Annotated in this window: 35 protein-coding genes (1 of these 35 running past the window's edge); 7 read left to right on the top strand and 28 right to left on the bottom strand. The window is 74.0% G+C overall.

Annotated elements, in window-relative coordinates; translation table 11 throughout:
* Positions 1-332, top strand: partial view of an ABC transporter permease gene (locus FGW31_RS07525; RefSeq protein WP_142192587.1) — the 3' portion only. Its footprint begins 568 nt before the window's first position; only the last 332 of its 900 coding nucleotides appear in the window; the start codon falls outside the window, past its left edge; the stop codon is at positions 330-332.
* Positions 333-1,257: 925 nt separating this feature from the next.
* Here FGW31_RS07525 and FGW31_RS07520 read toward each other — a convergent pair.
* From FGW31_RS07520 to FGW31_RS07490, 7 genes are all read right to left on the bottom strand, one after another.
* Complete coding sequence (locus FGW31_RS07520) at positions 1,258-2,913, bottom strand: nitrite/sulfite reductase (RefSeq protein WP_142192586.1); 1,656 nt, start codon at positions 2,911-2,913, stop codon at positions 1,258-1,260.
* 3 nt (positions 2,914-2,916) lie between these two features.
* Positions 2,917-4,239, bottom strand: coding sequence for a hypothetical protein (locus tag FGW31_RS07515; protein WP_142192585.1), 1,323 nt, complete (start codon positions 4,237-4,239; stop codon positions 2,917-2,919).
* The gene (locus FGW31_RS07510) at positions 4,236-5,981 is read right to left on the bottom strand and encodes a selenium-binding protein SBP56-related protein (protein WP_142192584.1); all 1,746 of its coding nucleotides are present in this window, start codon (positions 5,979-5,981) and stop codon (positions 4,236-4,238) included. The genes FGW31_RS07515 and FGW31_RS07510 overlap by 4 nt, the downstream gene beginning before the upstream one ends.
* 115 nt (positions 5,982-6,096) lie before the next feature.
* Positions 6,097-6,717, bottom strand: a complete 621-nt coding sequence (locus FGW31_RS07505; RefSeq protein ID WP_182675341.1) for a response regulator — start codon at positions 6,715-6,717, stop codon at positions 6,097-6,099.
* Between the two features lie 100 nt (positions 6,718-6,817).
* Positions 6,818-8,032, bottom strand: coding sequence for a sensor histidine kinase (locus tag FGW31_RS07500; protein ID WP_142231575.1), 1,215 nt, complete (start codon positions 8,030-8,032; stop codon positions 6,818-6,820).
* A gap of 97 nt (positions 8,033-8,129) precedes the next feature.
* Positions 8,130-9,623 carry an MFS transporter gene (locus FGW31_RS07495; protein ID WP_233288549.1) on the bottom strand — a complete coding sequence of 498 codons (1,494 nt, stop codon included), beginning with the start codon at positions 9,621-9,623 and terminating at the stop codon, positions 8,130-8,132.
* Between the two features lie 102 nt (positions 9,624-9,725).
* Complete coding sequence (locus FGW31_RS07490; RefSeq protein ID WP_142192581.1) at positions 9,726-10,148, bottom strand: DUF3291 domain-containing protein; 423 nt, start codon at positions 10,146-10,148, stop codon at positions 9,726-9,728.
* A gap of 93 nt (positions 10,149-10,241) precedes the next feature.
* Between FGW31_RS07490 and FGW31_RS07485 the strand changes: the two genes are divergently transcribed.
* Positions 10,242-10,892, top strand: coding sequence for a MerR family transcriptional regulator (locus tag FGW31_RS07485; protein ID WP_142192580.1), 651 nt, complete (start codon positions 10,242-10,244; stop codon positions 10,890-10,892).
* Positions 10,893-10,999: 107 nt separating this feature from the next.
* On the opposite strand, the gene FGW31_RS07480 is transcribed toward FGW31_RS07485, so the two are convergent.
* The 9 genes from FGW31_RS07480 to FGW31_RS07440 form a co-directional block, all read right to left on the bottom strand.
* On the bottom strand, positions 11,000-12,301 hold the full coding sequence (locus FGW31_RS07480) for an NAD(P)/FAD-dependent oxidoreductase (protein ID WP_142192579.1): 1,302 nt from the start codon (positions 12,299-12,301) through the stop codon (positions 11,000-11,002).
* Positions 12,302-12,317: 16 nt separating this feature from the next.
* Positions 12,318-13,151: a 4'-phosphopantetheinyl transferase family protein gene (locus FGW31_RS07475; RefSeq protein WP_142192578.1), complete on the bottom strand. Its 834-nt coding sequence runs from the start codon at positions 13,149-13,151 to the stop codon at positions 12,318-12,320.
* A complete protein-coding gene (locus FGW31_RS07470) occupies positions 13,133-14,938 on the bottom strand; it encodes an acyl-CoA dehydrogenase family protein (protein WP_142192577.1) in 1,806 nt (601 codons plus the stop codon). The genes FGW31_RS07475 and FGW31_RS07470 overlap by 19 nt, the downstream gene beginning before the upstream one ends.
* On the bottom strand, positions 14,938-16,656 hold the full coding sequence (locus FGW31_RS07465; protein ID WP_142192576.1) for an acyl-CoA dehydrogenase family protein: 1,719 nt from the start codon (positions 16,654-16,656) through the stop codon (positions 14,938-14,940). Before FGW31_RS07465 ends, FGW31_RS07470 begins: the two co-directional genes overlap by 1 nt.
* Entirely contained in the window at positions 16,653-18,272 is a 1,620-nt protein-coding gene (locus FGW31_RS07460) for a PfaD family polyunsaturated fatty acid/polyketide biosynthesis protein (protein WP_142192575.1), read from the bottom strand. Before FGW31_RS07460 ends, FGW31_RS07465 begins: the two co-directional genes overlap by 4 nt.
* A 31-nt stretch (positions 18,273-18,303) precedes the next feature.
* Positions 18,304-25,680, bottom strand: a complete 7,377-nt coding sequence (locus FGW31_RS35930; protein ID WP_142192574.1) for a beta-ketoacyl synthase N-terminal-like domain-containing protein — start codon at positions 25,678-25,680, stop codon at positions 18,304-18,306.
* 92 nt (positions 25,681-25,772) lie between these two features.
* Complete coding sequence (locus FGW31_RS07450; protein ID WP_142192573.1) at positions 25,773-33,041, bottom strand: type I polyketide synthase; 7,269 nt, start codon at positions 33,039-33,041, stop codon at positions 25,773-25,775.
* The gene (locus FGW31_RS07445) at positions 33,038-33,979 is read right to left on the bottom strand and encodes a thioesterase domain-containing protein (RefSeq protein WP_182675345.1); all 942 of its coding nucleotides are present in this window, start codon (positions 33,977-33,979) and stop codon (positions 33,038-33,040) included. Before FGW31_RS07445 ends, FGW31_RS07450 begins: the two co-directional genes overlap by 4 nt.
* Positions 33,963-34,229 (bottom strand): acyl carrier protein, encoded by a 267-nt coding sequence (locus tag FGW31_RS07440; protein WP_142192572.1) that lies wholly within the window; start codon positions 34,227-34,229, stop codon positions 33,963-33,965. The genes FGW31_RS07445 and FGW31_RS07440 overlap by 17 nt, the downstream gene beginning before the upstream one ends.
* Before the next feature lie 537 nt (positions 34,230-34,766).
* Here FGW31_RS07440 and FGW31_RS07435 point away from each other — a divergent pair.
* A complete protein-coding gene (locus tag FGW31_RS07435) occupies positions 34,767-37,658 on the top strand; it encodes a helix-turn-helix domain-containing protein (protein ID WP_142192571.1) in 2,892 nt (963 codons plus the stop codon).
* A gap of 43 nt (positions 37,659-37,701) precedes the next feature.
* Here the strand turns inward: FGW31_RS07435 and FGW31_RS07430 are convergent, their stop codons facing one another.
* From FGW31_RS07430 to FGW31_RS07395, 8 genes are all read right to left on the bottom strand, one after another.
* Positions 37,702-38,934 (bottom strand): 3-deoxy-7-phosphoheptulonate synthase, encoded by a 1,233-nt coding sequence (locus FGW31_RS07430; RefSeq protein ID WP_142192570.1) that lies wholly within the window; start codon positions 38,932-38,934, stop codon positions 37,702-37,704.
* Positions 38,934-40,898: an anthranilate synthase family protein gene (locus FGW31_RS07425; protein ID WP_189595413.1), complete on the bottom strand. Its 1,965-nt coding sequence runs from the start codon at positions 40,896-40,898 to the stop codon at positions 38,934-38,936. Before FGW31_RS07425 ends, FGW31_RS07430 begins: the two co-directional genes overlap by 1 nt.
* Positions 40,895-41,581, bottom strand: coding sequence for an isochorismatase family protein (locus FGW31_RS07420; protein ID WP_142192569.1), 687 nt, complete (start codon positions 41,579-41,581; stop codon positions 40,895-40,897). Before FGW31_RS07420 ends, FGW31_RS07425 begins: the two co-directional genes overlap by 4 nt.
* Positions 41,582-41,671: 90 nt before the next feature.
* Positions 41,672-42,508: a 2,3-dihydro-2,3-dihydroxybenzoate dehydrogenase gene (locus FGW31_RS07415; RefSeq protein ID WP_142192568.1), complete on the bottom strand. Its 837-nt coding sequence runs from the start codon at positions 42,506-42,508 to the stop codon at positions 41,672-41,674.
* Complete coding sequence (locus FGW31_RS07410) at positions 42,505-44,019, bottom strand: amidohydrolase family protein (RefSeq protein WP_233452432.1); 1,515 nt, start codon at positions 44,017-44,019, stop codon at positions 42,505-42,507. Before FGW31_RS07410 ends, FGW31_RS07415 begins: the two co-directional genes overlap by 4 nt.
* Positions 44,016-44,297: a phosphopantetheine-binding protein gene (locus tag FGW31_RS07405; protein ID WP_142192567.1), complete on the bottom strand. Its 282-nt coding sequence runs from the start codon at positions 44,295-44,297 to the stop codon at positions 44,016-44,018. Before FGW31_RS07405 ends, FGW31_RS07410 begins: the two co-directional genes overlap by 4 nt.
* Before the next feature lie 48 nt (positions 44,298-44,345).
* The gene (locus FGW31_RS07400; protein ID WP_142192566.1) at positions 44,346-46,022 is read right to left on the bottom strand and encodes a (2,3-dihydroxybenzoyl)adenylate synthase; all 1,677 of its coding nucleotides are present in this window, start codon (positions 46,020-46,022) and stop codon (positions 44,346-44,348) included.
* Positions 46,022-47,101: a ketoacyl-ACP synthase III family protein gene (locus FGW31_RS07395; RefSeq protein WP_142192565.1), complete on the bottom strand. Its 1,080-nt coding sequence runs from the start codon at positions 47,099-47,101 to the stop codon at positions 46,022-46,024. The genes FGW31_RS07400 and FGW31_RS07395 overlap by 1 nt, the downstream gene beginning before the upstream one ends.
* 237 nt (positions 47,102-47,338) lie before the next feature.
* On the opposite strand from FGW31_RS07395, the gene FGW31_RS07390 reads away from it, so the two are divergent.
* Positions 47,339-48,646 (top strand): phenylacetate--CoA ligase family protein, encoded by a 1,308-nt coding sequence (locus tag FGW31_RS07390; RefSeq protein ID WP_142192564.1) that lies wholly within the window; start codon positions 47,339-47,341, stop codon positions 48,644-48,646.
* Positions 48,647-49,168: 522 nt separating this feature from the next.
* Here the strand turns inward: FGW31_RS07390 and FGW31_RS07385 are convergent.
* Positions 49,169-49,906 carry a TetR/AcrR family transcriptional regulator gene (locus FGW31_RS07385; protein ID WP_142192563.1) on the bottom strand — a complete coding sequence of 246 codons (738 nt, stop codon included), beginning with the start codon at positions 49,904-49,906 and terminating at the stop codon, positions 49,169-49,171.
* A gap of 207 nt (positions 49,907-50,113) precedes the next feature.
* On the opposite strand from FGW31_RS07385, the gene FGW31_RS07380 reads away from it, so the two are divergent.
* Together FGW31_RS07380 and FGW31_RS07375 are read left to right on the top strand one after the other, a co-directional pair.
* Positions 50,114-52,006: an ABC transporter ATP-binding protein gene (locus FGW31_RS07380; protein ID WP_233452431.1), complete on the top strand. Its 1,893-nt coding sequence runs from the start codon at positions 50,114-50,116 to the stop codon at positions 52,004-52,006.
* A complete protein-coding gene (locus FGW31_RS07375; RefSeq protein WP_142192562.1) occupies positions 52,006-53,751 on the top strand; it encodes an ABC transporter ATP-binding protein in 1,746 nt (581 codons plus the stop codon). Before FGW31_RS07380 ends, FGW31_RS07375 begins: the two co-directional genes overlap by 1 nt.
* Positions 53,752-53,818: 67 nt before the next feature.
* Here the strand turns inward: FGW31_RS07375 and FGW31_RS07370 are convergent, their stop codons facing one another.
* Positions 53,819-54,025, bottom strand: a complete 207-nt coding sequence (locus FGW31_RS07370; protein WP_142192561.1) for a tautomerase family protein — start codon at positions 54,023-54,025, stop codon at positions 53,819-53,821.
* Entirely contained in the window at positions 54,012-55,427 is a 1,416-nt protein-coding gene (locus FGW31_RS07365) for a DegT/DnrJ/EryC1/StrS family aminotransferase (protein ID WP_233452429.1), read from the bottom strand. The genes FGW31_RS07370 and FGW31_RS07365 overlap by 14 nt, the downstream gene beginning before the upstream one ends.
* Positions 55,428-55,673: 246 nt before the next feature.
* On the opposite strand from FGW31_RS07365, the gene FGW31_RS07360 reads away from it, so the two are divergent.
* On the top strand, positions 55,674-56,723 hold the full coding sequence (locus tag FGW31_RS07360; RefSeq protein WP_308432327.1) for an LLM class flavin-dependent oxidoreductase: 1,050 nt from the start codon (positions 55,674-55,676) through the stop codon (positions 56,721-56,723).
* 18 nt (positions 56,724-56,741) lie between these two features.
* Here FGW31_RS07360 and FGW31_RS07355 read toward each other — a convergent pair whose 3' ends face one another.
* Positions 56,742-57,569: an AfsR/SARP family transcriptional regulator gene (locus FGW31_RS07355; RefSeq protein ID WP_142192559.1), complete on the bottom strand. Its 828-nt coding sequence runs from the start codon at positions 57,567-57,569 to the stop codon at positions 56,742-56,744.
* Positions 57,570-57,671 lie beyond the last annotated feature (102 nt).

The following is a 57,671-nucleotide window of genomic DNA, read 5'->3' as shown; positions in this document are numbered from 1 at the left end:
TGCGGGCCGGCCGCACGATCGGCGCGACGGGGCTGCGCGGGGCCCGGCACATCGTGCTGCCCGCCGCACTGCCCGGCTACACGGCGGGACTCAAACAGGGCTGGGCGTTCTCCTGGCGGTCCCTGATGGCGACGGAACTGATCGCCTCGTCGCCGGAGCTGGGCGTCGGCCTCGGCCGCTACCTCGCCAACTCCCGGGAGGCGATCGACCTGCCCGGCGTGTTCTTCGGGATCCTCCTCATCCTCGCCGTCGGCGTCCTGATCGACCTGCTGGTCTTCAGCCCGCTGGAACGCCGGGTCCTGCGCAGCCGCGGCCTCGCGCCGCGCAACTGACACCACCCGGCACCACAGCCCGGAGGCGGTCACGGGGTCGTGACACACGGCGCGGGAGTGCGGTGCGACGGTGCACCGTAGCCCGTGACCGCCTCCGGTACCACCCACCCAACGGACAGCACGGCCCCCGGCAGCAGCCGGGGGCCGTCCGCGTCCCCGGACGCGGCGGACGGTCCCGGACGCCGGCGAACTCCGGCGCCGACGCCCGGTCGCGCCGCGCACGGTGCCGCGCAGCCGTCCGACTGCCACGGCACCGGCACCACTCGACCACCGTCGGCACGGTGACGGCACGGGCCCGCCGACGCCGGGCCACCGGCGGGCGCGGGCGCGCCGCGCCGGGGCCCGCGCGCCGAGGCCCGGACCGGGCACGCGGTGGTGAGGCCCGGACCGGGCACGCGGTGGTGAGATCCGGAACCGGGCACGCGGTGGTGAGGTCCGGAACCGGGCACGCGGTGGTGAGGTCCGGAACCGGGCACGCGGTGGTGAGGTCCCGAACCGGGCACGCGGTGGTGAGGGGTGCGGTGCGCGAGGTGGGCGCCGACTGCACGGCGGTGTTCCCGGGGCGCACGGACGCTGTGAGCGCAGGCGCGGCGGACGCGGTGAGCGGATGCGCGGCGGACGCGGTGAGCGAAGGCGCGGCGGACGCGTGTGCCTGCCGGAGGCAGGGGCCCGCAGGTCGCGTAGGCGCCGGGACCGCTGGTCGTGTGGGCGCCGGGACCGCTGGTCGCGGGGATGCGGGCCCGCGGGCCCGTAGGGGTGCCGGGCCGTCGTTCGTGGGGAGGCCCGGTGGTCCTGCGGCACGGTGTGCGTGCCGGATGCGGGACGGGTCCGTCGCCGGGTGTGCGGGTGTGCGGATGGCCGGAGACACGGCGGCGCCCACGGGCCACGTCGTCCGTGGCCCGTGGGCGCCGTGCGTGCCGCGGGGTCAGGTCAGCTGGGACTCGTCGATCCGGGTGACCCACTGGGTGAACGTCTCCGACGGGTCGGCCCGGCCGGCCCGGTACTTGCGCACCAGCCCCTCCACGAAGTCCGGCAGTTCGGCCGCGAGCACCTTCACACCGCGCGGCTTGCGGCCGAAGGCCGCCTCGTCCTCCTGGGACAGCGACAGCGCACCGCCGAGGTGGACCTGGAAGCCCTCCACCTGGCTGCCGTCCGGGCCCGTCAGGAGCTGGCCCTTGAGGCCGATGTCCGCGACCTGGGTGCGCGCGCAGGCGTTCGGGCAGCCGTTGAGATTGACGGTGATGTCCGCCTGCTGGTCCCCGAGCCGCCGTTCCAGCTCGGCCACCAGCTCCGCCGCCCGCGCCTTGGTCTCGACGATCGCCAGCTTGCAGTACTCCAGGCCCGTGCACGCCATGGTGGCGCGCCGCCACGGCGAGGCGTCCACCCGCAGGTCGAGCGCCTCCAGCTCACGCACCAGCGGCTCCGGGTCCGCCACGTCGAGGACCAGCACCTTCTGGTACGGGGTGAGCCGCACGCGGTCCGAGCCGTGGGCCGCGGCCGCGTCCGCGAGCGCCGCCAGCCGCGTCCCCGACACCCGGCCCACCACCGGCGCGGCACCGACGTAGTACCGCCCGTCCCGCTGCTTGTGCACCCCGATGTGGTCGACCGGCGAGGCCGGCAGCACCGGCGCCGGCCCGTCGGCCAGCCGCCGCCCCAGGTACTCCTTCTCCAGCACCTCCCGGAACCGCTCCACACCCCAGTCGGCGACCAGGAACTTCAGCCGCGCCCGGTTGCGCAGCCGCCGGTAGCCGTAGTCGCGGAAGAGACCGGCCACGCCCGCCCAGACCTCGGCGACCTCCGACAGCGGCACCCACGCACCGGCCCGGTCGGCCAGCCTCGGGTTGGTCGACAGCCCGCCGCCCACCCACAGGTCGAACCCGGGCCCGTGCTCGGGGTGTTCGACGCCGAGGAAGGACACGTCGTGGATCTGGTACGGCACATCGGGCAGCCAGGACACGGAGGACTTGAACTTGCGGGGCAGATTGGACAGCGACGGGTCGCCGATGTACCGCTCGGTGATCTCCCGGATCGCCGGCCCGGCGTCCAGGACCTCGTCGGCGCTCACCCCGGCGACCGGGCTGCCCAGCACGACGCGCGGGCAGTCCCCGCAGGCCTCCGTGGTGGACAGCCCGACCGCCTCCAGCCGGCGCCAGATCTCCGGCACGTCCTCGATGCGGATCCAGTGGAACTGGATGTTCTGCCGGTCGGTGATGTCGGCGGTGTCCCGCGCGAACTCACGGGACAGCGCCGCGACCTCACGGAGCTGGGCGACGTCGAGACCGCCACCGTCGACCCGTACCCGCAGCATGAAGTACTCGTCGTCGAGCTCCTCCGGGGCGAGGGTCGCGGTGCGCCCGCCGTCGATGCCGGGCCGCCGCTGGGTGTACAGCCCCCACCAGCGGAACCGGCCGCGCAGATCGTCCGCGGGAATGGAGGCGAAACCCTCCTTCGCGTACGTCCGCTCGATGCGTTCGCGCACCAGCAGCGGATCCTCGGCCTGCTTGAACTGCTCGTTGGCGTTCAGCGGTTGGCGTTCGCCGAGCGCCCACTGTCCCTCGACTCGCTTGCGGTCCCGGGTCATGGCTCATCCCTCCCTCATCGGGCCGCTGACCGGCGCGATCATTCCCGACGGCAGCCAGTCGGCACCGGCCGCTCCGTGCTGGTGGCCGCCGCCCGTGTCCCCGCCGTCCGCGGAGACCATCGTTCCGGGCACGTAGGCGGTGGAGGCGGCGAAGAGGCGGGGCCGTGCTTGCGGTTCCTCGCCGCGGGCCCGCTGCCAGGCCGCGTATCCGCTGCCGGAGGGGTACTCGCCGGGCAGCCGCGCGGCCAGCGCCTCGGCGTACGCCGAGGCCCGCGCCGTACGCGGGGTGAAGCGCAGCGGGATCAGCTGGCCGGCGCTCGGCGTCAGCACCGAACGGGCCAGGTTCCACGGAGCGAGATAGACGCCCTGGGCGGGAGTCCTCCCGCTCTCCACCGCGTCGGCCACCCGCGTCGCCCCGGCCCATCCGGCCGTCACCAGCAGCGGACGGTTCCTGCCGGGCGCGGAGACGGTGATGCCTTCCTGCCGGGCCGCCGAACGGACGACGGCGGCGGCCTTCCGGCCGCGCGGCGAGTCGTCGGAGACGAGCGCCAGCGACGCGGTGCCGCGGCCGGCGAGGAAACGCACCGTGGCCCGCAGCGCGGCGGAGTCGTCCGCGGTGAGACCGTCGGACGGGCAGGCGGTGAGCGGCCCGCTGTCACCGGCGACCAGCGCACCGGCGGCCGCGGCGGCGCACTCGGGACCGTCGGCGGTGCCGAGCGCGGGCGGTGCAGCCGGGCGGTCCCGCCCGGTGTCCACGGTCAGCGAAGCCGTCCCGCCGCCCGCGGAGATGCGCAGCGTGCTGCTGCCCTCGGGCAGGTCCACGGTGACCCAGGTCTGCGCACTGCCGGGACGCCGCTGTCCCTTCCGCAGTGCCTCGTCGGCGGTTCCGGCCCTGGCGTCGGCCGCGCCGATCCCCACCAGGTTGCGGCCGGGACGCCCCGGCACCACGAGCACACCGACCTGCTCGCCGCCCAGGTGCAGGGTGCGCAGCACCGGAGTGCCGGGCGGGGACGGCCGCTCGGCCGCCGCGGCCGCACCGTGCGCCGTGCCGTGCCCCGCGGCGGTGGTGTCCGTCCCGCCCACCGGGCGCAGTGTCGCGCCGAGGACGAACGACAGCACCAGCACGCACACGGCACCGGAGGCGAACAGGTACGGGCGCGGCAGCGTCGTCCGCCGGACCAGGACCACGACGCCCACCAGCCCCACGACCGCGGCGAGCGCGAGCACCGGCAGCATCCCCCCGGCCGGCGTCTCCTGGACAAGGGCCAGGTGCCCGCCGCCCGGGGGAACGGCGACGGGCACCTGTGTCTCGGCGGACCCGATCACTTCAGCACGCTGTCGCTGACGGTGAACAGGATCCCGTGCGGGCGGGCCGGACCGGTGTCGCCGTGCGGCCACGACGTCCGGTCGAAGTCCACGCAGGGCCGGCCGGTGTTCTCGTCCCGGAACCGGGTGTCCTGGCGCAGCTTGCCCGACCTGCTGAGGTCGTACATGCACACCTCGTGGTTGCCGTCGCCGCTGAAGGAGCCGGCGATGAAGTAGTTCGAGGTGGCGATGCGGCTGATGTGCTCGGTCTCCTTGTAGAGACCGCCGCGCACCTGCTTGAAGTTGTCCATCGCGCCCCAGTGCGGGCCGCCGTCCGTGGTGTCGCGGATCGGCATCGCGTCGGTCACCGCCGGGCAGTCGCGCTCCTTGCCGCCCCGGTACGCCTCGTCGATGGAGTCGATGTCGCACTTGGGGTTGTCGCCCGCGGCGAGCAGCTTGCGGATGTCCAGCACGTAGACCATGCCGGTGGTCTTGTCGAGCGGCGCCCCGTACGGCGTGGACTGGCCCATCACCGTGTGGAACAGGTACCGGTCGTCGGGGCTGACCATCAGCCAGCTGCCCGCGTCGCCGGCGCCCGTGACGTCCCGGTCGGCACCGGCCTTGCGGTAGGCCGTGGTGTCGTCGAAGACCTCACGCCACTTCGGGTTCGGCACCGTCACGTCCGGCGCGTAGAAGATCGCGCCGCCCAGCATGGACGAGGCGAACGCGCCCTTGTGGTGCTTCTTGTGCGGCAGCGCCGGCTCCATCACGACCCGCGACTCGTGCCACATCTCTTTGTCCTCGCGCGCGGCGCGCGGCCCGTCGGGCATCTTGCTGACGGAGAGCAGCTCGGGGTCGTTGCGGTTGGTGATGTCCCACACGCGGACCGTCTGGCGGGCCAGGCTCGCCTGGTCGGGCAGCTTGGGGCTCATGAAGTGGCGGGCCTCGACGAAGTCGCTCGCCACCATGATGTCGCGCTCTTCGCTGACCGCGATGCCGTGCGGGTTGGCGCAGGTGGCCTTCTCCAGCTTCGGCACGTTGCCGCACTGCTCCGGGTCCTCGCCCTCGGCGAGCGCGGCGGGGATCTCGGCGATGGTCTGGCCGTTCTCGTCCATCCGCACGATCTCGCCCGGCGAGCCGGCCGCACCGTTGCCGACGCGGACCTCGCCGTTGGTGTACGTGCACGGGCCGGGCAGGTCCGGTCCGCCGAGGTAGGTGGCGTACGTGGTGCCGTCACTCAGCACCTGGAAGGCGTCGGGCGCGGTGCCGCACGGGGTGTCGACCGACGAGTTGACGCCCACCAGCTTCAGGGCCGGCAGCGCCTTGGTGTCGAAGACGTAGACGGTGTCCGCCAGCAGCCCGCCCGCGTACAGGCGGTCGCCCTTGTGCCACACGTACTGCATGTGGTGGGCCTCGTTGGCCAGGCCCGGGCCCAGGGTGACGGTGTTGACGACCTCGCCGTACGTGGGCGAATTGCGCGTGGCGTCGACCACGGCGAGGAAGTCCGGCTTGGCGGGGTCCGCCGAACCGGCCCAGGTGAGCATCCACTCGCGTCCGCGGCCGTCGGCGGCGGACGTCATGTGGTTGGTGGCGGTGTAGGTGACGCCGTCGTTGGCGGTGAACTTCGACGTCGTCCGCTCGGGTTCGGGTGATGCGGTGGCGTTGCCGGAGCCTGTCAGCAGAGCGGCTGTCAGGCCGGCCGCGGTGAGACAGACGGCCAGGCGCAGTGGTCTGCCCGGCTGTCCGAGGCTGAATCGTCGCACGTCGTGCTCGCTCCTCTCGCGGAGCTTGGTGGTGTCCGGAACTGGCGCCGGTACCTTCCCAAAGCCCGCTGACGCGTCACTGACGCTGCGATGGGGTGCGACTTCCGGCCGTTTCTCAGGAGTTGAGGAGCCAGCCCGCGTCCCGCGCGATGCGGATGGCGTCGAGGCGGTTACGCGCGTCAAGTTTGGCGACGATGGTGGTCATGTAGTTGCGCACGGTGCCGGGGGAGAGGTGCAGATGCTCGGCGATCTCGGTCGTCTCGGCCCCGGCTGCCGCGAGCCGGAGCACATCGGCCTCGCGTGCGGTGAGCGGACTGGCCTGGCCCTCCCAGGCGGCGAGGGCCAGTTCCGGTGCGATGACGCGTTCTCCGGCCATGATCTGGCGTACGGCCTTGACGAGGTGTTCCACCGGTGCGTTCTTGACGAGGTAGCCGTCGACGCGGACGTCCTGCGCGCGGCGCAGGACGTTGGGCGCGTCCAGGACGGTCAGCACCAGGATGCGGGAGTCGGGCAGTTGGTCGCGCAGCCGTTCGGCCGCGGTGAGCCCGTCCAGGCCGGGCATGTTGACGTCGACGATCACGAGGTCGGGGCGGACGCCCTTGGCCGCGTCGAGCACGTCCTCACCGCAGCCGACCTCGGCCACGACCCGGATGTCGTCCTCCAGCTCGAGCAGTGCGGCCAGCGCCTCCCGCACCATTTGTACATCTTCCGCCAAGAGAACACGTATCACACACATCCCCCCCGCAGATTGTCCAAGCCCTGGCCAGAATCATAGACATGCAAGGCGTGAACGTGTCGGGGAAAGCTGCGTCCGGTACTTCGGTGAAGAGTTGCCGTCAGGCGACGTTGGCCATGTCGACCGTCGCGGTTTGCAAATGTGTGCCGCCCCAGGGCGGTACGGACACGGACGCGGTCGGCACCACGGCCACCAACCGGAACGTGCCCTGCTCGGTGCGCCGGGTCTCCAGGGTGCCGCCGAGTTCGGTCACCCGCCGGCTGAGATTGCCCAGTCCGCTGCCGGAACCCCGCGACGCGCGGCGGTCGCCGCGGCCGGCGCCGTCGTTGACGACCTCCAGCCGTACGATGCCGGGTCCGCCGGTCAGCAGGACGGCGCAGCGCGAGGCCTCGCTGTGGTGCAGCACGTTGGTGACGGACTCCCGCAGGACCGCGGCGATCGCGGTGGCGGCCTCGCCGCGCGAGGGCAGCGCGGTCACCCGCAGGGTCACCTTGACGCCCATGGCGCCCAGCAGTGAGGCGGCCGAGCGGATCTCGCCGAGCAGCGGCAGCTCCCGGTAGCCGCGCACCGCCATCCGGATCTCGGTCATCGACTGCCGTGCGGTGCGCAGCAGTTGGTCGATCTGGGCGGCGGCCAGCTCCGGCCGGCGCTGGAAGGTGCGGTGCAGCAGTTCGGCGCGCAGGGAGAGCGCGGAGACGGTGTGGCCGAGCAGATCGTGCAGGTCACGGGCGAAGCGGGACTGCTCGTTCTGTACGGCGGCCCGGGCGAAGTCCTGCCGGAACTGCCGGAACTGCCGCACCATCAGCATGGTGCTGGAGAGCGTGAAGGCCATCAGCCCGGTGACCATGACGCCGAGCCCCATGTGGACGAGGTGCAGGGGTGAGCCGTCCGCGCGGGTGGCGGCGACCGGGCCGGTGAACACCACGAAGGCGAAGAGCGGCCAGGCGTACCGGCCGGGCAGCACCAGCGGCAGGGAACCCGCGAGGTAGCCGGCCAGCACGCAGAACTCCACGTCCAGCACGACGGCGGAGAGGACGACGATCAGGCACTGGGCGGCCACCGCCGCCGCGGCTCTTCGCGCCGGCCCGTCGCCGCGTGGGCCGCCCTGCGCGACGAACACGCCCACCTGCAGGGCGAGTAACAGCCCGGACAGCAGCGGGACGACCACCAGCTCGGTCGCCGGGTGGGTCTGGTTGCGCAGTGCGCTGTGGACGAGGACCGACACGGTCAGCGTGGCGGTGATCAGCAGGCCCAGCAGCCGGCTGACACCCGGCTGGCAGAGTCCGTTGGCGCGACATGATGACAACAGCTGCATCAAGATCCCCTGAGCCCCGTTCCGAAGGTCGTGCTGGGTGATTTCGAACGCGAAGTGCATCACCGGGCCGCCGCTCCCGAAGGAGCGGCGGCCGCGTCTACGGGGTCGCCGAGCTGGGGGTGCGGTCGGGTGCCCGCTCCTCGGCCGCGGCGGACGGCGTGCCGGGCTCGGGCCGGGGGCGCGGGATCGCGAGCGCGCACAGGGCGCCCACGAGCACCACGGCGACGCCGATCCAGATGCCCGGACGCATGCCGTCGACGAACCCCTGAGCGGTGCGGTCGTCGCCGTAGTGCACGAAGACGCTGCTCAGGATGGCGGTGCCGAGGGCACCACCGATCTCGCGGACGGTGTTGTTGGCGCCGGACGCCTTACCCCGGTGCTGGGGCCCGACCGAGCCGAGCACCACCGCCGCGGTCGGTGCGAAGACGAGGCCCATGCCGATGCCCGCGATGACCATGGCGCCGACCATACGCGAGTAGGGGGTGTCGGAGGTGGCCACCAGGTTGATCCAGGCCAGACCAATGGCCTGAAGCAGCAGGCCGAGGGCCATCAGCCGGCCGCCGCCCACCTTGTCGGTGAGGGCGCCGGCGACCGGCGCGACGAACATCGGCATCAGGGTCCAGGCCAGGGTGAGCACACCGGCCTCGAGCGGGGTGCGGACCGGGGCGATCTGGAAGAACTGCGAGAGCAGGAAGATCGAGCCGAAGACACCGAAGTACATGCTCGCGGAGACCAGGTTGGAGAAGACGAAGGCCCGCTTGCGGTAGAAGGACAGCGGCAGCAGCGGCTGCGGGGCACGCCGCTCCCACAGCACGAACAGGGCCAGCAGGACGGCACCGCCGGCGAACGCCGACAGGATGACGGCCGAACTCCAGCCCTCGTCCTCGCCGTTGACGATGGCCCAGACGACGGCGAGGAGCCCGGCGGTGGCCAGCAGCATGCCGAGCAGGTCGAGCCGGGTGTCGGCCAGGGAGCTGTCGCGCAGCACGGTCAGCGCCAGCGGGATGGCCACCAGGCACACCGGGACGTTGATCCAGAAGATCCACTGCCAGTCGAGGCCGTCGACCACCGCGCCGCCCACCACGGGACCCAGTGCCACGGCCAGGCCGCTGACCGCGGACCACAGCCCGAGCGCCAGGTTGCGCTTCTTGTCCGGCACTTCCTCCGCCAGCAGGGTCAGCGACAGCGGCATCACGGCGGAGGCGCCGAGGCCCTGCAGTGCCCGCATGAGGATGAGCTGGCCGCTGCTGTCGGCGAGGCCGCAGCCGATGGAGGCCAGGGTGAACAGCGCGATGCCCGCCACGAACACGCGCAGCCGGCCGAAGCGGTCACCGAGCGCGGCGCCGGTCAGCAGCAGACAGGCGAAGCTGAGGACGTAGGCGTTGACGAACCACTGCAGGTCCTCGGTGGACGCGTCCAGGTCGACGGCCATGGTGCGCAGGGCCGTCGACACCACCAGGTTGTCGAGGGCGACCATGAACATCGGGACGCTGCAGGCGACGATGATCAGCCATAAGGGCCGGCGCGCACCGGCACCCGCGACGGAGGGGCCGGTCACGGCGCCGCCCTCCCCGGATTTGAACGTGCTCATGTCAAAACCTCCATGATGCGGACCCGCATGAGGGTGCAAGGGGTGGGGGAACGGGGTGGTGGAACTGCGGGGGAGGCCGGTGGGGCGGCTGTACGGGGAGGGTCAGGCGGCGCGGTCGCCCGGGGCGGCGTCCTCGCGCGCCTTGGCGTCCAGCCGCCGCTTGGCCTCGTCCCAGCTGATCGGCAGCTGGGCGGAGTCGGCCTCCCAGTAGACGAACGTCGACCGCCGGCAGGCCGGCCGCATCGCCCTCATGGCCTCGCCGTGGGGGTCCGCCTTTGCGTACGCGTACAGCGTGGAGCGGTCCTCCCAGGCGGACAGGGTGTAGAAGACGCGCTTGAACGGCTGCGCGATGAGTGAGGCCCCGTAGGCGCCCCGCGCCTTCTTCACCTGGCTCCAGGAGCTCAGGGACTTGATCAGGAACTTCGGGACGTCCGAGAGCGACTTCAGCTCGAAGCGCGACGCCATGACGAAGACCTGCTGGTGCGGGGGTGCGGGGTTGGGGGTGATCCAGCCGAGAGTCGGCATTGTGACGCCCACCTTCCTGGAGACGACCGGCTTAGCTCATAATGGATAGTAGCGCGATCCGTTATCCGTTATCCAGTAGGTAAGTGGAGCTCGATGAAGATCTCGGAACTCAGCCGCCGCAGTGGCGTCTCCATCCCCACGATCAAGTACTACCTGCGGGACGGTCTGCTGCCGCAGGGCCAGGCCACGGCCGCCAACCAGGCCGAGTACGGCGAGGAGCACCTGCGCCGCCTGCGGTTGATCCGCACCCTGGTCGGCGTGCGGCGGCTGTCGGTGAGCGCGGTGAAGGAGATCCTGGGCGCCATCACCGAGGAGGGCGACCTGCACCAGATCTTCGGCATCGTGACCGACGCCCGGCCGGCCACCAAGCTGAAGAAGCAGGCCAAGGAGGAGGAGACCGCCGAAGGCGACACGCCCGGTGTCGCCGACGCCCGCCGGCTGATCACCGAGATGGGCTGGGAGGTGTCGCCCGGCACCGCCGCCATCCAGACCCTCGGCGACGTCCTGGACGCCCTGGCCGACGTGGACGCCGGCATCGGCTGGCAGTCCCTGCTGCCCTACGCCCGCCTCACCGACCGCATGTCGGAACTCGACGTCAAACAGATGAACGGCGCGTCCGGCCTGCTGGAGCTGGCCGAACGCGCCGTGCTGGTCTCGGTGCTGCTGGAGCCCGCCCTGCTCGCCCTGCGCCGCCTCGCCCAGGAGGACAAGTCGGCCCGGCTGTTCAGCGGCACCCCCGAGTAGGGCCGGCCCGGCGGAGCATGCCGCGGCCACGGGAGCCCGCACGGCACCGTGGGTTCCCCGCGACGTGATGCGCCGGACCGGCCCCGGAAGGGGCCCGGTGGCCGGTGTCAGGACAGTTCGTCGAGGATCCGGTCCGCCGCGTCCGCCCCCGCCGAGAAGGCCGCCTCGTGCGAACCGATCAGGTCCGGGCCGAGCTCCCTGGAGTGGAAGTACGACCCGGCCAGCTTCACCCGCGTGCCCTCGTTCGCCCCGTGGATCACGGACTGCCGCTCGCGCAGCCCCATGTCGATGACCGGGTGCGTGTAGTCGAACGATTCGATGACCGCCTCGGGGTCGATCGGCCGGGGCGGGTCCAGGGTGACGAAGTAGTCCTTCTCCGCCGTGAAGTCCTGCAGCCGGTTCAGGTAGTAGGTCACGAAGCAGCGGGTCGCGCCGTCCGCCCGCACCTTGCCGTAGTTCCACGCCAGCCAGCCGTCCCGGTCGGCGGGCATCAGGGACGGGTCGGTGTGCAGCACCACCGTCGAGCGGCTGTAGCGGATCCCCTCCAGGGCCGAGCGCTGCGCGTCCGTCGGGTTCTCCAGCAGGGCGGCCGCCTCGTCGGCGTGCGTGGCCAGCACGGCGTAGTCGAACCGCGTGGTGCCGGAGGCGGTGGTGACGGCGACGCCGTCGGCCTCCTGCCGCACCGCGGTGGCGGGCTCACCGGTGCGCAGCTCCGGGCCGGTCGCGGCGAGCGCCTTGCGCACGTAGGAGATCGAGCCGCCGCCGACCGTGCGCCAGTCGACGCGCCGGCCGCCGAGGCCGCCCTCGTCGTGGCCCACGAAGAACGCGATCACCGTGGCCGCCGGCATCTCCCACACCAGCTCCGCCGGCACCGACCAGACGGCCGAGCAGAGCATGATCAGGTACGAGTGGCGGAACTCCTCGCTGTAGCCGCCCTTGTCCAGGTACTCGCCCATGGACATGTCGGCGCGACCGCGGGCGAAGTCCCGGCGGCTCTCCTCGTGGAAGCGGCGCACCTCCCGCCAGACACCCGGGAAGCCGGGATGGCTCGCGGCGTAGCGCTCCTCGATCGCCGCCTCGTCGAGTTCGAGTTCGTCCGTGCCGTACTCGAGGCCGCTGTCCAGGTCGAAGAAGGTGAAGCCGCCCGGGTGGGCGACGGTCTCCACGCCCAGGTCGTCGAAGAAGCCGCACAGCCGGGGGTAGAAACGGCGGTTGAACACGATGAACGCCGTGTCCAGGCCGATCACGCGGCCGTTCTCCTCGACCTCCACCGTGTTGGCGTGGCCGCCCGGCCGGGGCTCGCGTTCGAAGACGGTGATCCGGGCGCGTTCACGCAGGTGGTAGGCGGCGGACAGGCCGGCGGGGCCGGAGCCGATGACGGCGACGCGCGGCGGGGTGTGCTGCGGCATGGGAGGTCCTTCCGGATCAGGTGACGGTCGACAAGGGGTCGGGGGAGAGGTCGTGCGGTGGGGCCGGGTGCGGTCCCGCGTGCGGGTCGGGGTGCGGGGTCGTGGCGGCGTCGGCGAGGGCCTGCCCGGCCGCTGGGTGCCGGCGCGGCGGGCCGGTGCCGCCCTCCACGGCGACGGCCAGGAGATGACCGGGTCCCGGGCGCAGCAGGTCGATGCGCCAGCGCCGGCCGGCGGCGGGCCGCCGCCCGTCGGCCACGGCGAACCACCCGGGCCCGCGAGGCTCGAACCTCAACTGCCGTACTCCGTACGCCAGTCCCGTGCCGAGGCCCTTCAGATACGCCTCCGTCAGGACCCACTGCTCGCCCAGCGCCGCGACCGGGTCCGGCGCCGCGTCGAACGCCGCCCGCTGCGCGGCGTCGAAGTGGTCGCGCAGCGCACCGGCCGTGGCGCGGTCCAGCGGCACCCGCTCCACGTCCACACCGCAGGACCGGCCCCGGGTCACCACGCAGGCGATCAGGCCGTCGGTGTGGGACAGGTTGAAGCGCAGACCGCCGTGGTCCCCGGCGAGCTCCGGACGGCCGTACCGGGTGCGGTCGAACCGCCAGCCGTCCGGCGGCAGCCCGGTGACGGAGCTGAGCGCCAGCCGGCACAGCAGCCGACCGCCCAGGAAGCGGCGGCGCGCCCCGGACGTCCTGAGCCGGCGGTGCCGCCGGCGCTCCTGCGGCGTCAGCAGGGCCGACCCGCCCGAGCGGTCGGCCAGTTCGGCGACCCGGTGCTCGGGCAGCGTCCACAGGTCGGCCACCGTCGCCTCCCGCGGGGCCCGCCCGCCGGTCAGCGGGCCTCGGCGCATCGCACGCCCTCGGTGGGCGCCGTCCGCTCGGCCAGGGCGATCGGCCAGTGCGACAGCAGCCGGTTGTCGTCGTGCAGCCGGGTCAGCAGGTCCAGCACCTCCGCCACCGCGTCCGGGTCGCGGTACGGCTCGTACGGGTGGAACCGCTTGCGCAGCCGCTCCAGCTGGAGCAGCAGCAGGGCGGGACTGGGCAGCGGCGCGGCCATCGCCCCGTGCGAGTGGACGTAGGTGTGGACGCACGCCGCGGCGGCGTGCAGCAGGCAGTACTCCTGCGCCAGGTCGAACAGTTCCGCCGAGTGGGCGTAGCCGCGGCCCAGGTCCGCCTGCAACCGGGCCTGCCGGTCCCGCAACGGGCCCAGTCGGCCCAGGAGTTCCCCGGCGATGTCGGCGGCCGCCACGAGCCGGTCCCGGTCCTTGTCGCCGGCCTCGTCGGCGAGCGCGCGCAGCCGCTCCAGCGCTCGAGGCGCGGCCAGGACCGCGTCGTCCAGGCCCCGGCTGGACAACTCCTGCAGATGCGGCCGGTACACGGGCAGCTCGGTGTCCATGCCGTACAGCACGGCCGTGCGGTCCGCCGCCGCGGCCCGCACCTCCGGCCCGGCGGTGAGCGCCCGCTCCAGCAGCGAGGGCAGCTGGTGGCCGATGTTGCGCAGGTTCACCACGGTGTTGCCGTCGGCCATGTTGGTGACGAGCAGGTCCCGCAGCATCTTCTGGTGCATGCCGAACCGGGGGTGCGTCCGCAGGAACACCCGCGCCCCGAGCACCAGGTTCAGCCGCGACAGCGTCTCCTCCAGCACCGTCGGCACCACGTACTTGGCCACCGACGACCACACGCTCACCTGCGCCGGCGAGGCCTGCAGGCTGCGCACGGCGCCCAGACACACCGCGTCCGCGACCATCAGCTCCGCGAACGACTCCGCGAGCTGGCGCCCGGTGTGCGGCACCTCCACCACGGGACGGTCGAACAGCACCCGGTCCTGCGCGAACTCCAGGGCCGTGCGCAGCGAGGTGTCCACCCCGGACAGGGCGAGGCTGAGGATCACCAGGCGCGCCGTCTGGCTGGTCTTCAGGGCGATCTCCAGGCCCTGCCCCTCGGCGCCGATCCGGTCCTCCTCGGGGACGAACACGCCGTCGAACCGCAGCCCGCTCAGGTCCAGGGCCCGTACGCCGTGCTGCTTGACCGGGTGCGTCTCGCGCACCGTCTCCGCCTCGGCCCGCCACTTGTCGACCACCAGGATCGAGTAGTCCCCGGCGCCGCGGCGCGGCCCGGTGCGGGCGAAGACGACCATGCGGTCGGAGTAGGTGGCGTTCCCGATCGGCCACTTCTCACCGGTGAGGCGGTAGCCGCCCGGGACCCGCTCGGCGACGACCTCGTTGTTCAGCAGGTCACTGCCGTGCGCGGCCTCGGACAGCCCCCACGACAGCCCGACACCGGCGTGGATGTCGGCGATCTGCCGCCGCTTCTGCTCGTCCGTGCCGGCGATCCACACCGGAGTGAACGCGGCCTGGGTCAGCCCGAGCGCGATGGCGGTGGCGCCGTCGCGGCGGGCCACCAGACGCATCAGCGTGAAACCGGTCTCCGGATTGCCGGCCTTGCCGCCCTGCTCCGCGGGCAGCCCGTAGTCCAGGAAGCCCCAGCGGCGCAGCATGCCGACGAAGGCGTACGGGAAGGCGTCGCGCTCGTCGTGCTCGAGGACGGTGGTGAACGGCATCCGGCTCGCCGGGTCGTGCGGGTCTCCGAGGTACTCCTCGAACCGCCGGGCCAGTTCGGTCAGCTCGGCCTGGGACATCAGGAGGCCTCCATCGGGTCGCACGGGCGGGCGGATTCGTGAGCGAGGGGAACGGGCAGGGCGGTCATGAGCCGGTGGCCTTTCCGCAGGGCGTCCGCGGTGTCGAGGGCGGGCAGCAGGTCGGGGCCGTGCCGGCGGGGATCGGTGCCGGCGGCCCGGTCGAGGAGGAAGGACAGCACGGCGCGCAGCCAGCCGGACGCGCCCGGCTCGCCGCCGTACAGCGACCGCTGCCGGTTGGCCCACCACAGGTGCACGCACGCGGCGGCGGCGTGCAGCCAGGCATGGCGCTCGGCGGCATCGGTCAGGGCGTTGGGGTCGGCGCCGCGCCGCCGTGCGGCGGCCACCTCGGCGCCCAGCGCGGCGACGGCGTCCGCCAGCCGCCCCACCAGCGCCGCGGCACGCGGATCGGTCAGCTCCGCGCGGACCGCACCCGCCACGGCGACCAGCCCCGGCAGGACCGGATCGGCCCGCCGGGCCACCAGGTCCAGCCGCTCCGGCCGGTACGGCGGCAGGTCGGCGCCCAGGTCGAAGATCCGGTGCAGCACGGCCGGTTCGGGCCTCTCGTCGCGGCCGGCCAGGGCGGGGATCTGGGCGGCGTAGGAGCGCAGGTTGGCCAGCGGGCTGGCGTCGATCACCCGCACCACCGCCGTGTCGCGCTGCAGCTTCTGAAACAGGCCCCCGCCCGGCGCCTGTTCGCGCAGGACCGAGCGGGTGGCGAGGACACCGGCGCAGCGCCGCACCAGCTCGTCGCCCGCCTCGGCCACCACGTGCTTGGCGGCCGGCGCCCACACGCTGAACACCTCCGGGACGACATGGATGCCGCGGGCGGCGGCCAGCGCCACCGCGTCCGCCGCCAGCAGCGCCGCCGAGGCGACCGCCAGCTCCCGCCGCGAGTGCGGCGCCTCCAGCAGCGGTGTGCCGGCGACCCGCCGCCCGGCGGCGAAACCGAGGGTCAGCCGCAGCGCCGTGTCCGCGCAGCCGAGGCTGCCCGCCAGACTCATCAGGCGTACCGCCTGCTGGGCGAGGATCGCCACCTCCAGGCCCTCGCCGGCCTTGCCGACCAGGGCGTCCTCGGGCACCCGCACCCCGGTGAAGCGCAGCCGCGCGGTGTCCACGCCGCGCATGCCGCCGGTGCGCGGGGCCGGTTCGCGCACGAGGCCGTCCGCGTCGGCGTCCAGCAGGAAGGCGGAGAACGCGCCGGGCCCGCGCTCACCGGTGCGCGCCACCACGTACACGGCCTCGCAGCGCATGCCGTTGCCGACCATCCACTTCTCGCCGTGCAGCCGCCCGTCCCCGTCCAGCCGCACCTCGCCCGCCAGCAGGTCGCTGCCGTGCCCGGCCTCGGTGAGGGCGAACCCGACGGAGCCGCCGCCGGTCAGGATCCGGGCCACCCGCTCGCGCTGCCGCTCGCTGCCGTGCAGTTGGAGGCAGGTGGCGGCGATGATGCCGAACATCGTGCCCGGCATCACGTTCACGTCCCTGCGGGCCGCCGCGCGCACCAGGGTCAGCGCGCGGTCGAACGAGTCGAACCCGCCGCCCCACTCCCGGGGCAGGTAGTTGAGGTGGAAGCCCGCCGAGACCAGCCGCCGGCACAGCTCGTCGGGATGGGCGTCGGCCTCGTCCCGGGCCACGGCCGCGGCGAACCCGTACGGGTTGTCCGCCGACTCGGGGTCACCGAGCAGCCGCTCCACGCCCTCGGGTGTCAGGGTGCGGCTCATCGGGCGGCCTCCGGCAGCGCGGCCGGCTCCAGCGGCACCGGGCGGTAGTCGGCGGCCGACGCGGGCAGGGTGACGCCCGCGGTGGCCAGCTGGGCGACGCGCGTGTGGAAGGCGGCGCCCCGCATCAGATGGTGGGCGACGTCGGCGACCGTCCGGTTCTCCGGGGTCTTCAGGTAGCTGCCGGACACCCAGGCGTTGAAGCTGCCCATCGCCGGCCCGCACCAGATCTGGTAGTCGGCCGCCCGGTCCGGCTGCCCCGTCACCGCCCAGCGCGACGCCATGCCCAGGTACCAGCGGAACACCAGGGCCATCCGCCGCTTGGGACTGTCCGCGGCGCGCCGCAGCTGGTCCGGGTCACGCCGGCTGAAGTACTCCACGCAGTCCTTCCACACGTCCTCCAGCGGCCGCCGGAACACCTGGGACTCCAGCCGTTCCCGCTGCACCGCGGGCAGCGCGTCGATGCCGTCGTACGCCTGGTACAGCTGGTAGAGCTGAGCGGCCCGCATCGGGAACATCGAGCCGCGGCGCAGCACCTGCAGCTCGACGCCCATCTCGAACATGTCGGCCGCCGGCGCCATCACACAGTCCGTCACCTCCGCCTGCGCGAGGAGTTCCCGGGTGGCGGCGGAGGTGCCCGACTCCAGGCAGGACTGGTTGACGGAGCCGGTCACCACATAGGCGGCGCCCATCGCGAAGGCGGCGGCGACGGCGACCGGCGTCCCCAGTCCGCCGGCCGCGCCGACGCGCACCGGCGTGGCGTAGCGGTGCTCGTGCTGGATCTGGTCGCGCAGCCGCGCGATCACCGGGAACAGCGCCGGGAGCGGCCGCCGGTCGGTGTGCCCGCCGGAGTCCGCCTCCACGGTGATGTCGTCGGCGAGCGGCAGGTGGTGGGCGAGCTGCGCCTGCTCGGCGGTGATCAGTCCGTCCCGCAGCAGCGCCTCGGCCATCGCGGTGGGCGCCGGGCGCATGAACCGCTCGGCGGTCTCGGCCCGCGACACCTTGGCGACGACCCGGTTCTCGGCGACGATCCGGCCCGACGGGTCGCGCCGCAGTCCGGCCAGCCGGTAGCGGACCAGGTGCGGCGTCAGACCCAGGAACGCGGACGCCTCCACGCACCGCACCCCGTGCCGCAGGAACAGCTCGACCGCCTCGCGCTCCAGACGCTCCTCGCTGGGGCTGTGGATGAGGTTGACGGCGTACGGCAGTCCGGGGATCTCGGCGGCGAAGCGGGCCAGCGCCTGCTCGATCGTGCCCGGCAGCAGTCCGGCCGCGCCGAACGAGGCGAGGAACCCCTGCCGGGCCAGGGCGATCACCAGGTCGGCGGAGGCGATGCCGCCGGCCATCGCGCCCGCCATGTACGCCTGCCGCACTCCGTGCGCGGCGCGGAAGGCGGCCGAGCCGAGGCGGTGCGGCGGCAGCGCGGGCACGGCGGCCAGCACCGCCGGCCCGTCGCCGCCCGCGGCGGCCGTGCCGCCGGCCGCCGCGCCGGCGCCCTGCGCGGTCGACACGATGAAACAGGGCTGCTCCACCCTGGTCAGGGCCTGGTGGATCCCCGCCGGATCGGTGCTCGGGTACCCGTCCCCGTACCAGCGGAGCGTCTCGGGTGTGGTGCTCATGGACAACGTGGCTCCTCGGCTGTGCCGGTGGTCAGCCGGCATCGGGGCGGACCTCGACGGCGACGTCGGTGAGTTCGTAGATGCGCAGGCCCGGCTTCCACAGGTCCGCGTCGGCGATCAGCAGCAGGCGGTCCGCCTCCTTGCGGACCTCCTTGACGTGCACGTCGAAGAAGAGTTCGCGGTCGTCGCGCAGGATCTGACCCCGGTACTTCCAGGACATCTCCACGTCGGTGGCCATGGCGAAGCGGGGCCGGGTCATGCCGCGGGCGAGGTCCTGGTCCAGCACGAACAGGCGCAGCGCCTGCAGCACCGCCTCGACGCCCAGCGAGCCCGGCATCACCGGGTCGCGGTGGAAGTGGCAGTCGAAGTACCACTCGTCGGGCCGGATGCTGCGGTGGCCGTGCAGATAGCCCGCGCCGTGCCGGCCGCCGTCCGCGACCAGGTCGACCCGGTCGACCAGGTCGAAGCGGCCGCCGGGCAGATGCAGCCCGCCACCGGACGGGTCGCGGAACGCCGGTGAGTCCGGGCCCAGTTCGATGCGCCGCACCCGCTCCGGGGCCGGTTTCTCCGACTCGATCCACGTCGGCCGGTAGCTGCCGCTGTCGAGGCCCACCTGGTTGGCCAGCGCGGCCGGCGCGAAGTAGCCGAAGAGCGACTCACCGGTGTAGAACACCTCGCCGTCGGCGGAGAGTTCGTAGGAGAAGTTCTGCAGCACGGCACCGGACACGACGCTCGTCATCAGCAGCCTGGAGTGGTGCCGGACCGTCTTGCCGCGCAGGTCGATGTCCTTGACCAGGGTGGCGCGGCCGTCGAGGTTGCGGATGGAGTACTCCTCCTGCGGCTCGCGCAGCGTCGCCCCCAGGTAGTAGCCGAGGAAGATGGCGGCCTGCAGCGAGCTCTCCATGTACACGCAGTTCGGCATCGACGGCGAGGAGTTCTCCCGGTAGTACCAGGCGTCCTCGGGCGAGTCGTACTCGGTGACCATCTCGGAGCCGGGGCTCAGGTCGCCGCGGGTGCCGGTGAGCGACATGACCCGGTCGACGAACTGGAAGTCGCCGTTGGGAATGTAAGGAGCGCGGGAGGTGCGGTAGATCTCGAACTCCGGGCCCATCGCCATGTCCAGCAGGCCCTTGGCGGAGTGCGCCAGGTGCAGTTCGTTGATCATGGCGGCCTCGCCGGCCCGGTTGCGGCGGCCGAGGAACCGCGGCACACCACCGGTCTCCGGCCGGTACGGCGTCCCCGGCTTCTCCACGATCTGCAGACCGAGGTTCTGCATCCGCACCACCGGCTTGTCCCCGAGGTAGATGAGGACGTCGGCGATCACGGTGGGCCGGGGCAGCAGCGTCAGCTCGGTGACCTCCACCTCGTAGCGGATCTCCGTGTCCTTCGGGGTGACCTGGCCGCGCACCTGCACGTCGATGCGCCGTCCGGGCACCGTCTGGAAGCGGGCGTCCGGCAGGGTGAGGTGCATGCCCTGGTGCATCAGGTAGATCTGCAGCAGCTGGATCGCGCCCTCGGCGATCAGGGAACCGGCCAGCACCGGGTCGTCGGGGAAGTGGCAGGTGAAGTACCAGGCGTCCGGCTCCAGGTGCTTGACGGCGGTCAGCAGGCCCAGCTCGCACGGGCCGCCCTTGCGGTCGACGGTGACCTCGTCGACCATCCGCAGCCGCGCGTCCGGCAGTCGCAGCGCCGGGTTGATGCCGGGGTCCTGCGCGTGCTCCGGTCCGAACACGTCACCGGGGCGGCCCTGGGCCAGCAACTCCAGGTCTTCACGGTCGAGATGGTCCTTGCGCGCGTACGCCAGCGGCTTGAAGGTGCCCTTGGGCAGTGCCGCGCGCCGGGCCCGGTCCTGGTCGGTGAGGACGATGCCGAGCGGCGTGTCCAGCTCCTGCTTGCTGAAGAAACCGGCGCAGGCGTCGCGGAGTTCGAGGATCAGCTCGCCGTCGGCGTAACAGTCGTAACTGAAGAAGAAGAGGGTCGTCTCGCCCTGGTGGACGAACCGGTCGATGGATATCTCGTAACGCAGCGTCTGCCCGGTCGTCGGCAGTCCGCCCCGGAAGACCAGCGAGCTGTCCAGCAGCCGGTAGACCCGCTCGCCCTTGTTGCGGAAGTCGATGCCCAGATAGCTGACCAGCAGCAGGTCGCACTGCCCGGACTCCACGGTCACCGCGGGCGGCACACCGCCGTCGACGGCGTACCAGGCGTCCTCGGGCACGTCGTACTCGGTGGTGATCCGGGCCGGCCGGAGCACGCCCGGCTCGGCGTCCAGGGCGGTCACCCGGGTGACGAAGTGGTACGGCGGTGCCGGCAGCCGCACCCGGGCGCGGAAGCCGTCGATCTCGGCGAACTCGGGGCCGAACACCTTGGCCACCGAACCGGTGGCGAACTCCAGCAGGTCCGCCTCGTTCCAGATCACACCCTCGTGGACCTCGCGGGCCGCCTCGGGCACCGGCGGGGCCGGGGGCAGGGCGGGCGTCGGCGGGGGCGCGGGCACCTGCGGGGCGGGCGGGGCGGCGGGCGCTGCGGCGGGGGCGGGCGGCGCGGTGGCCGCGGGCGCCGTGAGCAGGGCCTCCGTACGGTCCAGGGTGGCCGCCTGGAGGACGCGGTGCGTCTCCATCACCACACCGTGCGCGGCGACGATCTCCCGGCGCAGGTCCCGCACCAGGTCGGCGGCGGGACCGCGGCCGGAACGGGCGGCCGCGGGCGCGCCCGGCGCGACGGGCGCGTGCGGGGCGGGTTCCCGCGGGGCGAGTTCCTGCGGTGCGGGCGGTGCGGGTGCGTGCGCTCGGGCGGGTGTCCGGGGCACGGCCGGGGCCGGCGGGGCCCAGGGCAGGACCGTGGCCGGATCCCCGTCGAAGGTGATGACCTCCGGCATCTCGAGGGTCGGATCGGCGGGCATGGTGGCGGGCACCTCCGGCGGAACGGACGGGACAGGGGCGGCGGACCCGGGCCGGCCGGCGGCCGGCGGGACACCGGGACGGTGCGCGGACGGCGCCGGGACCTCGGGACGGTGGACGGACGGCGCCGGGGCGTCGGGACGGTGGACGGTCGGCGCCGGGGCGTCGGGACGGTGGGCGGAGGCCGCCGGGACCGTGGGGCGGTGGGCGGACAGGGCCGCGGCCGCCTCGCGGGCGACGCGGTCCGGGATCGGCTCGCCGAGGCCCACCCGGACCGTCGGCAGCCGACGGGACGGCGCCGCGGCCGCGACGGGCTCCCGCTCCAGCAGGGCCGTCAGGTCCACCGGCAGCCCGTGCCCGACCAGCCGGGCGGCGAGATGCGCGAGCGGCGTCGTGGCGGGCACCCCGCGGCGGTCCACGCAGGCGGCCATGTGCGGCGCGTCGCCGAGCGTGTCGTGGATCCACCGGGAACAGGTCGCGCCGGGCCCCACCTCGATGAAGTAGCGGTAGCCCCGCTCGTACGCCGCCCGCACCAGCCGCGGGAAGTCGATCGTCGAGCGCAGCGTCGTCGCGATGCGCCGCGGCGAGTCGGCCAGCCGCTCGGCGGGCAGCGGCCGGTAGTCGTACGCGCTGAACAGCTCCAGGTCGCCGAACGAACCGGTGGGGTAGTCGTTCAGCCGCGCCAGTCCGTCGAACTCGGCGTCCACCACCGGGCAGTGCATCACCACGTTCACCGGGGAGCGGGCCGCACGGCAGCCCACCTCCTCGATCAGCGCCCGGCACTGCGCCGGATCACCGGCGATCACCAGTTCCCGCGGCGTGTTCACATGGGTGAGGAACACCCGGTCGTAGCGGGCGAGCGCCTCGCGCACCGGTTCCGCCGGCGACAGCAGGATGTGCGACGCCCACACCGCCGCGTCGGGCGTCCCGGCGGGCAGACCCCACGCCTCCCGCACGGTGCGCCGCGGTCCGCACAGCCGGTCCTGGAAGACCGGGCTGTCGCTGATCAGCGAGTCGCTGCGGCCGGCCGGATCCCAGCCGCCGGTCGCGAACAGCATGCTCGACTCGCCGAGGCTGTAGCCGAACCCGCCGTGCGCGGTCACCCCCAGCACCTCGCGCACCAGGGCGGTGTAGAGGATCGCGAAGCTGGTGCCGGTGGCGAGCATGAACGGCACGTCGGCGCCGAGCCGTTCCTCCAGCCGCATCAGATCCGTCCGGGTGAGCGCCTCGCGGGACCGCGGGTACAGCTGGGCCGCGCGCAGCATCCGGGCCGGCTCCGCGGCCTGCCCCTCGAAACGGTCCAGCAGCTCCGGGAAGGCCCGGAACAGGTCGGCGCCCAGCCCCGGATAGCTGTTGAAGGCGCCCGGGTACACCAGGGCGACCCGGGCGTCGGGACCGAGCGGCCGGGGAGTGAAGAACGAACCGGCCGGCGTGGCCCACTCCCGTCCGGCCGCGTACGCCTCCGGCACGTCACGGCCCACCGACTCCAGCTGCTTCAGCAGCCCTTCGCGGTCCTGGCCGACCAGCACCACCCGCAGCCGCCGGCCGTCGAGCCGGCCGGCCGCCTCCCGGGCCAGCGCCCGCGGGTCCGCGCCGTCGTCGAGGAGCGCGCGGTACCGCTCCGCCTCGGCGACCAGTCCGTCCACCGTCCCGGCGCCCAGCGCCAGCAGCACCGGACCGCCCGCGCGGTGCCAGTCGGCCACCGGACGGGGGCGGTCGGCGTCCGGCACCGACGACAGGACGACATGCGCGTGCGCCCCGCCCGCGCCCAGCATGCTCACCGCGGCGTGCCGGCGGGTCCCCGCCCGCTCGCGCAGCCACGGCCGGGACGTCTCCGGCACGTGGAAGGCGGACGCCGCGAAGTCCTCGGCGAGATCGTCCTCCGGGCGCAGCCAGCCGCGCGTGCCGGGCAGATACGCGTGCCGCAGGCACAGCACGGCCCGGATGAGCCCCGCCATCCCGGCGGCGCAGCCGGTGTCACCGAGCTGCGCCTTGGCACTGCCCAGGGCGGTGCTGCCGGCACCGGCGCGGTACACCTGCGCGAGCGCGGCGATCTCCGTGCGGTCCGTCTCCGGCGTGCCGTCGGCGTGCGCCTCCAGATAGCCGACGTCGGCGGCGTCGACGCCCGCCTGCGCCAGCGCGGCCCGCGCCGCCTCGGCCAGCGGCCCGGCGTCAGCGCCGGGCACGGTGCCGGCCGCCTGCGCGTACCGCAGGGCCGTCCCGTCGATCCGGGCGTGCACGCGGCCGCGGTTGCCGGCGGTGTCCGCGCGGGTGACGACCAGCGCACCGGCGCCCTCACCGACCCGCCGGCCCCGGCCGTCCCGCCCGAACGACAATCCCGGCTCGCCGGTCAGGTCCTGACGGGTCAGCAGGTTCTCGGCGGAGCCGGCCAGGTCGACGGCGCCGACCAGCACCGCCTCCAGGTCCGGGTCGAGCAGCAGCAGCCGTGCCACCTCCAGCGCCTCCGCGGTGCCCGCGCCGTCGGCGGACAGGGTGAAGGACGGGCCGGTCAGGTTCCACCGGGAGGAGATCCGCCCGGCCATGACGTTGCCGATGTAGCTGAGCACCTCGTTGGCGCCGATCGGGTCGACCACCGCGTCCCGGGACACCTCGGCGAGCGCCGCCCGCTGCTCCTCGGTGAGGTCGATGCCCGCCGCGTCGAACTCGCGGCGCAGGAACGCCCCGAGCCCGTAGCGGCTCAGCCGGGCGTGCGTGTACGGCTCGATCTCGGTCACCACGACCACGGCCACCCGGCGCGGCTCGGGCGTGTCGCCCGGCCCTGCGCCCAGCCGGTAGCCCGCGTCGCGCAGCGCCTCGTCGGCGACCCTGGTCATCAGCGCGTGCTGCGGGTTGTAGATCCGCAGGTCCGACGGCGGCACCCGCAGTTCGGCCGGGTCCACCTCGACCCCGTCGACGTACGCCCCGTGCGGGGCGCCACCGGTGAGGCCCGCCTCCTCCAGGGTGCCGCCGTCGGTGCGGTCCAGTCCCCGCCAGCGCTGCCCGGGCAGCGGACGCAGATCGTGCTCGCCCCGGTGGACGGCCCGTTCGAAGGCGTCCACGGTCTCCCACGCCCCGAAGTGCGCGCCCAGACCCACCACGTCCAGCGCGGGCGGCACGGCGGGGGAGGCGTCCGGGACGTCGGACTGCGCGGACGCGGACGTGGCGTCCGACAGCACCACGTGCGCGTTGGTGCCGCCGAACCCGAACGCCGACACCGCCGCCCGGCGCGGACCCGGTCCCGTCGGCCACGGCCGCGCGGTGCGCACCAGGGACCGCTCGCCGACCCGCCCGTCCGGTGAGGAGATCGGCCGGCCGACGCCGATCGTCGGCGCGATGGTGCCGTCCTCCATGGCCAGCACCACCTTGAGCAGACTGCTCAGACCGGCCACGGTCAGCAGGTGCCCGATGTTGCCCTTGACCGAGCCGAGCAGCGGCACCCGGCCGTGCGCGCCGAAGAACTCGGCGACGGACTCCGCCTCCGTGGCGTCCCCGATCGGCGTGCCGGTGGCGTGGCACTCCAGGTAGTCGACGGCGGCCGGATCCACCCCGGCGTCCGCGTAGGCGCGGGCCAGCGCGTCCAGCTGGCCGCTCTTGCGCGGGACCAGCGGATGGCGTCCGGAGCCGTCGTTGGACAGCCCGATGCCGTCCACCACCGCGTACACGCGGTCACCGTCGCGCAGCGCGTCCGCCAGCCGCTTGACCGCGACCATGCCGGCGCCCTGACCGGTGACGATCCCGCCGGAACGGCTGTCGAAGGGCTGGCTGAACCCGTCCTGCGGATAGGCGTGCAGATCGGAGAACGACAGATGGATCAGCGTCGGGTCCGGGGCGCAGACCCCGCCCGCCAGGACCAGGTCCGCCTGCCCGGAGGCGAGGTGACCGCAGGCCAGGCTGAGCGCGTACAGCGCCGACGAGCAGGCCGCGTCCAGGCAGTAGCGGGGGCCGCCGAGGCCCAGCGCGGCGGCCGTGACCGAGGCCGGTGAACCGCTCACCCGCAGGTTCTCCGGCACCACGGACGCCCGGTCGACCAGCGGCCGGGCGCCCGGCAGTCCGGCCAGCTCGGGCAGGTCCGCGCGGCGCAGCCCGGCGAGCACGGCCTCCTGCGCCAGCGGAACGCTCACCTGGGCCGAAGTGGGCGTGGGGAACGAGTAGTTGCCCATCACCAGGGCGGTGCGGGCCAGCGTCGCGGACTGCCCGTCCGCGCCGCAGTCGCGCAGCGCCTCCCGGGCCGCGTACAGGGACCAGTGGAAGATCCGGTCCAGCCGGGCCAGGTGACCGGCGTCCAGGCGGTAGCCGGTCGGGTCGAACTCGAAGTCGGTGACGAACCCGCCGCGACGGGAGGTGATGCGGTGGCGGGGGTCGAGGTCACGCTCGTCGAGCGCCGGCCCGAAGACCTCCTCGCCCCCGTCCCGGCGGCTGTCCGCCCCGGTGCGCAGGTTGTGCCGGAACTCCTCGGGAGTGCCGGCGCCGGGGAACAGGCAGGAGATCCCGACGATCGCGTATCTGCTCATGACGAAGAGAGGTCCCTTCCCAGACGGGGGATCCTGTGGGGCGGGCGGCGGTGGACCGCCGCCCGCGTGGTACGTCCGTCACAGGCCATCGGTCAGCTCGCGAACTTGGCTGCCAGCTGGGGGGCCGAGACCACGGACACGTCGGTGAACCGGGCGAGGACCCGGCCGTCCGGGGTGCAGGCGGTGACGGTGAGCCGGGAGTCCGGGCCGCCGTGCCGCACCGGCTCCACCACGACCAAGAACGTCCCGGGCGCGGTCAGCGGGGCGTACAGGTCCACGCCGCCCACGGCGAGCGGCAGACCGGCCGCGGACCGGAACCGGCGCACCCAGACCAGCGCGGCCTGGAGCAGCAGGTCCGCGGGGCCCGCCGCGTACCAGGACCCGGCGGCCGTCGCCGTGTCCAGCGCGACCGGCTCGCACTCCAGGACCAGTCGCGACTCCTCGGCGGCGAGCACCCGCCGCAGTCCGCGCAGCGCGGGCCCGTGGAAGAGCGTGCCGTCGTCGTACAGTCCGGCGGCGTCCTCGCCGGTGCCCGGCGCGGGCAGCCCGGTCAGCGGGGCGGCCGGTTCCGGCACGCCGGCCGGCACGGTGGCGGCGTAGTGCGGCCGCACCGAACCGTCCTCGGCGGCCGAGCGGACCGCCACCTTCACCTCACCGTCGCCGGGGGTCATCACCAGCCGGCACTCCTCGGCCTGGGTGCCGTCGAAGACGATGCCCTTGTGCACGGTGAAGTCCCGCAGCCGCAGCGCGGGCCGCCCCTCGGCGTGCTCCACCGCGCCCAGGGCCCAGCCGACGGCCACCGCCGCCGGCAGGACCGGCACCGCGTCGATGGTGTGGTCGGCGACCAGCGGGCTGCGCTCCAGCGCGGCGAGCGAGCGCCGCACGGTCGCCGGTGCCGTCACCGCCGGCCGTTCGCGGGAGCTCAGCGGGGTCGTCGGGCCGAGCACCGTGACCGTGTCCGCGGCCCGCTCCGGGGCGAACTGCTCGGCGAACAGCCGGGCGCCGTCGGCGGCCTGGATCAGCGGGATGCCGCGCTCTTCGAACACCGCCTTGATCTGCGGGGAGACCATGCCGCTGTCCCAGGCGCCCCAGTTGAGGGAGGTGACCCTGGCGTGCGGCAGCCGGCGGCGCGCGGACGCCGCCCAGGCGTTGAGGACCTCGTTGGCCATCGCGTAGTCCGACTGTCCCTGGTTGCCGAAGAAACCGGCGACCGACGAGAACAGCACCACGTGCCGCAGCCGTTCGGCGGGCAGTACGGCCGTCAGCGACCGCAGACCGGTCAGCTTCGGCGCGAAGACCCGCTCGATCTCCGACGCCTTCTTGTGGGCGATCAGCTGATCGGCGAGGACGCCCGCGCCGTGCACCAGACCGGTGATCCGGTCCCGGTACGGGGCGAGCACGGCGGCCGTCGCGGACTGGTCGGTGATGTCCACGGCCAGGTACTCGGCCCGGCTGCCGGCCGCGCGCAGCGCGTCCAGCGTGCCCCGGATCTCGCGGCTGCCCGCGACGTCCGCCGCGAGCCGCCCGACCTTCTTCGGGGTCGGCTTCTCACCGGCGGCCGTGAGGGCGGCCGCCGCGGCCGCCTTGAGCCCGGCGTCCGGGACACCGTGCGCCCACTCCGGCTCCTCGGCGAGCGGGGTGCGGCCGAGCAGCAGCAGCTCGGGCCGGTACCGGCGGGCCAGTTCGACGACGCACGTCGCGGTGATGCCGCGGGCGCCACCGGTGACGACGAGGACGTCCTCGGACGAGGGCGCCGGCACCTCGGCGTCTGCGGGGCCCTTCGGGTCCGTCCCGGCGAGCGGTTCACCGCCCGCGGTCAGCCCCACCCGGCGCGTCCCGTCCAGGCCGACCTGCACCGGTTCCACCGCCGAGTCGGCGGCCTCGTCCAGCAGCAGCGCGGCACCGGTGGCAGCGTCGAGGGCGGGGGACAGGTCGACGGCACGGCAGAACAGGGCGGGAGCCTCCAGCGCGAGCGTCTTGACCAGGCCCGCCACACCACCGGCCGGCACCTGCTCCTCGGCGACGCCGGTGAGGCCGAACGCGCCGTCCAGCCGGGTCACGGTGAGGAAACCGGCCCGACCGTGCTCCGCCGCCGCGCTCAGCGGTCCCACCACGTGCCGCGCCAGCAGGAGGGAGTGCGCGAGCCTGCGCGTGCCCTCCGCCCACTCGGCGCGGTGCTCGGCGGTGACGTCGACGACCAGTGCGATGCGGTCGGTGAAGATCTCCTCGATCTGCGCGGCGAGTTCGGTGGTGCCCCATCCGGTCAGCGGATGGGCGCTCACGTCGGACGAGCGCGCCGGCACGCCGGGAAGACGCAGGGTGTGCACCCGCCGGCCGGTGCCGGTGAGCCGTTCCACGAGGTGCGCGGCCAGCTGCGAGCCGTCGTCCACGACGAGGGCGCCGTGGTCCGGGGCGTAAGCGTCGAGCAGCGGGTCGGGAAGGGAGAGTTCGACGAGTGCGGCGTGCGCCCGGCCGATCCGTGCGGCCCGGTCGGACGCCTGCGCGGGGTGGACCGCCAAAACCGGTTCCGGCGGGTGGTCCTCGCCCGACGACGCGCCCTGCGCCTCCGCCCCGCCGGCCACGGACTCACGCCCCGCGACCCGCGGGACGCCCGCCACGAAGTCCACGATGTCGGCCAGCGTGCGCAGTTCGGCGAGCTGTTCGGGGCCGGCGGTTGTGGTGGTGGCGAAGTGTTCCTGGAGGGCGCCCATGATTTCGACGCGTTTGATGGAGTCGATGCCGAGGCCGGCTTCGATGTCCATGGTGGGGTCGAGCATGTCGGCGGGGTAGCCGGTCTTGTCGGCGACGATGTCGAGGAGGACGGTCCGTACGGTGTCGGCGTCGGGACCGGCGGCCGGGGTGGGCGCGGCCGGGGCCGGTGCGGCCGGGGCCGTGCCGGTGCTCGCGTCTGCGACGAAGGTGACGATGTCGGCCAGCGTGCGCAGTTCGGCGAGCTGTTCCGGGCCGGCGGTTGTGGTGGTGGCGAAGTGTTCCTGGAGGGCGCCCATGATTTCGACGCGTTTGATGGAGTCGATGCCGAGGCCGGCTTCGATGTCCATGGTGGGGTCGAGCATGTCGGCGGGGTAGCCGGTCTTGTCGGCGACGATGTCGAGGAGGACGGTCCGTACGGTGTCGGCGTCGGGACCGGCGGCCGGGGTGGGCGCGGCCGGGGCCGGTGCGGCCGGGGCCGTGCCGGTGCTCGCGTCTGCGACGAAGGTGACGATGTCGGCCAGCGTGCGCAGTTCGGCGAGCTGTTCCGGGCCGGCGGTTGTGGTGGTGGCGAAGTGTTCCTGGAGGGCGCCCATGATTTCGACGCGTTTGATGGAGTCGATGCCGAGGCCGGCTTCGATGTCCATGGTGGGGTCGAGCATGTCGGCGGGGTAGCCGGTCTTGTCGGCGACGATGTCGAGGAGGACGGTCCGTACGGTGTCGGCGTCGGGACCGGCGGCCGGGGTGGGCGCGGCCGGGGCCGGTGCGGCCGGGGCCGTGCCGGTGCTCGCGTCTGCGACGAAGGTGACGATGTCGGCCAGCGTGCGCAGTTCGGCGAGCTGTTCCGGGCCGGCGGTTGTGGTGGTGGCGAAGTGTTCCTGGAGGGCGCCCATGATTTCGACGCGTTTGATGGAGTCGATGCCGAGGCCGGCTTCGATGTCCATGGTGGGGTCGAGCATGTCGGCGGGGTAGCCGGTCTTGTCGGCGACGATGTCGAGGAGGACGGTCCGCACGGTGTCGGCGTCCGGACCGGCGGCCGAGGTGGGCGCGGCCGTGGTGGGCGCGGCCGGGGCCGGTGCGGCCGGTGCGGCCGGGGCGGGGGCCTGCGCGGGCGCCGGGGTCCAGGTCGCGGGAAGCGCGGGGGCGACCGCGGGCTCCGGGAGGGGCGGTGCGGGGAGCGCCGGTTCCGCCGGGGCGCGGGACGCCTCGGGCAGCGCCGCGGGCGCGGCCTCCGTCCTGGCCGGCACGGCCGGGGCCGGTGCGGCGTCCGGGGCCGGGGCCTCGGCGCCGAGTTCCAGACCGGCGAGTGAGCGCAGCACCTCGTTGGCCCGGATGTGGGTACGGCCGATCGCCAGCCCGTGCTCCTTCACCGAGCTGATGCCCGGCATCACCTGGTCGAGCCGACCCTGGTCGTCCGCGCGCTCCAGGAGCCGCGCCATGCGCTCGGCGCTGCGCAACTGGCCGTGCAGATACTCGTCGTGCAGCGAGAGATGGTCCGAGATGAGCTCGGTGAGGCGGTCGCTCGGCATGGGTTCGTTCTCCTGGGCGGGGCGAGGGTGGTCCGGAACAGGCGGAACGGGCGTCCGGCCGGCGCGCTCCTGCGCGGCCCGGCCCGGTTCCGGAGCGCCGGCCGGCCGCGGCGGCTCCGGTACGGGATCCCGGGGCGCGGTGGCGGACGCGGAGGTGACCGGTGCCGGTGAGGCGGGTGCCGGCGCGAACGCCGCGGCGGTGACCGGCGTCGAGGCCGGAGCCGCCGCCGTGTCCGGGGTCGTCACCGTGCCGGGTGTCGTCACCGTGGCCGGAGCTGCCACCGTGGCCGGGACCCGGTAGCCGTTGGCCAGCGCGTCCTGGTAGGCGGCGCGGCGCTGCGGCGACACGTAGTTGATGCCGTTGAGCATCACCGTCATGCCCTTGGCCGGGACCTCCGGCTCCGCCTCGGCGACATAGCGGTCACCGGTGGAGATCGGCAGACCCAGCACCGCCAGCCGCGCCACGGCCTGCTTCAGCGTCAGGTCCGCATCCCGTCCCGGCCCGCCGTCCAGCGCGACCACGGTGTGCGGCCGGCCGCGCAGGATCCGGCCGACCAGGCCCGTGAGCACCGTGCCGGGGCCGAACTCGACGAAGGTGCGGAACCCGTCCGCGTACATCTCCTCGACCCGGGCCGCGAACTCCACCGGGTGGATCAACTGCTCCGCGAGCACCCGGCGGTTGGCCGCGACGTCCGGGCCGTAGACCGCACCGGCGGTGTTGGCGTACACCCGGCCGCGCGGCGCCGACATCTCCGCCGACTCCACGGCCGTACGGAAGTCCTCCACCGCATGGCCCACGAACGGGGTGTGGAAGGCGGCCGACACCGGCAGCCGGCGGGCCCGCACACCCGCCCGTTCCGCCGCCTCGAGCAGCAGCTCCACCTCCGCGGTGGCGCCGCCGACGACGATCTGGTCCGGGGCGTTGCGGTTGCAGACCAGCAGGCCCTCGCGCTGCGACAGCAGCTCCGCGACCCGCTCCTCCGGCGCGAACACCGCCGCCATCGTCCCGGTGTCGTCGGCCTGCCCGGACGCCGGTGACATGGCGCTGCCGCGGGCCCGGGCGAGCCGGTGCAGGGTGTCCTCGTCGTAGGCGCCGGCGGCGTACAGCGCGGTCAGTTCGCCGAAGCTGTGGCCGAGGAACCCCTCGGCGGCGAAACCGAGTTCGGTCAGGTACCGGAAGTGGCCCGCGGACAGCGCCCCGATCGCCGGCTGCGCGTAGGCGGTGGCGCGCAGCGCGGCCTCCTGCGCCGCGCGGCCGGCCTCGTCGACGAGGGGCTGCGGGAACGCCACCCGGGACAGCGGCGTGTCCTCCGGGAAGTGCCGGTTGGCCCGGTCGAACGAGGAGCGCAGCGGCGGCAGCGCCAGGACGGCGCTCAGTCCCGGCGCCACGTACTGGCTGCCCTGGCCCGCGAACAGGGCGCCGACCCGGCCGGTCCCGCCGGCCGAACGGCGGTAGTGGATGCCCTTCGGATGGGTCCACTCCGGCGCGTCCGGCCGGGAGCGCAGCTCGGCGAGCGCGGTCGCGCGCAGCGCCTCGGCGTCGGCCTCGTCCCGGGCGGCGAAGGCGACCCGGGCGTGACCGTCGGGCACGGGGCCGCCGTCGGGCGCCCGTCCGGCGGCCAGCGCCTCGGCGAGGGCCTCCGGGTCGGGGGCGTGCCACAGGTGCACGCGGGCGACCGGGAACCGCACGGCGACGTCGTCGCCGTCGCCGTACTCCTCCAGGACGGCGTGGAAGTTGGTGCCGCCGAAGCCGAACGCGGACACCGCGGCGCGCCGGTGCGGCCGCTTCGGGTCGCGGATCCACGGGCGGGTGGCGGAGTTGACGTAGAACGGGCTGTCCGGACCGAAGGATGCGCCGGCCCGGTCGACGTTGATGGTCGGCGGCAGCACCTTGTGCTCCAGGGCGAGCGCCAGCTTGATCAGCCCGGCCGCGCCCGCCGCCGCCTTGGTGTGGCCGATCTGGGACTTCACACTGCCGATGGCCGCGTACTCGCGCTCGCCGCCGTCCTTCGCCACCACCTCGGTCAGCGCGCTGATCTCGGTGGCGTCACCGACGGCGGTGCCGGTGCCGTGCGCCTCGAACAGCTCGATGCTGTCGGGGGCCACGTCGGCGTCCTGGTACGCCCGCCGCAGGGCCGTCATCTGGCCCTCCTTGCGCGGCGCGTAGATGGACTTGAACCGGCCGTCGCTGGAGGTGCCCAGGCCCCGCAGGACCGCGTAGATGCGGTTGCCGTCGCGCTCGGCGTCGGCGAGGCGGCGCAGGGCGAGCATGCCGATGCCCTCACCGATCAGCGTGCCGTCCGCGTCACGGTCGAAGGGACGGATCCGCCCCGACTTCGATAGCGCCGGGGTCTTGCTGAAGCACAGGTACATGAAGATCGTGTTCTCGGCGTCGCACCCGCCGGCCAGCATGGTGTCGGCGCGGCCCTCCAGCAGTTCGCTGACGGCCGTGCGGACGGCGCCCAGCGAGCTGGCGCAGGCGGCGTCGATCGTCATGTTGATCCCGCCGAGGTCGAACCGGTTGGCGATCCGGCCGGCCACCACGTTGCCGAGCATGCCGGGGAAGGAGTTCTCCTCCCACGGCGCGTACGCCATGCGGAACTTGGCGGCGATCTCCTCGGCGTCCCGGTCCGACAGCCCGCAGCTGCGGACCACTTCCTTCAGCACCGGGCTCTGCAGGCGCGCGGTGAGCGGCTGGGTGAGCTGGTTGGCGCCGGTGATGCCCAGCACCACACCGGTGCGCGAGGGGTCGTACCACTCGCGGTCCGCGCCCGCGTCCTTCAGCAGGTCGCGGGTGACGACCAGGCTGAGCAGTTGGAGGACGTCGGTGACCTCGAGGGTGTTGGGCGGCAGGCCGAACTCCAGCGGGTTGAACGGCACGTCCGGGATGAAGCCGCCGCGCTTGGCGTAGGTCTTGTCGGGCGCGGCGGGGTCGGGGTCGTAGAACTCCTCGACGTCCCAGTGGGTCGCGGGCACCTCCGTGGTGCAGTCGGCCGCCGCGACGACGTTGGACCAGTACTCCCGGAGGTTGCGCGCCTTCGGGTAGAGCGCGGACAGTCCGACGATGGCGATCGGGTCGCGGGCCAGGCGTCGGTCGAGTGTGCGTTGCTGGGAAGGATTCACGGCGAGGGCCTCCGGGTCGTGACGAGCGGCGCCGGGCGGAGGAGGGGGAGGAGTCCGGCTGTGGCCTGCGAGGCGTCCGGGCGGATCAGCATGGTGTAGTGGTCGCCGGGCACGGAGTGGGTGGTGAGCCCGCGGCCCGCCAGCTCGCCCCAGCCCAGCGTCGGATCCGCCGGAACCAGACTGTCGGCGGCCTTGATCTGGACGAGGGGGACGGCGGCGGGCGCCGGGCGGTAGGGGGCGGTGAGCCGGTTGTTGCGCAGCAGTCCCGCCGTATAGGCCTCGAAGAGCTTGCGCATGCCGGCCATGGGCGTGTCCGGCGGCAGCGCGCCGGCGGCGATCGCGTCGTCGAGCAGCAGCGCCAGCGCGGCGTCGGTGTCCGTGCCGGGCGGCACGGGACGCGGACGCACCTCGGCGCCGCGGCGGGCGCCCAGGAACATCGCGAACCAGCGCAGGACGATCGCCGGGTCGATCGGCTCGCCCTCGGTGTGCTGGTAGGCGTCCGTCGGGGCGATGCTGTCCAACAGCACGACGGCGCGCGGCCGTTCGGCCGGCTCCAGCCGTTCCGTCAGCCCGTGGGCGAGCACCCCGCCGAACGACCAGCCGACGAACACGGTGCCCGCGCCGTCGCCGTCGCCGTCACCGAGGCCGTCGCCGTCGGCGCGGTCCGCGCGGTAGGCGGTGGCCAGCAGGTCGACGAGGTGACCGACCGTCAGGCGGGAGAGTTCCGGGGCGAGCGCGGCCTCCCCGTACTCGGGCACCGCACCCAGGTCGAGCACGGCGAACCCGGTCTCCCGCGGCAGCGCGCCGGCCAGGCCGGCCCAGAGGCCGACGGGCAGCGCGCCCGGGTGCACCGCGTAGACGGTGTCCGCGCCGGGCGCGGCCTGCCGGTGCCGTATCAGCAGCTTCGGCCGCGACGTCGCGTCAGGCCGTCGCGCCATGCCGCGCACTCTCCTCGGCTATGTGCGCCGACAGGGCCTCGATGGTCGGGTGGTACCACAGCGCCGTGGTGCCCAGTTCGAAGCCCAGCCAGCTCTCCATTTCACCCGCGATGATCAGAGCCTCCGTGCTGTCCATGTCGAGTTCGTCGAAATACTGGCCCGGAGGAATGGCCGAGGGCTGTTCGCCGAGCCGCTCCGCGATCTTCTCGATCAGCCACTGTTGGACCTCGCCGGCCGTGACCTTGCCCATGACCCGTTCCTTTCTCGTGCCTATACGTACGCGTGCACTCCGGAGCGTCGATTCGCGAAATCCGGAGTGGGCGGTTGGTGAGGGAGAACAAAGAGCGGTCAGGCCTCCGCTCGCAGTTCGGGAGCGTAGGGAGGCCGACACCCTTCGCGCAACTCAATCGTGAGCGATGTGCAAGGGGTCCAGGGAGTCGCGAATCGACTGCGAAAACGGTGCGTTGCTGCAGGTGAGCGGCGTGTGGGTGGAACCGTGCGGTCGCCTGTCCCGCGCTCGCCCGAGGCCCGCACGGCCGTGGCCCGACCGCGCCTTCGCCATGGCTCATCCGCCGTGTCAGCGCGGTGTCAGAAACGCCTCAGTGCGGCGTCCGACGGCTCTCGTATCGTGAACGCCGACCCATACAAGGACATTCCACGGCCGCACTCCACCGCGCCCTTCACGCCGGTGAAATCTCTTCCCGAAGCGGCCTCCGAAAAGGGTGACTGCTCTTCCGTACATTCCGTGATCGACGCCTTCTCACCGAGAGAGTTGACAAGGACCGAAATGCCGACGGAGAACGAACAGTTGTGGGCGGTCACGGCTCGCCAGGCAGAACTGCGGGCCATCGAATCCGCTCTCACGGACCGCGGCGGAATCCTCCTCACCGGTACCACCGGCGTGGGGAAGACGCGCCTGCTCGCCGCCGCTCTCCGACGCGTCGCGGCCGAGGGCCGCACCGTCGTGGCGGTCGGCGGGGCGGGCGGGCCGGAGACCGGCTGCGCGGAGAACTACTGCTCGCTCACCGAGTGCCTGGACCGCCTGGAATCGGTACGGCGGCACAGCGACCCCGCGCGGCGCACCGTCGTCGGCTTCGACGACGCCCATCTCGTGGAGGAGTCCGCCGCGCACCGGCTGTACCGGCTGGCCGCCTCCGGGCGGGTGGCGGTCGCCGCCACCGCACCGCGGGACGCCGCACTGCCCGCCGGGGTGGACAAGCTGTGGGTGGAGCGCCTGGTGGAACGCCTCGAAGTACGGCCGTTCCCGCGGGACCTGGTCAGTGCCATCCTCCGCCGCCGGGTCGGCGGGCCCGTGGACTCCGGGACCCTGGAACGGCTGTGGGCCACCACCCGGGGCAACGCCCTGATCCTGCACGAACTCGTCGAGTACGCGCTGGCGGACGGCTCGCTGCGCCGCGTCGACGGCCACTGGCACTGGGACGGGCTGCCCGCCCGTCCGCCCGAGCGGCTGGCCGACATCGTCCGCCTCCGCCTGCGCGACCTGGCGCCGGAGGAACAGGAACTGGTGAACGTGCTGGCCCTGGTCGGGCAGGTCGAGTACGGGCTCGCCGAACGGCTCGGCCTCGCCCGCGCGGCGGAGACCCTCGACGGACGCGGCCTCGTGCAGATCGAGTACGGCGGCCGCCGGGTCGGCATCCGGCTGACCGAACCCCTCACCGGCGCGGTGGTCGCGGACCGGATGTCGGGGCTCACCGCGCAGCGGCTGCGCCTGCAACTCGCCGACGCCATCGAGGCGACCGGGGCCCGGCGCGCCCACGACGTGGTGCGCATGGCGACGCTGCGGATGGCGGCCGGCCGCGTCCCGGAACCCGCGGTGCTGCTCGCCGCGGCCCGCACCGCGGCCCACCGCCGCGACTACCCCCTCACCGAACACCTGTGCCGCCCGCTCCTCGGCACGCCCACCGCCGACGCACCCGCCACCGCACTCCTCCCCGCCGGCGCGCCCCCCGCCCCACCCGCGGCCGACGAACCGGCCGCCGACCGCGACACCACCGCCGGCACAGCGACCGCGGCCCCGGCCGGCACCCTGCCCGTCAGCGCGGCGGGGGCCGCACCCGCCGCGGACCGCACCGACAGCGCGTGGTTCCCGGCCGACGGGTGCCCGGAGCCCGGCCGCGCGCTCCGCCACGACGTCGCGCGGGCGTCGCTGCTGCTCGGGCGGGCGCTCGCCGGAACCGGGCGGCACCAGGAGGCGGAGGACGTGTTCGCGCGGGTGTTCGCCGACCGCGCGGCCGACCTGCTGACGGCGCTGCCCGCCGACGAGGTCGTCGCCGCCGTACGGGACCGGGCCGACAACGTCGCCTGGGGACTGGGCCGCGGCACCGACGCCGCCGCCGTCGTGGACGGGCTGCCCGACGGGCTCGGCCCGGACGGCACGGGCCTCCGGCACGGCTTCCACGCCGTCCTCGCGCTGCTCGCCGACCGGCCGGACGACGCCGCCCGCGCGGGACGCACCGTCCTGCCGGGCGAACCGCCCGACTCCCCGGTGGTGCAGCACCTGCTGCCGCCCGCCGCCCTCGCCCTCGCCGAACTCGGCCACCCGGACAGGGCCCTGGCCCTCGTCGACCGGCACACCCACGACCTCGCCGCCTGGCCCGACGACGCCCGCCTGCGGTGCCTGGTCGCCGTGGCGCGCTGCGCCTTCGCACAGGGCGACCTCGCCCGCGTCACCGCCACCCTGGACGCGATCGGCCGTTCCGACGGCCCCGACGACGACCTGCGCCGCCTCCAGCACGCCCTGCTCCGCTCCCGGCTGCTGCGCCTGCTCGGCCGGCCCGGCGAGGCCGTCACCCTGCTGCGCGGCGCCAGCGCCCTGCCCGTACGCCCCGACTGGCTGGCCACCCCCGCCTGGACCCTCGCCCAGCTGGCCGGAGCACTCGCCGAGGCGGGCAGGCCGACCGAGGCCCTGCAGACCCTGGTCGAGGCACAGGCCGCACGACGAACATCCCCCGCCCACCCCCAGGCCGACGACGCCGTCCTGCTCGAACACGCCGTCGTGCTCGCCCACACCGGTGACCGCTCCGGTGCCGCCTGCCGCGCCCTGGAGGCCGCCCAACGCGCCGCGGCCCGCCCCGCGTCCGCCCTCGCCGCACTGCACCTGGCCGCCCGGGTCGGGGACGCGCCGCGCGCCGCCGTCCGCGCCGCGCGGCTCGCCGACGGCGCCGGCTCGGACCTGATGCGGCTCCGGGCCGACCACGTCACCGCGCTGGCCCGGTCGGACGGCGAGGCACTGGAGGAGGTCTCGGCCCGCTTCCGCACCCTCGGCGCCGTCCCGCTCGCCGCCGAGGCGGCCGCGCAGGCCGCCCGCGCCTACCGCAAGGACGGCCGACGGAGAGCGAGCCGCCTCGCCCGGGCCGCCGGCACCCGGCTGCTCACGGAGGCCGGCTGCCCCCTGCCGCCCTGGGCCGACCCGCAGGAACACCGGCAGCCGGCCCGCACCGCACCGCTGACCAGCCGCGAACGCGAGGTCGCCGCACTCGCCGCCGGCGGCCTGTCCAACCGCGACATCGCCGCGCGCCTGGTCGTCTCCGTCCGCACCGTCGAGAACCACCTGTACCGGGTGTACGAGAAACTCGGCATCACCGCCCGCTCCGACCTCGGCGGCGCCCTCCAGGGCCTGGCCCGCCACCCGGCCGGCACGGTCGTCCGGGCGGCGTGAGCACGACGTGCCCGGGCAGGACCCGACGCCCTGCCCGGACACGTCAGCCGGCCGGCACCAGGGGCGGGGTGCGCAGACCGGCGACCAGACGGCCCAGTTCCAGCGCCTGGGTGCGGTTCAGCCGCGGGTCGCAGGCGGACTCGTAGCGCGACGGCAGGTCGGCGGGCCGGACGCCCGCGCTCCACACCGCGCCCGATCCGCCGCCCAGGCACTCCGTCACATCGGCGCCCGTCATCTCCAGATGGACCCCGCCGGGATGCGTGCCCAGCGACCGGTGCACCTCGAAGAAACCGCTGATCTCCTCGTACACGTCGTCGAAGTGCCGGGTCTTGCGGCCGTTCACGCGCACCGTGTTGCCGTGCATCGGATCGCATACCCAGGCCACCGGCACCCCGGCGTCCGCGACCGCGCCGACCAGGTCCGGCAGCACCCGCCGGACCGTGCCCGCGCCCGTGCGCACGATGAACGTCAGCCGGCCGGGCACCGCCGCCGGATTGAGCACCCGCGCCAGGCGCAGCAGGTCGTCCGGGCGGGCACCGGGGCCGATCTTCACCGCCACCGGGTTGCCGATCCGCGCCAGGTACGCGATGTGCGCCCCCTGCGGGTCCCGGGTGCGCTCACCCGCCCACAGCAGGTGCCCCGAACCGGCGTAGGGCCGGCCGGTGCGCGCATCCCGGCGGGTCAGCGGCAGTTCGTAGTCCATCAGCAGCGCCTCGTGCGACACGAACACCTCCCGCGCGGTGCGCGGCCCGGCCTCCGGACGGTCGGCGACCAGCCGCAGCGTCGTCGCGGCGGCCTCGTACGCCCGGAGCATGCGCCGCGGATCGGGCGTGCGCTCCTGCGGGGTGAACGCCGCGCCGTTCACGGCGTCCCCGCGGTACGCGGGCAGGGTGCGGCCGTGCACGGTCTCGACCGGGCTGGAACGCGGCTTGGCGTACTGCCCGGCGAGCCGCCCGACCGTCACCACCGGCATCCCGAAGGCCCGCTCCAGCGTCCCCGCCAGCCGCACCAGGGTCTCCACGGTGCCGTGCACCGCCGCCGGAGTGGCCCGCTCGACCATCTCGGCGCAGTCACCGCCCTGGAGCAGGAAGGCCCGCCCGCGCGCGACCTCGCCGAGCAGCACGGCCAGCCGGTCGCAGTCGTCGGGGCCGACGAGCGGCGGCAGGCCGGCCAGCCGCTGCCGCACCCGCGTCACCTCCTCGGGATCGGGCCACTGCGGCTGCTGCTCGGCCGGACGGACGCCGGCCTGCGGCACGGAGAACTGCGATACGGACATCACGCCGGGACTCCCTGGTCGGGCGGTGGGCAAACGGGCGGGGCGAGCAGGCCGGTGAGCAGGTCGCCCAGGACACGGTCGCCGTTCCTGGTCATCACCGACGCCGGATGGAACTGCACGGAGCAGAACCCGGGACCGCGCAGCGCGTGCACCTCGTGGGTGACCGGGTCCCGCGCGACACGGACCGTGCCGGGGCGCACCGGGGCGCCGGGGATCTCGTCGGACGCGGCGAGCGCCGTGAACGAGTTGTAGAAGTAGACGAGTTCGCGCCGGCCGAACAGGTCGACGGCGCGCTGCACCCCCTGGTTGGGCACCGGGCGGCGCACCAGGTCCAGGCCCAGCGTGCCGCTCAGCACCTGGTGGCCCAGGCACACCGACAGGAACGGCGTGTCCTGCTCCAGCAGTTGGCCGGTGACCTCGTACAGGATGTCGATCTTCGCGTGGCCGCGTTCCCGCGGGTCGCCCGGGCCGGGCCCGACGACCACCAGGTCCGGGCCCTGGAGCGTGTAGTCCTCGTCGTAGCGGCGCACCCGCACGTCGCAGCCGAGGGACCGCAGCAGGGTGGCGCCCATCGCCGTGAAGTGGTCCTCCGCGTCGATGATCAGCACGTCCAGCCCGTCGAGGGCCGGACGCCGCACCCCGCGGGAGCCCGGCTCGGCCAGCCAGAACGGCGCCAGCGGCTCGTTGCGCCGCACCAGCGCCTCCCGTACGGCCGGCAGCCGGGCCGGACCGTCGTGCCGGCCGGTGGCGGCGACGGGCACGGAGCCGTCCTCGTCGCCGGTGGCGGCGACGGCCGCGAGCAGCCCGGCCGCCTTGGCGCGGGTCTCGGCGGCCTCGGCCATCGGGTCGGAGTCCCGCACCAGCGTCGCCCCGACCCCCAGCCGCAGCCGGCCGGCCCGGTCGATGTCCATGGTCCGGATGAGGATCGCCGAGTCCATGACGGGCCGGCCCGCGCGCCGGCCGATCAGGGCGGCGACCCCCGAGTAGTAGCCGCGGCCCCCGGGCTCGAACCGCGCGATCACCGAACAGGCGCTCTCCAGCGGGGAGCCCGTCACGGTCGGCGCGAGCAGGGTGCGGCGCAGGATCTCGCGCGGGTCCAGGCCGGTGCGGCCCTCGATGAAGTACTCGGTGTGGGCGAGGTGCGCCATCATGCGCAGCCGCGGCCCGAGGACCCGGCCGCCCTGCTCGCACACCGCGCTCATCATCTTCAGCTCCTCGTCGACGACCATGAAGAGCTCGTTGGTCTCCTTGTCGTCGGCGAGGAACTCCAGCAGCCCTTCCGCCTCCGGCCCCTCCTCGGGGTAGCGGTAGGTGCCGCTGATGGGGTTCATCACGGCCCGCCCGTCCTCCAGGGACACGTGCCGCTCCGGGCTGGCGCCGACCAGCGTGCGGTCGCCGAGGTGCACCAGGAACGTCCAGTGCTGTCCGGACGTGCGGCGCAGCAGCCGGCCGTAGTACGCCAGCGCGGCCGGTACCGACCAGCCCGCCAGGCGTGCCGAGTAGTCGCGGCGCAGCACGAAGTTGGCGCCCGCCCCGGTGGCGATCTCCTCGTCCAGGACCCGGCGCACGGTGTCGGCGTAGCGGCGGTCGTCCAGTTCGAACCCGCCGTCCTCCAGCCGCAGCGGATGCTCCGCGGACCGCGGGAGCGCGGCCAGGACGTCCGCCAGCGGCACCGACTCCTGCCCGGTGATCCGCAGTCCGGCCAGCGGCGTGCCGTCGTCCACGTGGTCGAAGCCCCGCTCGCGGATCTGCCGGTGCGGGACGAGCGCCAGCAGCTCGAACCCGTCACCGTCACCGGGGCCGTCCAGCGGCAGGTCGGCCAGCGCCTCGTACGCCTCCACCGGTCCGGTCAGCACGTCGACGCGGTCCGGCGAGGCCGACTCGGGGCGGTGCAGCAGCGCGAACGGTCCGGTGTGCGTGCCGTCGGCGATGCGGCGCAGCAGCGCCCCCGGGACGCCGCTCACGACCGTGCCTCCGCGAGCGCGGTGTCCGCCGCCCGCCGCCCGTCCAGCGCGGACACCAGCTCGCGCGTCGGCAGCACCATCGCGCAGCGCGCCGCCATGTAGGACAGCGCCAGCCGGTGGTGGCGGCGGGAGAAGTCCGCGGTGGCGTCGCCCGCGACGAAGGTGCGGATGCCGTGCGCGAACCCGTCGGCGGCCGTCAGCAGGATGCCGACGTGCGCGTACACGCCGCACAGCACCAGCTGGTCACGGCCCGCGGCGCGCAGCAGCCGCAGCAGCTCACCGCCGTGGTAGGCGCTGGGCCGCCACTTGACCAGTACGGTGTCGTCCTCGGCCGGCGCCAACTCGTCGATCACCGACCGGTGTTCGGGACGCGAACTCATGCCGGCGCCCCAGAAGTCGGCGAGCAGCCCGCGGTCGTCCGGGCTCATGTCGCCCGGCTGCGCCGTGTAGAGGACGGGGACACCGGCCCGGTTCGCGGCCTCGCGCAACGCGACGGTGTGGCGGACCAGTTCGGTGCGCGGCGAGTGCCGCGCGGGCAGCTTGTCCACGAAGTAGCGCTGCATGTCGTGGACGAGCAGCACGGCCCGGTCCGGGTCCAGGACCCACTCGGCGGTGTTCTCCGGCAGTTCGCCGGGGGTGGGCATGGCATGGGGGACGATCGGGGGAACGGCAGCCTGCGTCATGGTGTGCCCTTCTTGGTCTTCGAGCGTGTGGGAGCTGGGCCGCGCCCGCCGGCACCACCGGCGGACGCGGCCCGGACCACGGCGGCCGGGTCACACGCCGAGCGTCGCGCCGCCGTCGACCGTGAGGTCCTGCAGGGTGATGTGGCCGGCCCGCTCGGAGAGCAGGAACACCACCGCCTGGGCGACGTCCTCGGGACGGGCCAGCCGGCCGGTCGGGATGCCGACCCGGAACGCCTCCGGCGCGCCCTCGATCGACGGGCGGCTCGCGTCCGCGCCCTCCCACAGGGAGGTCAGCATCGGAGTGTCGGTGGAGCCCGGTGCGACCACGTTGCAGCGGATGCCGGTGCCGGCGAGCTCCAGCCCCAGGCACTTGGTGAAGGCCTGCGCCGCCGCCTTGGACGCCGCGTAGGCGGCCATGCCGGTACGCGCGGTCCGGGCGGCGTTGGAGGTGACGGTGACGACGGCCCCGAAGCCGCGCGGCGCCATCCGGGCGGCCACGGCACGGCTCATCAGGTAGACGCCGGTGGCGTTCACCGCCATGGTGTCGTCCCAGTCCCGCTCGGACAGCCCGGCCACCGGGCCGGGACGCAGGATCCCGGCGGCGTTGACCAGATGCGTGATGGGGCCCAGGTCCCGCTCGACCCGTTCCACCGCATCCGCCACCTCCCGGCCGTCCGACACGTCCGCCGGCACGACCAGCAGCCGCGGCTCCGGGGTCCCGGGCTCGACGGCCGCCTCCTTGCACAGCCGCGCGGCGACCTCCTCCAGGGCCGGACCGTCCCGGTCGACCATGGCCACGGCCGCCCGGTGGCGGACCAGCTCGGCGACGATCTCCGCGCCGATGCCTCCGGCGGCGCCGGTCACCACGGCGATCCGGCCCTCCAGTCCCAGGCCGTCCTCGAGCGGCCCGTGCACCGTCACCGTCATCGGCTTGCCTCCTCACCGGCCCGGCGCCGCGCGGTGCGCGCGAACACCTCGTCGACGCTCTCCGCGGGAACCTTCAGGCAGCGCTGCGAGTACGAGCGCAGCGCCGCCTCGTAGTCGGCCAGCAGCCCGGCCTCGTCGAAGCCGGTGGCCCGGCCCGCCTCCACCAGCACCCGCCCGCCGACGACCACCGTGTCGACGTCGCGGGAGCCGCCCACCGCGAGGAACGCCTCCAGCGGGCGGGGCGTGTGCACGAACCGCCAGTCGTCCAGCGGCACCATCACCAGGTCCGCCTGCCGGCCGACGGCCAGGCTGCCGATCTCCTCGTCCCAGCGCAGTCCGCGGGCGGCGATCCGGGTGCCCATGGCCAGCGCGTCGGTGGGCCGCACCAGCAGCGGGTCGGCGTACATCTCGTTGTGGGTCTGCCAGGCGGCCCGCATCTGCTCGGGCATCCCGGGGAAGACCAGCGGCTGCCCGTCGGTGGACAGCGACACGTCCAGGCCGGCCCGGCGCAGCTCGGGGATCAGCCGGGTCTCCGTCATCGCCGACTCGCCCGCGGAGCCGTACTTGGCGGGGGAGTGGCTCAGGTGCACGCCGGCCTCCAGCAGCATCCGCCGTTCCGCGTCGTCGGCGAACCCGGTGTGGACCGACATCAACCGCTCGTCCAGCAGGCCGAGTTCCGCGAACCGGCGGACCGGCGTGGCACCGTAGTAGCTGCGCACGAAGTCGCCCTCGTGGCGCTGGGCGCCGATGTGCGAGGCGAAGCCGGTGTCGTGGCGCTGCACGATCCCGGCCAGCCCGCGCCCGAGTTCGTCGGTCATGTTGGTGCCGTAGACGGCGGTGGGGCGGGCCCGCAGCAGTCCGGTGTCGTCGTCCGCGCAGGTCTTGACCAGCGCCTCGATCTCGGACAGCACGGCGTCGGTGTCCCGGGTGCGGGTGAACCGGTCCTCGCCGGGACGGCACACGGAGTCCGTGGCCCAGGTGCTGACCGAGCAGCGCATGCCCAGCCACACCGCGGCGGCGGCCAGCGCCTCCGGGCGGTTGACCGAGCCGACGTCACCGAGCGTGGTCACGCCCGCCCGCAGCTGGGTCCACATCGAGTACCGGGCGATGGCCTCGCCCTCGTCGGGGGTGAGGCCGGCGATCAGGTCGTGGAAGGAGTCGAAGACGGCGGAGATGCGGTGCATGTCGCCGCCGTTGCCGAGGAAGCCGGCCTGGTCGCCGCGGTCGCTCGCGGGCCGCAGCGCCCCGTTGAACGGCAGCCGGGTGGCGAACAGTTCGTGCCAGTGCGCGTTGACGAATCCGGGCAGCACGAGCATCCGGCGGGCGTCCAGGGTACGCAGCGCGGCCCGCCGCTCGGGCGGCAGCGCGGCGACGGCGGCGTCCACCTCGGCGACCGTCCCGACGGCCGTGATGCGGCCGTCGACGGCCAGCAGCGACCCCTCGGGCAGGATCCGTTCCTCGTCGTCGGCGGTGCACAGGTGCGCGCCGCGCACCAGCAGCGGTCCGGTCACGCGGCACCTCCCGGTGCGGCCGCCCGGGTGCGGGCGTCGGCGAGGGCACGGCTGAAGCCGGCGACGGTCGGGTCGGAGAGCAGGGAGTCGAAGTCGACGGGGAAGCCGCCCCGCCGCCAGCGGCTGCTCAGCCGCATGACTTCGAGCGAGCCGAGCCCCAGCAGGATCAGGTTGGCGTCGTCCGGGATGTCTTCCGGCGCGGTGCCCAGGAGCTGTGCGACGGCGTCACGCACCTGCGCGCGCAACTCCTGGTCCCCGGTCGGTGTACTGGTGTCCATGGGCGGTGCGGGCCTTCCTTCGGTCGTGGAGTGACAGGGCGGCGGGACTCAGGCCGTGCGGTCGCGGGAGGGCACGAACGCCCCCGTCTCCGGCGGCCGTTCGCCGCGGACCAAGGCGGCCAGCGCCTTCTTGTCCGTCTTGCCGAGACCGGTGAGGGGCAGCTCGTCGAGGTACACGAGCCGGTCGGGCAGCTTGTACTCGGCGAGTCCGCGGGCCTGCATGGCCCGCTTCAGCTCCGGCAGCAGCATCTCCTCGGCACCGTCGGCCCTGACCAGGCAGGCGCAGGTGCGCTCGCCCAGGAAGTCGTCGGGCACGGCGACGACCGCCGCGCGTGCCACGCCGTCCAGCGCCTGGAGGTGCCCCTCGACCTCGGCGGCGGACACCTTGTCGCCGCCGCGGATGATGACGTCCTTGATCCGGCCCTCGATGACGAGGTTGCCGTCGTCGGTCAGCCGGGCCAGGTCGCCGCTGCGGTAGAAGCCGTCCTCGGTGAACGCGCGGGCGTTGTGCTCGGGCGCGCGGTAGTAGCCCTGGAGCGTGTACGGGCCGCGGGCGAGGAGTTCGCCGACCTCACCGGCGGGCACCTCGGCGCCGTCCTCGCCGACGATGCGGATCTCGTCCGCGGGCGAGATCGGCCGGCCCTGGGTGGTGAGGACCGTCTCGGCCGGGTCGCCGTCCCGGGTGAAGGTGCACAGGCCCTCCGCCATCCCGAACACCTGCTGGAGGCGGCAGCCGAACGCCGGCTCGATCTGCTCGGCGACGGTGCGGTGCAGCTTGGCGCTGCCGATCTGCAGGGTGCGCAGGCTCGACAGGTCGTCGGTGAGCCACTCCGCGCCCTCCAGCCACAGCTGCACGACGCTCGGCACGACCGAGGTGAGGGTCACCCGTTCGCGCTCGATCAGCGGGAAGCAGGTCTCGGGCGTCGGGTCCTCGGCGAACACCACGGTGCCGCCGGCCCGCAGCGTGCCCACGATGCCGGGGCAGCCCCAGGTGAAGTTGAACGCCACCGGCAGCGTCGCGAGGTACACGTCCCGCTCGGTCAGCGAGGCGGCGGAGCCGGCGGCCCGCACCTGGTACGTGTAGTCGTCGTGGGTCCGCGGAATGAGCTTGGGCAGCGCGGTGGTCCCGCCGGACAGCAGGAAGAACGCCACGTCGGAGGGGTCCAGCACGGGGAACGGGGCCGCGTCCGGGTCGCCGTCCACCTCGGACAGCGGCACCACGGGGTCGCCGTCCGATGCGGACGGGTCGTCGCCGCACACGAACAGGTGCTTCAGCGTGGGGACTTCGCTGCGGATGCGCCGGGCGAGCGCCGCGTGGTCGAAGCCCCGCAGCAGGCCCGGGCTGACGTAGCCGACCGCGCCGGACAGCTCGCACAGGTGGCGGATCTCCACGTCCCGGTGGGCGGGCAGCGAGAACACGGGCCGGGCGCCGATGGTGAACAGGGCGAAGCAGACCCGTACGAAGTCCGGGGTGTTGGGCAGCTGGACGACGACGCGGTCGCGGTCGCCGATGCCGTGGTCCCGGAAGCCGGCGGCGAGCCGCCGCACCTCCTGCTCCAGTTCGGCGTAGCTGATCCGGCGGCCGGCGCCGACCAGCGCGGTCTTCGGCCCGTGGGTGCGGGCGGCGTCGGCCAGCAGCCGCACCAGGCTCTCACCGCGCCAGTACCCGTCCCTGCGGTAGCGCTCGGCCCGCTCGGCCGGCCAGGGGGTGCAGTGGTCCAGCATCACGCCTCCTCTCCCGACGTCACCGAGCGCTGCTCGGCCGTCGGCTCCGCGGTGATCTCCAGGACGGCGCACCCGGCCTCCATGCCGGTGGCCGCGCCGATGAGCATCACGTGGTCGCCGGGGCCCACTTCGCCGTCCAGCCACAGCCGTTCCAGGGCGATCACGAAGTCACTGACACCGGTGTGGCCGATGCGCCGGCAGATCTCCCAGGTGCCCTGTTCGAGGCTCACGCCGAGCGGCTCCAGGAACATGGTCAGCAGCGGGTCCTCGTTGAAGCCGACGTGGCAGAAGCGCCGGATGTCGGACAGCGCGAGGCCGGCCTCGGCGGCGGTGCGCTCGGCGATCGCCGCGACCTGGTCGCCGAAGTGCCCGATGGGCGGCTTCACGCCGGACGCCCACTGCTGACGCCAGTACTGCACCCGGGAGTCGAAGTCGAGCGGGATGCCCGCGGTGACGCTCGGCGGCAGCAGCGCCTCGCCGCCCCGGTGCAGGGCCTCCATGCGCGGGTCGGACAGTGAGCCGACGGAGAGCACGCGGGCGAAGCCGGGACGGCGCGACACGACCAGTGACGAGCCGGCGTCCCCGAACAGGAACAGCTTGGAGGAGGTCCAGCGGTTCACCATCGGCGTGGAGAAGTTGTCGCCGGTCGTCAGCAGGACGCTGTCTCCGCCCCCGCCGCCGGTGTACCGGTCCAGCGACAGCCGGCAGGCGGCGGCCTCCAGTGCGGCCACCATGCCGAGGCAGCCCTGCCGGATCTCCATGGCTGGCACCGGCCGGTCCAGGGTGTTCAGCAGTACGTAGTGCGGGGCCGACCAGCCGTCGGGCCCCTGGTGGTAGGCGCTGCTGTGCAGCAGCGCCGCGAAGTCGTCGGGTTCCTGCCCCGACCGTGCCAGCGCCGTCCGCGCGGCGCGGATCGCCATGTCCGGCGCCGGTACGGTGTCCTCGACGGCGACGGACTCGATGCCCGACGCCTCCCGGTACCCGGCGTCGAGGCGGCCGTCCTTGACCGCCAGGTCGGTCGGCACGAGCTCGGGAACGTAGCAGCCCACGCCCGACAGATGGATGTCCTCGACCTTCACCCCGGCCCCTCTCGTCTTGGCTGTGTGCACACGGTGGATCGCGGCCAGCACAACACCCGTGGGGGGACGGCCACCTGAGTAGCAGTCACTCAGCTTCACGCCCGGCACCTGGCCCGCCGCCCGGCCCGCCACTCACGCCGGGCGGGAGCGGATGAGTAGCGCGCACTCACGAGTGGCGGGGCCGCGGCTGCTGTGCTGGGCGAACAGGCGTGGGCGAGTCCCGAGGAGGCATCCGCCATGACAGTGACCAGGCCGGAGATCGGCGACTGGAAGAGCGTCGAGGAACTGCGCGCGCTCCAGGAGCGGCAGCTGCCGCTGCTGCTGGCCCGCGCGGCCCGCTCACCCTTCTACCGGGCCCGTCACACCGGCCGCTCGGCCCCGGCGACCCCGGCCGACCTGCGGTCCCTGGAACCGACCACGAAGCAGGACCTGCGCGACGCCTACCCGTTCGGTCTGCTGGCTGTGAACCGTACGGAACTGGCGACCTACCACGAGTCGAGCGGTTCGGCCGGCAGCCCGACCGCGTCGTACTACACGCGCAGCGACTGGGACGACCTGGCGGAGCGGTACGCCCGCAAGTGGGTCGGCATCGGACCGAGCGACACCTTCCTGGTCCGCACCCCCTACGCCCTGATGATCACCGGCCATCTCGCGCACGCCGCCGCCCGGTCCAAGGGCGCGACGGTGGTGCCCGCGGACAGCCGCTCGGCGGCCACGCCCGCGGCCCGTACGGTACGGCTGCTGCACCGTCTGGGCGTCACGCTGACCTGGTCCAACCCGACGGAGACGCTGCTGTGGGCCGCGGCGGCCCGGGCGGCGGGCCTGGACCCGAGGACCGACTTCCCGTCCCTGCGGGCCCTGTTCGTGGGCGGCGAGCCGCTGTCACCGGCCCGGCGGGCCCGCATCAGCACCTTGTGGAACGCGCCGGTCGTGGAGGAGTACGGCTCCACCGAGACGGGCACGCTGGCCGGGCAGTGCCCGGAGGGCCGGCTGCACCTGTGGGCGGACCGGGTGCTGTGCGAGGTCCTGGACCCGGCGACCGGCCGGCTCTCCGACGAGGGCCGCGGCCGGCTGGTGGTGACACCGCTGTACCGCGAGGCCATGCCGCTGCTGCGGTACAACCTCGACGACGAGGTGGAGGTGGAGTACACGGACTGCGCCTGCGGCTGGCGGCTGCCGGTGGTGCGGGTGCTGGGCCGGGGCGGGTTCGCCTGGCCGGTGGGCGGCGGCACGGTGGACCAGCACCAGGTGGAGGACCTGGTGTTCGGCCTGCCCCCGCAGGACGGCGTGCTGTTCTGGCGGGCCCGCGCCGCCCGCGACCGGCTGCACATCCAGGTGGAGGCGCCCGAGGAGCGCGGCACGGACGTGGAACACCGCCTGACGGAAGCGGTACGGCGGACGCTGTCCGTACCGTGCCGGGTGGAGGCACTCCCTCCGGGCAAACTCGTCCCGACCCACGTCCTCACCGCCAACCCCGACGCCCTCAAACCCCGCGGCCTCTTCGGCCCCGACGAGGACTGGGACAACGCCCTCCTGTACTACTGACACACCGAACGGGGCCCGCACCCCCGCAGCGACTGCCGCGTACGGCGCGGGGGTACGGGGCGAGCGCCCACCACATCGACTGCGGCGTACGGCTCATGATGCGGGACGGGCGCCCACCGGAGCGACTGCGGCGTACGGCGCGAGGCGAGCCCCCCGGAGCGACTGCGGCGTACGGCGCGGGGGTGCGGGGCGAGCCCCCCCCGGAGCGGCTGCGGCGTACGGCGCGGAGGGGGCGGGGCGGGGGTGTCCGCCCGCAGCGACTGGCGCGTCAACGCCCCCACCCCTCCAACGCCCCATTCCGCGCCGGTCCGAGGACGGACACCCCCGCCCCGCCCCCGACCCACCCACCGCCCCAAGGCGCCCCCCGCCCCCCGGCATTCCGCCCCCCGCCCACCGGCATTCCGCCCCCCGCCCACCGGCACCCGCCCACCGGCACCCGCACCCGCGCCCGCCTCGGACCCCGTCCGACCGCAGGCGCCACGCCACCGTCACCCGCGCCCCCCCCGGCGCAGGCCCCGCGGATCAGCCCGGCAACCCGCCCCGGTCCGCCCGTCCGAGGACCGCCGCCACACCGTCCAGCGACCGCTCCACGGTGTACGCGTAGAAGTCGTCCTCCAGCGCCGCGATCGCCTCCGGATCATCGGTGCCCCGGCTGGTCACGGCCGCCCCGACGGCCGCCAGTCCCGGCCGCTCCGGATCGTCCCGGTGCGCGGCGAGCGCCCCCGCCAGCCGTACGCGCGCCTCCGGCAGGTTCTCCGCCCGGTCGTCCTCCACCATCACCAGCGTGAACGCGGAGTTGGTGAGGTACCGGTACGCGGCCGTCGCCCCGTCGCCGAACCCGGCCTGCTGCAGCACCAGGATGCCCCGGTCCATCATCGTCAGCGCCGACGGAATGATCGGCCCGATCCGCACCAGCCGCCGCGCCACGCCCCGGTACCGCCGCAGCACGGGCCGTCCTTCCAGCAGCAGCGAGCTGAACCATTCCCGCCAGCCGAGGTCCTGCGCCGGCAGCGGGATCATGCTCACCACGCGGTCGGCCACGGCGTCGGCCACCGCGTCGCGGTCGCCGACGTGGTGGTAGACGGCGCGCGGCCAGACCTCCAGCGCGGCCGCCAGCTGCCGGGTGGACCAGGCGTCGAGACCGTCCGTCTCGGTGAGCCGGAGCGCCGCGTCGACGATGCCCACGGGTGTGATGGGCGGCCGGTCGAGGGGGCGTCGTCCGCGGCCTCCGGGGGCGGGTGAACTCGGCGAACTGGGCATGGCAGGCAATGTATTCACTCCTCGGTTCTCTGCGGTGTCCGGCGCTTCTTGACCCGGCCCGCCCGGTCCATCGTATGGTGGACGAAATCTATTACCCAGTGGATAGTAAGCTCTACAATTACCCAGTGGGTAGTGCCTCTCCGTGTTCACGCCCGCGCGCAGCCGGCACCCACCCCTGCGCTCACGCTCCCGAAATGGAGGACGACGATGGCCGCGGAACCCGCCGCGCTTCCGTCATTACTGCAGCCCATCCGCAGGCGGCTGGCTCTGGCGGTCCTCTGCCAGGCCGTCTCCGCCCTGCTCAACATCGCCCCGTTCCTCGCCGTCGCCGAACTGGCCCGCGTCCTGCTCGCCGACGGCCCGGTGGACCGTGACCGCGCCTGGACCGTCACCGCCCTCGCGGGCGCCTGCCTCCTGGTGCGGCTGCTGTTCCTCGTCACCGCGAGCGTCGTCAGCCACCTCGCCGAGAACGACCTCCAGTTGTCCATCCGCCGCCTGCTCGTCGGCCGGCTCGACCGGGTGCCGCTGGGCTGGTTCTCGGGGCGCGGCGCAGGCGCGGTGAAGAAGGCCGTGCAGGACGACGTGCACGCGCTGCACCACCTGGTCGCCCACTCCCTGCTGGAACTGACCGCCGCGGTGATCGTGCCGCTGTCGACGCTCGCCTACCTCTTCTGGGTGGACTGGCGCATGGCGCTGATCACGATGATCCCGCTGGTGCTCGGCATCGGCCTGTTCGGCCGTACCGGCGCGGCGTTCAAGAAGAACCTGCCCGCGCTGGACGCGGCGATGACGGACATCAACGGCGCGGCGGTGGAGTTCGTCCAGGGCATCGCCGTGGTGAAGACGTTCGGCCAGACCCGCCGGGCCCACCGCCGCTACGCCGAGGCGGCGGACCGGTTCGCCTCGTTCTTCCGCGGCTGGGTCGACTCGCTGGTCACGCCCAGGGCCCTGTCCGAGATCGTGCTCTCGGCGCCGACGATGCTGTTCACCGTGCTGCTCGGCGGCACCGCCCTGATCACCACGGGCAGGACCGCACCGGAGGACCTGGTGCCGTTCGCGCTGCTCGCGGTCGGCATCACCACTCCGGTGCTGACGATCAGTTTCGCCGAGGAGGAGGTGCGTGCCGCGAAGGCCGCCGCGGACCGTATCGGCGCGGTGCTGGCCACGGACGAACTGCCCCTGCCGGAGCGGCCCGCCACGGCCGGCCCGGGCGCCGTGACCTTCGAGGGCGTCGGCTTCTCCCACGACGGCGAGCACCGCGTCCTGGACGGCGTCGAACTGATCCTGGCGCCGGGCACGACCACCGCGCTGGTGGGCCCCTCGGGCGCGGGCAAGAGCACGCTGGCGTCGCTGCTGCCGCGTTTCTGGGACCCCGACGAGGGCACGATCCGCGTCGGCGGCACGGATCTGAGGGACCTGGCGCCGGAGGAGATCTACCGGCGGATGTCCTTCGTCTTCCAGGACGTACGGCTGCTGCGCGACACCGTCCGTGCCAACCTGCTGATCGCCCGGCCTGACGCCACCGACGAGGAGGTCGAGGACGCCGCGCGGCGGGCCCGCATCCACGACCGGATCACCGAACTGCCGCGCGGCTACGACTCGGTCGTCGGTGAGGACGCCCGGTTCTCGGGCGGTGAGGCGCAGCGGCTGTCCATTGCGCGCGCCATGCTCGCCGACACTCCGGTCCTCGTCCTGGACGAGGCGACCGCGTACGCGGACCCGGAGTCGGAGGCGGCCGTCCAGGACGCCCTGTCCGAACTCACCCGCGGCCGCACCCTGCTGGTCATCGCGCACCGGCTGTCGACGGTGAAGGACGCCGACCAGATCGTGGTCCTCGACGGTGGACGGGTGGTGGAGCGCGGCACGCACGACGAGCTGCTCGCCCTGCGCGGCACCTACGCCGGGATGTGGCAGGCCCACGAGCGCAGCACCGTGTGGCGCCCCGGCAGCCCGTCGCAGTCCACCGCCGACGACCCCACGGGCAGCGACACCCTGGCCGGCGACACGACGGGCAGCGACACCCTGGCCGGCGGCACCACGGCCGGTGACGGCACCACGGCCGGCGCCGCACCCCGTCCCGCGATCGAGGAGGCCGTCTGATGCTCCGTCAACTCATGGCCGTGGTCGGCCCCGCCGAGCGGCGGCTGCTGCGGACCGTACTCGCCCTCCAGGTCCTCGGGGCCGTCCTGCAGGCCGTGGCGTTCGTCCTGATCGTGCCGGTGCTCGAGCGGCTGCTCGGCGACGAACCCGAGGACGCCTGGCCGTGGGTGTGGGCCCTGGCCGCCGCCGCGCTGGCCCAGTCCGTCGTCCACTACCTGGCCACCAAGGGCGGCTTCAAGGCGGGCGCCGCGCTGTCCAAGGTGCTGCACAACCGCATCGGCGACCACGTCTCCGCCCTGCCGCTCGGCTGGTTCGGCCCGACCAGGACCGGCGAGCTGAGCAACCTCACCACCCAGTCCGTGATGGGCATCATGCGCGTCCCCGGCTATCTGTTCCGCCCGCTGATCAGCGGGCTGCTCACACCGGCCGCGGTGGTGCTGCTCATGTTCGCGTTCGACTGGCGCCTGGCGCTCGCCGCGGCCTGCACGGCACCGTTCATCGCGCTCGTGCTGCGCTGGAGCACCGGGAGGACCGCCACCGCCGACCGGCTGCGCGCCGAGGCCATGACGGAGGGCGCCAACCGGGTCATCGAGTACGCCGAGAACCAGCCGGTGCTGCGTGCCTTCCCCGGCTCCCGGGCGGCCGGCGGCAACCGGCTCGACGAGGCGCTGTCCGCCCAGCGGGACGCGGGACGCCAGGTCATGGTGGCCGGCGTCCCCGGCCAGGTCGGCTTCACCCTCACCGTGCAGGCCGCCTTCACGGTGATCCTGGTGTACGGCACCTACCTCGCCCTCGGCGGTTCGCTCGACGTGCCCGAGCTGCTGGCCCTGCTGGTGCTCGCCGCGCGGTTCGTGGAGCCGATGGCGGAGGCCGCCAACCTGGGCTCGGCGCTGCGCTCCACGCGTGCCGCGCTCGGCCGGGTGCAGCGACTGCTGGACGAGAAGCCGCTGCCGGAGCCGGAGCACCCGATCCGTCCGTCCGGCGCGGACATCGAGTTCGAGGCGGTGGAGTTCTCCTACGACGACGGCCGCACGGTGCTGGAGGACGTCGGCTTCCGCATCCCCGAGCGGACCATGACCGCGCTGATCGGGCCCTCGGGCTCCGGCAAGACCACGATCGCGCGGCTGATCGCCCGGTTCTGGGACGTGACGTCGGGTGCCGTGCGCGTCGGCGGTGTGGACGTGCGGGACCTGCCGACCGAGGACCTGATGTCCCGTATCTCGGTGGTGTTCCAGGACGTCTACCTCTTCGAGGGCACCATCGAGGACAACATCAGGGCCGGCCGGCCCGACGCGACCGACGCCGAGGTGCGCCGGGCCGCCGAGCAGGCCCGGGTCGACGAGATCGCCGAGCGGCTGCCGGGCGGCTGGTCGGCGCAGGTCGGGGCGGGCGGCGCGGCACTGTCCGGCGGTGAGCGGCAGCGCATCTCCATCGCCCGGGCCCTGCTGAAGGACGCTCCGATCGTGCTGCTGGACGAGGCCACGGCGTCCCTCGACCCGGAGAACGAGCGGGCGGTGCAGCACGCGCTGTCGGAGCTCACCCGCGACCGGACGCTGCTGGTGATCGCCCACCGGTTGCAGACGGTGCTCGCCGCCGACCAGATCCTCGTCCTCGACGAGGGCCGGATCGTGCAGCGCGGCACGCACCGGGAACTCATCGCCCAGCAGGGCCGGTACGCCGACTTCTGGGCGGAGCGCAGCCGCAGCCGCGGCTGGCGCCTGTCCCGGACGCCCGTCGCCGGCTGACGGGAAAACCCCCGACGGGCCGCTCACGCGGTCCGTCGGGGGCTCCATGCGGCCGCCGCTCCCGGACTCACCCCCGGGCCGAGAGCGGCGGCTTTCCCGGCTCGCCGGCGATGCCCCAGCGGGTGGCCGGCACCTCCTGCAGGACGATCCAGGTCGAGGCGCGCGCCGCGTCGCCGAACACCTCGGCCACCGCGTCGGTGAGCTTGGCGATCAGCTCCGTCTCGGTGTCACCGTCCAGGCGGCCTTCGTAGAGCTTGACGTCAATGAGCGGCATGCGAGGTCTCCTTCAGACTCGATACGGTCCCGCGGCCGGTCCCCGCACCCTCGGCGGCCCCGGCACTCCCTGCGTCTTCACCAATCGCACCGTTCGCACCGTTCACAGCGATCTCAGCGGTCTCGGCGGTCTCTGCGTGCTCGGCGGTCTCTGCGTGCTCGGCGTTCTCGGCGTTCTCCACCACGGCGCGCGCGTCCTCCAGGGCCGCGTCCAGCGCCTCGGCCATGTGGTCCACCTGCGCGTCGGTCAGACCCGGATGGCACGGCAGGTTGACGTGCTCGGTGAACCACAGCTCCTCCGCCACCGGGCACTCGCCGCGCCCGTGCCCGCGCGAACGCCACTCCGGTGTCAGGTGCAGCGGGAAGTAGCGCAGCTGCACCTCGACACCCCGCGCGTCCAGGCCGCGCACCAGCGCCTCACGGGTGCCGCGGGGTCCTGACACGAAGCACGTGTACAGGTGCTGCGCGTGGTGCACTCCCGGGCGGGGCCGGCCGGCCCGGGCGTGCGGGTGGCGGTCCACCACCTCGTTCAGCCGCGCGGCGATGGCCCGCCGCCGGTCGACGAGGTCCTCCAGCCGGTCGAGCTGGTGCAGCCCCACCACGCAGGCGGCCTCCGACAGCGTCGCGTTGGTCCCGCTGCGGCGCACGCCCAGGCAGGCGTCCCGGTACACCGACGACGCGTACTTCATCCAGGGCAGCAGCTCGGGGGCGTCCAGCGGTGACGCGCTCCCGGCGACGAACACGCCGTCGACCTCGTTGGAGCGCAGCCGGTCGATCCGCTCGGCCCAGTCGTCGCGGTCGAGCGTGAGCATCCCGCCCTCGCCGAGGGTGGTGATGTTCTTCGACGCGTGGAAGCTGAAGCAGCCGATGTCGCCGAGCGATCCCGGGCGCCGGCCGTCGTACTGGGCGCCGAGCGCGTGCGCGCAGTCCTCGACGACGAGGATGCCCCGCTGTCTGGCCATGGTCACGATCTCGTCCATCTCGGCCGGCCAGCCGCCGTAGTGGACGAGCAGGATGGCCCGGGTGCGGTCCGTGATCAGGCCCTTCAGGACGGCCGGGTCCATGTTGAGCGACTCCCGGTCGATGTCGCAGAACCGCACCCGCACCTGTCGGTCGAGCAGCGGCTGTGCGGTCGCCTGGAAGGTCTGCGGGGTGACGACGACCTCGTCCCCCGGTGCCAGGTCGAGCAGGTGGACGGCCAGTTCCAGGGCGACGGTGCCGCTGGTGACGCTCAGCGCGTACCGGGTGCCGGCGTACTCGGCGAAACGCCGCTCGAACCGCTCGCGCCAGGACCCCATGGACAGTGATTCTCCGGATTCGAGCAGCTGTCCAAGAGCCGCCGCCTCCGTCGCACCGAGGATGCTTCCGCGACTCGCGTACGGAACTTTGTAGGCCCCGCGCATAAGTACCCTCCGGCTGGATTCGGGGATTGATTTCCCGTCGCCGACATGGGCGACGCGAATGACTCTACGTTTGTGGCGCACCCGCGAAGACAGCAAGAGGCCGTGACTGACAAGGATTTGACAGCACGTCAATCGCGCGCTGTTCCCTTGCCCTTTCCCGGAACTCCGCCCCATGATTCGGAACGAACCGAACGAGCGGCCGCACACCCAGTCGACACGAGGGGCGAAGCGTTTATGAAATTCGGCGTGAATTTCTTTCCGGTGGTCGATCCCGCGCACAAGAGCGCCACCGCCTACTACGACGAGACCCTCCGCCTCGTGGAACTCGCCGAGGCGCTGGACTTTGAACACGTGCAGACGGTGGAGCACTACTTCACCGGGTACGGCGGGTACTGCCCCGACCCGGTCACCCTGCTGACCGCGGCGGCCGCCCGCACCAGCCGCATCCGCATCACCACGGGCGCGGTCGTCCCCGCCTTCACCCACCCGGTCAAGCTGGCGGGAAAGCTGGCCATGCTCGACCACCTCTCGCACGGCCGGCTCGACGTCGGCTTCGGACGGGGCTTCCTGCCCTCGGAGTTCGAGGCCTTCGGCGTCCCCATGGACGAGAGCCGGGCCCGGTTCGACGAGGGCGTGGCGGCCTGCGTACGGCTGTGGAGCGAGGAAGACGTGGTCTTCGAGGGCCGTTTCCACCGGTTCGGCCCGGTGACCCTGCTGCCCCGCCCCCTCCAGGCGCCGCACCCGCCGGTGTTCATCGCCTCCGCGACCAGCGCCGAGTCGTGCGCGGCCGCCGGCACCGCCGGCCACCACCTCCAGGTGGTGCCGTCGGTCACCAGCGCCGAGCAGCTGTCCGGAATGCTGCAGAAGTACCGGGCCGCCTGGGACGAGGCGGGCCACGACCCGGCCGCCCGCCGCATTCAGATCAAGTACACCTGTTATCTGGCCGACGACGCCGCCGAAGCACGGCGTACCGGCGCACACTACGAGCGCTCCTACATCGAGCACATGACGAAGGCCGTGGAGCCGCTCGCGCAGGGAAAGCGGGCCGATTACCCGGGCTACGAGAAATTCCTGGAGAAGGCCAGGAACTACGACTTCGAGGCCTCTCTCGCGGCGAACAAGGTGTTCGCGGGCGACGCGGCCCAAGTGCGCGGCCAGGTGGAGCGGATGCGCGACGAGTTCGGTGCGGACCTGACCGTCAGCCTGCAGTTCAATCCCGGCGGTCTGCCCTACGGCCGCGCCGCACGGGCCATGGAACTGTTCGCCCAGGAAGTCGCCCCCGCCTTCACCGGCTGACGCGCGACGCGGCCGGGCTCAGCGGCGGGTGAGCGCTCCGGGAGCCCGCCCCCGCCGTGCCAGCAGCAGCGACAGCCGCTCCACCTGGGTGCGCAGCAGCCGCTGCTCGTCGACGAGTTCGTCGACCCGTGCGCGCAGCCGCAGCAGCTCGCCGCCGTCGCCCGCACCGGTCCCTGCCGCGGCGGCCGGCACCGGCGGAAGGTCCGGGCCCTGCTCCACGGCCCGCTCCCACGGCCGGCCGCCGCCGAACCGCTCCCGCCCGGGATGCGCGGCGGTGATCCGGCGCAGTTCACCGACGGCCTCGCGCCGCGGGCCCAGCCGCAACTGGACGTCGTACAGCGCCTGGAGGGCGGTCAGCCGCTCCTCCTCCAGCTCCGCCGCCGCCCCCGCGCACAGCGGCCCGCTGGTGCTGCCGGCCATCGCCGGCCCCCGCCACAGCCCCAGCGCCTCCTTCAGCAGGGCGCGGGCGGCGCGCGGATCACTGTCCAGCAGCGCCACGGCCCGCGCCGTCCCCGTACGGAACCGGGCACTGTCCAGCTCCTCGGGACGCACCTGGAGCACGTAACCGGTGTCGCGGGCGATCAGCCGCGGGCTGTTGGCGCGGGACGGCTCGGCCTCGATCAGCAGCTGCCGCAGCCGCGACACATGGGCCTGGAGGGCGTTCACCGCCTTGCCGGGCGCCCGGCCGTTCCACAGCTCCTCGATGAGACGGGCCATGGGCACGGGCACACCGGGCCGGGCCAGCAGCGCCCCCAGCAGCTGCCGCTGTTTGGGACTGGTCAGGGGCACCCACCGGTCCGCGACGTCGTCGTGGACCTCGGGGACGCCCAGCACTCGAAACTGCATCTGCACCTCCGCGGTCGCACACCCCTGCTCCGGCCCAGCTGACCGTGGACCGGGCCCCGGGCGCCTGAGTGCCGGGTACTCATCTGTGCCGGTGTGCCGCCC

It is taken from the genome of Streptomyces calvus (assembly GCF_006782915.1).
Lineage (GTDB): Bacteria > Actinomycetota > Actinomycetes > Streptomycetales > Streptomycetaceae > Streptomyces > Streptomyces calvus.
The sequence above is the reverse complement of the archived record's forward strand: the minus strand, read 5'-3'. Positions and strand labels throughout refer to the sequence as shown.

Excerpts from the sequence above, each read along its gene's own strand:
- FGW31_RS07520 (WP_142192586.1), bottom strand. The coding sequence starts at position 2,913 with ATGACCCGGGACCGCAAGCGAGTCGAGGGACAGTGGGCGCTCGGCGAA.
- FGW31_RS07505 (WP_182675341.1), bottom strand. The coding sequence starts at position 6,717 with ATGTGTGTGATACGTGTTCTCTTGGCGGAAGATGTACAAATGGTGCGG.
- FGW31_RS07500 (WP_142231575.1), bottom strand. The coding sequence starts at position 8,032 with ATGCAGCTGTTGTCATCATGTCGCGCCAACGGACTCTGCCAGCCGGGT.
- FGW31_RS07495 (WP_233288549.1), bottom strand. The coding sequence starts at position 9,623 with ATGAGCACGTTCAAATCCGGGGAGGGCGGCGCCGTGACCGGCCCCTCC.
- FGW31_RS07490 (WP_142192581.1), bottom strand. The coding sequence starts at position 10,148 with ATGCCGACTCTCGGCTGGATCACCCCCAACCCCGCACCCCCGCACCAG.
- FGW31_RS07485 (WP_142192580.1), top strand. The coding sequence starts at position 10,242 with ATGAAGATCTCGGAACTCAGCCGCCGCAGTGGCGTCTCCATCCCCACG.
- FGW31_RS07480 (WP_142192579.1), bottom strand. The coding sequence starts at position 12,301 with ATGCCGCAGCACACCCCGCCGCGCGTCGCCGTCATCGGCTCCGGCCCC.
- FGW31_RS07475 (WP_142192578.1), bottom strand. The coding sequence starts at position 13,151 with ATGCGCCGAGGCCCGCTGACCGGCGGGCGGGCCCCGCGGGAGGCGACG.
- FGW31_RS07470 (WP_142192577.1), bottom strand. The coding sequence starts at position 14,938 with ATGTCCCAGGCCGAGCTGACCGAACTGGCCCGGCGGTTCGAGGAGTAC.
- FGW31_RS07465 (WP_142192576.1), bottom strand. The coding sequence starts at position 16,656 with ATGAGCCGCACCCTGACACCCGAGGGCGTGGAGCGGCTGCTCGGTGAC.
- FGW31_RS07460 (WP_142192575.1), bottom strand. The coding sequence starts at position 18,272 with ATGAGCACCACACCCGAGACGCTCCGCTGGTACGGGGACGGGTACCCG.
- FGW31_RS35930 (WP_142192574.1), bottom strand. The coding sequence starts at position 25,680 with ATGAGCAGATACGCGATCGTCGGGATCTCCTGCCTGTTCCCCGGCGCC.
- FGW31_RS07445 (WP_182675345.1), bottom strand. The coding sequence starts at position 33,979 with ATGGCGCGACGGCCTGACGCGACGTCGCGGCCGAAGCTGCTGATACGG.
- FGW31_RS07440 (WP_142192572.1), bottom strand. The coding sequence starts at position 34,229 with ATGGGCAAGGTCACGGCCGGCGAGGTCCAACAGTGGCTGATCGAGAAG.
- FGW31_RS07435 (WP_142192571.1), top strand. The coding sequence starts at position 34,767 with ATGCCGACGGAGAACGAACAGTTGTGGGCGGTCACGGCTCGCCAGGCA.
- FGW31_RS07430 (WP_142192570.1), bottom strand. The coding sequence starts at position 38,934 with ATGTCCGTATCGCAGTTCTCCGTGCCGCAGGCCGGCGTCCGTCCGGCC.
- FGW31_RS07420 (WP_142192569.1), bottom strand. The coding sequence starts at position 41,581 with ATGACGCAGGCTGCCGTTCCCCCGATCGTCCCCCATGCCATGCCCACC.
- FGW31_RS07415 (WP_142192568.1), bottom strand. The coding sequence starts at position 42,508 with ATGACGGTGACGGTGCACGGGCCGCTCGAGGACGGCCTGGGACTGGAG.
- FGW31_RS07405 (WP_142192567.1), bottom strand. The coding sequence starts at position 44,297 with ATGGACACCAGTACACCGACCGGGGACCAGGAGTTGCGCGCGCAGGTG.
- FGW31_RS07400 (WP_142192566.1), bottom strand. The coding sequence starts at position 46,022 with ATGCTGGACCACTGCACCCCCTGGCCGGCCGAGCGGGCCGAGCGCTAC.
- FGW31_RS07390 (WP_142192564.1), top strand. The coding sequence starts at position 47,339 with ATGACAGTGACCAGGCCGGAGATCGGCGACTGGAAGAGCGTCGAGGAA.
- FGW31_RS07385 (WP_142192563.1), bottom strand. The coding sequence starts at position 49,906 with ATGCCCAGTTCGCCGAGTTCACCCGCCCCCGGAGGCCGCGGACGACGC.
- FGW31_RS07380 (WP_233452431.1), top strand. The coding sequence starts at position 50,114 with ATGGCCGCGGAACCCGCCGCGCTTCCGTCATTACTGCAGCCCATCCGC.
- FGW31_RS07375 (WP_142192562.1), top strand. The coding sequence starts at position 52,006 with ATGCTCCGTCAACTCATGGCCGTGGTCGGCCCCGCCGAGCGGCGGCTG.
- FGW31_RS07370 (WP_142192561.1), bottom strand. The coding sequence starts at position 54,025 with ATGCCGCTCATTGACGTCAAGCTCTACGAAGGCCGCCTGGACGGTGAC.
- FGW31_RS07365 (WP_233452429.1), bottom strand. The coding sequence starts at position 55,427 with ATGCGCGGGGCCTACAAAGTTCCGTACGCGAGTCGCGGAAGCATCCTC.
- FGW31_RS07355 (WP_142192559.1), bottom strand. The coding sequence starts at position 57,569 with ATGCAGTTTCGAGTGCTGGGCGTCCCCGAGGTCCACGACGACGTCGCG.